The sequence below is a fragment of the Negativibacillus massiliensis genome, assembly GCF_900148495.1.
Classification (GTDB): domain Bacteria; phylum Bacillota; class Clostridia; order Oscillospirales; family Ruminococcaceae; genus Negativibacillus; species Negativibacillus massiliensis.
The window spans coordinates 287,293-344,963 of record NZ_FTRU01000007.1; the positions used below are offsets into that span (position 1 = coordinate 287,293).

51 protein-coding genes (1 of these 51 running past the window's edge) are annotated in these 57,671 nt (G+C 44.8%); 21 read left to right on the forward strand and 30 right to left on the reverse strand.

Annotated elements, in window-relative coordinates:
• Positions 1-743: 743 nt before the first annotated feature.
• On the forward strand, positions 744-1,715 hold the full coding sequence (locus BQ5375_RS04045) for a 3'-5' exonuclease (protein ID WP_235849982.1): 972 nt from the start codon (positions 744-746) through the stop codon (positions 1,713-1,715).
• Between the two features lie 88 nt (positions 1,716-1,803).
• On the forward strand, positions 1,804-1,953 hold the full coding sequence (locus BQ5375_RS14330) for a hypothetical protein (RefSeq protein ID WP_159438018.1): 150 nt from the start codon (positions 1,804-1,806) through the stop codon (positions 1,951-1,953).
• A gap of 514 nt (positions 1,954-2,467) precedes the next feature.
• Here BQ5375_RS14330 and BQ5375_RS04055 read toward each other — a convergent pair.
• The 3 genes from BQ5375_RS04055 to yedE all read right to left on the reverse strand — a co-directional run bounded on the left by BQ5375_RS04055 (position 2,468) and on the right by yedE (position 4,473).
• A complete protein-coding gene (locus tag BQ5375_RS04055; RefSeq protein ID WP_022132209.1) occupies positions 2,468-2,725 on the reverse strand; it encodes a putative Se/S carrier protein in 258 nt (85 codons plus the stop codon).
• Between the two features lie 413 nt (positions 2,726-3,138).
• Positions 3,139-3,354 carry a sulfurtransferase TusA family protein gene (locus BQ5375_RS04065; RefSeq protein ID WP_022132208.1) on the reverse strand — a complete coding sequence of 72 codons (216 nt, stop codon included), beginning with the start codon at positions 3,352-3,354 and terminating at the stop codon, positions 3,139-3,141.
• A gap of 33 nt (positions 3,355-3,387) precedes the next feature.
• Positions 3,388-4,473 (reverse strand): YedE family putative selenium transporter, encoded by a 1,086-nt coding sequence (gene yedE, locus BQ5375_RS04070; protein WP_022132207.1) that lies wholly within the window; start codon positions 4,471-4,473, stop codon positions 3,388-3,390.
• Between the two features lie 250 nt (positions 4,474-4,723).
• On the opposite strand from yedE, the gene BQ5375_RS04075 reads away from it, so the two are divergent.
• The 9 genes from BQ5375_RS04075 (at position 4,724) to grdD (ending at position 15,090) form a co-directional block, all read left to right on the forward strand.
• The gene (locus tag BQ5375_RS04075) at positions 4,724-5,881 is read left to right on the forward strand and encodes an aminotransferase class V-fold PLP-dependent enzyme (RefSeq protein ID WP_022132206.1); all 1,158 of its coding nucleotides are present in this window, start codon (positions 4,724-4,726) and stop codon (positions 5,879-5,881) included.
• Positions 5,882-6,401: 520 nt separating this feature from the next.
• The gene (locus tag BQ5375_RS04080; RefSeq protein WP_022132205.1) at positions 6,402-6,782 is read left to right on the forward strand and encodes a GrdX family protein; all 381 of its coding nucleotides are present in this window, start codon (positions 6,402-6,404) and stop codon (positions 6,780-6,782) included.
• Positions 6,783-6,859: 77 nt separating this feature from the next.
• A complete protein-coding gene (locus BQ5375_RS04085) occupies positions 6,860-8,146 on the forward strand; it encodes a glycine/sarcosine/betaine reductase component B subunit (protein ID WP_022132204.1) in 1,287 nt (428 codons plus the stop codon).
• A 20-nt stretch (positions 8,147-8,166) separates the two neighbouring features.
• Complete coding sequence (gene grdB / locus BQ5375_RS04090; RefSeq protein WP_083687501.1) at positions 8,167-9,483, forward strand: glycine reductase complex selenoprotein B; 1,317 nt, start codon at positions 8,167-8,169, stop codon at positions 9,481-9,483.
• An 81-nt stretch (positions 9,484-9,564) separates the two neighbouring features.
• A complete protein-coding gene (gene trxB / locus BQ5375_RS04100) occupies positions 9,565-10,506 on the forward strand; it encodes a thioredoxin-disulfide reductase (RefSeq protein WP_022132201.1) in 942 nt (313 codons plus the stop codon).
• Between the two features lie 178 nt (positions 10,507-10,684).
• Positions 10,685-11,011 carry a thioredoxin TrxA gene (gene trxA / locus BQ5375_RS04105; protein WP_022132200.1) on the forward strand — a complete coding sequence of 109 codons (327 nt, stop codon included), beginning with the start codon at positions 10,685-10,687 and terminating at the stop codon, positions 11,009-11,011.
• Positions 11,012-11,184: 173 nt separating this feature from the next.
• Complete coding sequence (gene grdA / locus BQ5375_RS04110; protein WP_083687502.1) at positions 11,185-11,658, forward strand: glycine/sarcosine/betaine reductase complex selenoprotein A; 474 nt, start codon at positions 11,185-11,187, stop codon at positions 11,656-11,658.
• A gap of 686 nt (positions 11,659-12,344) precedes the next feature.
• Positions 12,345-13,892 carry a glycine/sarcosine/betaine reductase complex component C subunit beta gene (gene grdC, locus BQ5375_RS04115; protein ID WP_022132198.1) on the forward strand — a complete coding sequence of 516 codons (1,548 nt, stop codon included), beginning with the start codon at positions 12,345-12,347 and terminating at the stop codon, positions 13,890-13,892.
• A gap of 49 nt (positions 13,893-13,941) precedes the next feature.
• Complete coding sequence (gene grdD, locus BQ5375_RS04120; RefSeq protein ID WP_022132197.1) at positions 13,942-15,090, forward strand: glycine/sarcosine/betaine reductase complex component C subunit alpha; 1,149 nt, start codon at positions 13,942-13,944, stop codon at positions 15,088-15,090.
• A 546-nt stretch (positions 15,091-15,636) separates the two neighbouring features.
• Here the strand turns inward: grdD and BQ5375_RS04130 are convergent.
• From BQ5375_RS04130 to acpP, 9 genes are all read right to left on the reverse strand, one after another.
• Positions 15,637-16,365, reverse strand: a complete 729-nt coding sequence (locus BQ5375_RS04130) for a DUF3169 family protein (RefSeq protein ID WP_022132100.1) — start codon at positions 16,363-16,365, stop codon at positions 15,637-15,639.
• 28 nt (positions 16,366-16,393) lie between these two features.
• A complete protein-coding gene (locus BQ5375_RS04135; RefSeq protein ID WP_022132099.1) occupies positions 16,394-16,600 on the reverse strand; it encodes a helix-turn-helix transcriptional regulator in 207 nt (68 codons plus the stop codon).
• Positions 16,601-16,793: 193 nt separating this feature from the next.
• Entirely contained in the window at positions 16,794-17,606 is an 813-nt protein-coding gene (locus tag BQ5375_RS04140) for a glycerophosphodiester phosphodiesterase family protein (RefSeq protein ID WP_022132098.1), read from the reverse strand.
• Positions 17,607-17,681: 75 nt separating this feature from the next.
• Entirely contained in the window at positions 17,682-18,980 is a 1,299-nt protein-coding gene (locus BQ5375_RS04145) for a nitrilase-related carbon-nitrogen hydrolase (protein WP_022132097.1), read from the reverse strand.
• Entirely contained in the window at positions 18,980-19,675 is a 696-nt protein-coding gene (locus BQ5375_RS04150) for a nitrilase-related carbon-nitrogen hydrolase (protein ID WP_022132096.1), read from the reverse strand. The genes BQ5375_RS04145 and BQ5375_RS04150 overlap by 1 nt, the downstream gene beginning before the upstream one ends.
• A gap of 351 nt (positions 19,676-20,026) precedes the next feature.
• The gene (gene tadA / locus BQ5375_RS04155; RefSeq protein ID WP_022132095.1) at positions 20,027-20,524 is read right to left on the reverse strand and encodes a tRNA adenosine(34) deaminase TadA; all 498 of its coding nucleotides are present in this window, start codon (positions 20,522-20,524) and stop codon (positions 20,027-20,029) included.
• Positions 20,525-20,548: 24 nt separating this feature from the next.
• Entirely contained in the window at positions 20,549-21,607 is a 1,059-nt protein-coding gene (locus BQ5375_RS04160; protein ID WP_022132094.1) for a CPBP family intramembrane glutamic endopeptidase, read from the reverse strand.
• A gap of 763 nt (positions 21,608-22,370) precedes the next feature.
• Positions 22,371-23,807 (reverse strand): proline--tRNA ligase, encoded by a 1,437-nt coding sequence (gene proS, locus BQ5375_RS04165; RefSeq protein ID WP_022131610.1) that lies wholly within the window; start codon positions 23,805-23,807, stop codon positions 22,371-22,373.
• 283 nt (positions 23,808-24,090) lie between these two features.
• Positions 24,091-24,327, reverse strand: a complete 237-nt coding sequence (gene acpP, locus BQ5375_RS04170; RefSeq protein WP_022131609.1) for an acyl carrier protein — start codon at positions 24,325-24,327, stop codon at positions 24,091-24,093.
• A 337-nt stretch (positions 24,328-24,664) separates the two neighbouring features.
• On the opposite strand from acpP, the gene aroE reads away from it, so the two are divergent.
• From aroE to BQ5375_RS04190, 4 genes are all read left to right on the forward strand, one after another.
• Positions 24,665-25,510 carry a shikimate dehydrogenase gene (gene aroE, locus BQ5375_RS04175; protein ID WP_076917444.1) on the forward strand — a complete coding sequence of 282 codons (846 nt, stop codon included), beginning with the start codon at positions 24,665-24,667 and terminating at the stop codon, positions 25,508-25,510.
• Positions 25,511-25,527: 17 nt separating this feature from the next.
• Positions 25,528-26,067 carry a shikimate kinase gene (locus BQ5375_RS04180; protein ID WP_022131607.1) on the forward strand — a complete coding sequence of 180 codons (540 nt, stop codon included), beginning with the start codon at positions 25,528-25,530 and terminating at the stop codon, positions 26,065-26,067.
• 1,143 nt (positions 26,068-27,210) lie between these two features.
• Positions 27,211-28,122, forward strand: coding sequence for a cation:proton antiporter domain-containing protein (locus tag BQ5375_RS04185; protein ID WP_328587006.1), 912 nt, complete (start codon positions 27,211-27,213; stop codon positions 28,120-28,122).
• 33 nt (positions 28,123-28,155) lie between these two features.
• On the forward strand, positions 28,156-28,614 hold the full coding sequence (locus tag BQ5375_RS04190) for a GNAT family N-acetyltransferase (protein ID WP_022132053.1): 459 nt from the start codon (positions 28,156-28,158) through the stop codon (positions 28,612-28,614).
• 89 nt (positions 28,615-28,703) lie between these two features.
• Here the strand turns inward: BQ5375_RS04190 and BQ5375_RS04195 are convergent, their stop codons facing one another.
• The 7 genes from BQ5375_RS04195 to BQ5375_RS04225 all read right to left on the reverse strand — a co-directional run bounded on the left by BQ5375_RS04195 (position 28,704) and on the right by BQ5375_RS04225 (position 34,045).
• Positions 28,704-29,282, reverse strand: a complete 579-nt coding sequence (locus BQ5375_RS04195; protein ID WP_022132054.1) for a uridine kinase family protein — start codon at positions 29,280-29,282, stop codon at positions 28,704-28,706.
• A 3-nt stretch (positions 29,283-29,285) separates the two neighbouring features.
• Positions 29,286-29,843, reverse strand: coding sequence for an ECF transporter S component (locus BQ5375_RS04200; RefSeq protein ID WP_022132055.1), 558 nt, complete (start codon positions 29,841-29,843; stop codon positions 29,286-29,288).
• Positions 29,844-30,424: 581 nt separating this feature from the next.
• On the reverse strand, positions 30,425-31,801 hold the full coding sequence (locus BQ5375_RS04205) for a tyrosine-type recombinase/integrase (protein WP_022364499.1): 1,377 nt from the start codon (positions 31,799-31,801) through the stop codon (positions 30,425-30,427).
• Positions 31,802-31,803: 2 nt separating this feature from the next.
• Positions 31,804-32,436, reverse strand: a complete 633-nt coding sequence (locus tag BQ5375_RS04210) for a helix-turn-helix domain-containing protein (protein ID WP_076917446.1) — start codon at positions 32,434-32,436, stop codon at positions 31,804-31,806.
• Between the two features lie 116 nt (positions 32,437-32,552).
• Positions 32,553-32,789, reverse strand: coding sequence for a helix-turn-helix domain-containing protein (locus tag BQ5375_RS04215; protein ID WP_022364501.1), 237 nt, complete (start codon positions 32,787-32,789; stop codon positions 32,553-32,555).
• 13 nt (positions 32,790-32,802) lie between these two features.
• Complete coding sequence (locus tag BQ5375_RS04220) at positions 32,803-33,195, reverse strand: type II toxin-antitoxin system PemK/MazF family toxin (protein WP_076917584.1); 393 nt, start codon at positions 33,193-33,195, stop codon at positions 32,803-32,805.
• Between the two features lie 562 nt (positions 33,196-33,757).
• The gene (locus BQ5375_RS04225) at positions 33,758-34,045 is read right to left on the reverse strand and encodes a helix-turn-helix domain-containing protein (protein ID WP_076917447.1); all 288 of its coding nucleotides are present in this window, start codon (positions 34,043-34,045) and stop codon (positions 33,758-33,760) included.
• 524 nt (positions 34,046-34,569) lie between these two features.
• Here BQ5375_RS04225 and BQ5375_RS04230 point away from each other — a divergent pair.
• Entirely contained in the window at positions 34,570-35,661 is a 1,092-nt protein-coding gene (locus BQ5375_RS04230; RefSeq protein ID WP_076917448.1) for a hypothetical protein, read from the forward strand.
• 12 nt (positions 35,662-35,673) lie between these two features.
• Here BQ5375_RS04230 and BQ5375_RS04235 read toward each other — a convergent pair whose 3' ends face one another.
• Together BQ5375_RS04235 and BQ5375_RS04240 are read right to left on the reverse strand one after the other, a co-directional pair.
• Positions 35,674-35,961: a helix-turn-helix domain-containing protein gene (locus tag BQ5375_RS04235; protein ID WP_076917449.1), complete on the reverse strand. Its 288-nt coding sequence runs from the start codon at positions 35,959-35,961 to the stop codon at positions 35,674-35,676.
• Positions 35,962-36,281: 320 nt separating this feature from the next.
• Positions 36,282-36,842 (reverse strand): hypothetical protein, encoded by a 561-nt coding sequence (locus BQ5375_RS04240; RefSeq protein WP_076917450.1) that lies wholly within the window; start codon positions 36,840-36,842, stop codon positions 36,282-36,284.
• A gap of 303 nt (positions 36,843-37,145) precedes the next feature.
• Between BQ5375_RS04240 and BQ5375_RS04245 the strand changes: the two genes are divergently transcribed.
• The 5 genes from BQ5375_RS04245 to BQ5375_RS04265 all read left to right on the forward strand — a co-directional run bounded on the left by BQ5375_RS04245 (position 37,146) and on the right by BQ5375_RS04265 (position 39,151).
• The gene (locus BQ5375_RS04245; RefSeq protein ID WP_076917451.1) at positions 37,146-37,595 is read left to right on the forward strand and encodes a helix-turn-helix domain-containing protein; all 450 of its coding nucleotides are present in this window, start codon (positions 37,146-37,148) and stop codon (positions 37,593-37,595) included.
• 65 nt (positions 37,596-37,660) lie between these two features.
• A complete protein-coding gene (locus BQ5375_RS04250) occupies positions 37,661-38,215 on the forward strand; it encodes an ImmA/IrrE family metallo-endopeptidase (RefSeq protein WP_076917452.1) in 555 nt (184 codons plus the stop codon).
• A 17-nt stretch (positions 38,216-38,232) separates the two neighbouring features.
• A complete protein-coding gene (locus BQ5375_RS04255) occupies positions 38,233-38,472 on the forward strand; it encodes a DUF3791 domain-containing protein (RefSeq protein ID WP_076917453.1) in 240 nt (79 codons plus the stop codon).
• A complete protein-coding gene (locus BQ5375_RS04260) occupies positions 38,469-38,942 on the forward strand; it encodes a DUF3990 domain-containing protein (protein ID WP_076917454.1) in 474 nt (157 codons plus the stop codon). The genes BQ5375_RS04255 and BQ5375_RS04260 overlap by 4 nt, the downstream gene beginning before the upstream one ends.
• Positions 38,939-39,151, forward strand: coding sequence for a DUF3791 domain-containing protein (locus BQ5375_RS04265; RefSeq protein ID WP_076917455.1), 213 nt, complete (start codon positions 38,939-38,941; stop codon positions 39,149-39,151). Before BQ5375_RS04260 ends, BQ5375_RS04265 begins: the two co-directional genes overlap by 4 nt.
• Positions 39,152-39,251: 100 nt before the next feature.
• Here BQ5375_RS04265 and BQ5375_RS04270 read toward each other — a convergent pair whose 3' ends face one another.
• The 9 genes in view from BQ5375_RS04270 to BQ5375_RS04310 are tightly spaced (at most 58 nt apart) and all read right to left on the reverse strand, a layout consistent with a single transcriptional unit that may run on beyond the window.
• On the reverse strand, positions 39,252-41,825 hold the full coding sequence (locus BQ5375_RS04270; protein ID WP_076917456.1) for a TrlF family AAA-like ATPase: 2,574 nt from the start codon (positions 41,823-41,825) through the stop codon (positions 39,252-39,254).
• Positions 41,826-41,869: 44 nt separating this feature from the next.
• A complete protein-coding gene (locus tag BQ5375_RS04275) occupies positions 41,870-43,690 on the reverse strand; it encodes a DUF262 domain-containing protein (protein WP_076917457.1) in 1,821 nt (606 codons plus the stop codon).
• A gap of 58 nt (positions 43,691-43,748) precedes the next feature.
• Entirely contained in the window at positions 43,749-45,803 is a 2,055-nt protein-coding gene (gene brxL, locus BQ5375_RS04280; RefSeq protein WP_076917458.1) for a protease Lon-related BREX system protein BrxL, read from the reverse strand.
• Positions 45,804-45,833: 30 nt separating this feature from the next.
• Positions 45,834-48,431: a BREX-1 system phosphatase PglZ type A gene (gene pglZ, locus BQ5375_RS04285; RefSeq protein WP_076917459.1), complete on the reverse strand. Its 2,598-nt coding sequence runs from the start codon at positions 48,429-48,431 to the stop codon at positions 45,834-45,836.
• Between the two features lie 12 nt (positions 48,432-48,443).
• Positions 48,444-51,902, reverse strand: coding sequence for a BREX-1 system adenine-specific DNA-methyltransferase PglX (gene pglX / locus BQ5375_RS04290; protein ID WP_076917460.1), 3,459 nt, complete (start codon positions 51,900-51,902; stop codon positions 48,444-48,446).
• A gap of 5 nt (positions 51,903-51,907) precedes the next feature.
• Complete coding sequence (locus BQ5375_RS04295) at positions 51,908-53,017, reverse strand: SEFIR domain-containing protein (RefSeq protein WP_076917461.1); 1,110 nt, start codon at positions 53,015-53,017, stop codon at positions 51,908-51,910.
• Between the two features lie 10 nt (positions 53,018-53,027).
• Complete coding sequence (brxC, locus tag BQ5375_RS04300; RefSeq protein WP_076917462.1) at positions 53,028-56,564, reverse strand: BREX system P-loop protein BrxC; 3,537 nt, start codon at positions 56,562-56,564, stop codon at positions 53,028-53,030.
• Positions 56,565-56,576: 12 nt separating this feature from the next.
• Positions 56,577-57,134, reverse strand: a complete 558-nt coding sequence (locus BQ5375_RS04305; protein WP_076917463.1) for a DUF1788 domain-containing protein — start codon at positions 57,132-57,134, stop codon at positions 56,577-56,579.
• Positions 57,135-57,149: 15 nt separating this feature from the next.
• Positions 57,150-57,671 carry the 3' portion of a DUF1819 family protein gene (locus BQ5375_RS04310; RefSeq protein WP_076917464.1) on the reverse strand. 84 nt of this gene lie beyond the right edge of the window, so the window shows 522 of its 606 coding nt (coding positions 85-606); its start codon lies beyond the right edge, outside the window — the gene reads right to left on this strand; the stop codon is at positions 57,150-57,152.

Below are 57,671 nucleotides of genomic sequence, written 5' to 3' on the forward strand. Positions count from 1 at the left end.
ACAAGCTATCGTTTGAAGCAGAAGCCAAAACATTATCTTTACACTCTGCCTCAAAGCGAAGTTTCAACAAGCCTGTTTCTTTTGCAGGGTTGCTCCCCGCCCCTGCACCCCGGGGATACTTTCTTATGAAAAGAAAGTATCCAAAGATTCACAAGGAACCTGTTGGTTCCTTGACCTCCAACGGAAGGGGGAACTCCCCCTTCGATCCCCCCAGCGGAGAATCGAGCTTTGCGAGATTCTCAAGGGCAATGACTGCTAAGGTTATTTTCTGTTGAATCTAAAACATTGCCCTGCCCCCTCTCGACACCCCCAGCGGAACTCGAAACTTTCGTGACAGGGGGGAGCGTGACCGCTTTGCGGTTACTGCGGGGGCGAAGCCCCCAGGGGATATCTAAGGGGAAGCCCCTTAGATACGCTTTTGGATACTTTTCTCGTAAAAGAAAAGTATCCGCGGGAGTGGGCTGCGCAAGCCCACATAGCAAACTGACAGGTCTCAGCAGTGCTTTCCAATAAGTCATGAGGTGACTTGAATAATTTTCGTGTGCTGAGTTTATCATTTCCCGGTAGACCAAAGCGCAAAGCAGTACCCAACTTCAAGCTGGTGCAAAACAAGAACCTTAGCTCTGACTGGGGGATAGATTTTTTTAAAGATTTGTGAGATAATAAATCTGTTTTGAGAAAATCTATCGCAAGGTGCGCCAGCACAGGCGCATACCGGCAAGGGGGGAACTCTTGTGATCGTTATGGATTTGGAGTGGAACTATGGTCCCGCAAGTGAGCAGGAGCTTGCAAGCGGAGATACACTCAAGTTTGAAATTATTCAGGTTGGAGCAGTCATGGTGGACAAACAGGGAAACATCCTCAAGACCTTTGAGCGTCTGGTTGCTCCGATCGTTCATCCGGTCATTCATTCCAAAATTACCGAGCTGACCGGCATTACCGAGAAAAAACTGGAAGGTTGTCCGGACTTTGGAACGGTGTGGCAGGATTTTTGCAAATTTTCTGAGGAGGATTTTTCCGAGGGAAAACGGGAGATCATCTTCTGGGGAAACTGCGACCGGGCAGTGCTGCTGTCCAATCTGCTGTATCATGGATTTGAGCAGGAAGACAATCTTCAGCTGTATGACCTTCAGGCACTGTTTGACCGGGCAGTTTTAAAAAGCAGTCAGCAAAGCGCATTGAGCACTGCACTGACTGCCCTCAAGCTGACACCGTACGGACAGTATCACTCGGCACTGTCCGATGCAGTTAATGCAGCAAGTATCCTCAAAGCGCTGGGAGGAGAAGACTTTGTGCAGAAAAACCTGCACAAGGTGGTGCTTCGCAAACGCAGCAGCAAAACAAAATCAAATGAGGAAGGAACCCTGCTGCTGCAAAAGACCTTTTATGGCATCACCGATATTGCCAGCCTAAAGCCGGAGTTTGAACCGGAGCTTGGTTCCTGCCTGAACGCACCGTTTCAGGAGGTGCTGCCGGGATTTTACCGCAACCACAAAAAGATCTGGGCATATCGTTCCCGCGATCAGCTTATCAAGGTCACCAGCCGAAGCTATCCGGCACAGGACGGAAAAGGCAAGGACTTTGTGGTCAAGTTTTATCAGATCGACCGGACCCATCTGGAGCAGCTGCGACAGTGGAGCAACAAGCAAAACCAGTATTTGAGCCGCCGTCAGGCAAATGGACACAGCGCAAGAGCGCAGAGAGGTGTGCGTTAAATTTAAAATAAAAATGGAGGACAAGGTATATTTGTTCTTTCCTTTGCATAGAATATGGGAGTACTTTTTTGCAGAGGAGAAGATACTCTTGAAAGAATATACCAAATCCCAGACACCTTGCCTGGAAAACGGGGAAGGTGTGCAGATTCCGGAGGGCTGCCGCGCGTGGCTTGAAACGACCGGAGATCTGGACGACTTTATTTTCTATCAGACTGAACAGAAGATCAGTCAGAGATAAAAGAGCCTGGCAGGCTGAGCCTGCACGCTGTTCGCCTACGGCGCCAGCTTGAAGCTGGACACTGTTTCGCGCTTAAAATTGCTGGAAGCTTTGATTTCAGCACGCGGCACGTGCGCGTTAGAGCAAAACAAAAGTTTTACTCAATTTTTTTCAAAAAATTGCGGATTCCAAAGGCAGAGCCTTTGGCACACGCCGCAGCGGGCGAAACCAGCTTGAAGCTGGACACTGTTTCCGCGCTTAGGTTTGGTGCAGAATTGCAGTTTCAACACACGGAGATCGCTCGTGTTAGCACACTCGCTCTTTTGAAAAAACATATGAAATAATAAAAACGCTAGAGGCTGTATGCTGTTTCGATGCTGCCGCACGTCAGTGCGTGGCACACGGTAAGTGTGCCTGCGCATAACGATGCGCCACTCATAGGAATGCAGTGGACAGACAAGCCCTCGGAAGATTGCGGACGAAAATCAAAAGCGCCTGACCAGAACGGTCGGGCGCTTTTTGTCTGTATTTTCCGTTATCGGATATGGTTTTCGTAGACTGCAGTGTATTCGTCATTTTCGACCAGATAGACTGTATCCACGTCCTCGTCAAAGATGCCGGAATGAACAAATTCCTGGATATCGCTGTCGAGGATAAATTTCACACAGGTCCCGCAGGAGGAGCTGAGCTTTCTTGGGACAGGCATCAGCATCGGCTTTTTCTCGGTGCCTTTGAGCTGTCGGGAAAAATTCACCGCCGCAAAATGGGTGAAGAAGGTTGCAATGTAAGTCAATTTTACCATCCTTTTTCTGTCTTTGCGCGGGCTGTACTTTCTGAGAAGCAGGCTGAGCCTGCACCCTGTTCGCGTTGTCGGCTAAGTGAAAGCTTGAAAGCCTCGCTCTCGCGCAGGTCGCTTGCCTTTGGCTGCGCTCGTTGAAGCGAAACAAACCACCCGTCTTTGCGGCAGAGCAGAACAGTGTCCAACTTCAAGCTGGCGTCTTCGCGCCGTAGGCGAATGGGCAATGTTGAACTTTCTGCACAAAACAGGTTTTGTGTTCATTGCCCCGAGAATGTCGCTGAGCTCCATTCTCCAAAGAGCGAGTGTGCTAATACGAGCGATCACCGTGTGTTGAAATTGCAATTTCTCACAAAACCAAAACGCGAAACAGAGTCCAGCTTCAAGCTGGTTTCTGAGAGATAATGTCACTATTTGGTCAGGATCAGACGATAATCGTCGCCGTCTTCGGTAACGCTTACCTTAAAACCTGCATTAGTAGCAAAACGGGTGACGTTCTCTCTTGCGGTACCATTGTCGACCAGGATCTCATAGGATTTTTCTCCGCTTTCGATCGCTTTTTTGGTCATCAGTACCGGCTGTGGGCAGGAAAGCCCGCGTGCATCGACAATCTGTTTATTTGCCATGAGATACAGCTCCTTTTCTAAGTACGGATTGGATTATGCGTTCTTTTTGGCTTTTGCGGTGTTGAGAGTAGCAATAACCAGCATCACAACAAGACCAAGGATAACAGCGACTTTACCGTTGATGGAAGGTCCGCCGATGGATTCTGCAGAAGCAGCAGAACCAGCAAGGCTGAAGTTATGCGCAAATGCTGCACCGGCAATGTAACCCAGAACGGTTACGGCAGAGTCGGTGTTGCCTTCGCCGGTAAGGATGAGCTGACGCAGAGGGCATCCGCCAAGCAGTACCGAACCAAAACCAACAACCAGCATACCCATGAAGTTCCAAAGATGTACCGAGTGTGCAACCGGCTGGCCGGAGAAACCAAGATTGAAGTTTCCGGTAGCGATGTTGCCAATGAGGGCTGCGATAATAATTGTAACAAATCCCAGCAGTAATTTCCAGTCTTTGAACAAAACTAAATCACGGATGCCGGCAACCATGCACATACGGGACTTCTGGCAGAGTGCACCGACAACAAGACCTGCAATCAGAGCAGCGATGACTGGAGCGTGCATCGATCCAGGACCGGATTCGCTGAATGCGAACAGGGATGGAACCAGCAGGAACAGAACAAACAGAACAGCCAGACCAACCGGCAGGGCAACACCCTCAGAGGTGGTCAGCTTGTAGGTACGTTTTAAGGAGAAACCTTTGTTGAGGAAGAAGATACCCACCAGAATACCTGCGGCAAATCCAACCAGACCAACAACTGCGTTGAGGTCACCGCCGCCGATACGCAGTACCATACGAAGTGGGCAGCCGAGGAATACCAGTGCGCCGATCATAACGAATGCGCCCAGGAAGAAGCGGGTAACAGGAGCGGAACCGCCCTTTGGAGAAAATTCCTTACCGATGAGCGCCATGATGAGCGCACCGCCGACTAAGCCGACGATTTCCGGACGGAAGTACTGAACGATTGGAGCGGAATGCAGCTTGGTAGCACCAGCGATATCGCGCAGGAAGCAGGCAATACAGAAGCCCATGTTTTTTGGGTTGCCCAGGAATACCAGCGCAACAGCAATCAGACCAATCACCGCACCGGTCACAATAATGCCGGCATAAGCTTTTTTGTCTTTCATAATACATCTCTCTTTCTTTTTGGCGGATGCCGTTTTCTTTTTGGGAAAAGTGGTGTCAGAACAGGAAAAACCTGTCGAAGCTTCCACTTTTCGGTCAAACTCAGTGTATACCAACTGTTCCGAAAAAAGAAATTGTTTTTTTCAATTGAATTCGAAAAACGAATAGATTTTATCAATAATGCTGGAAGTAATATAGAAGAATGCTATAATAAAAATACGGACAGACATGTGAGCAAAGGAGCGGAAAATCATGAAACGAGTATATCTGGACAACGGCAGCACATCCTTCCCGAAAGCACCGGGAGTCAGCGACGCTGTCAAGAATTTTATGGACAATGTGGGTACCAACGTCAACCGCGGCGGCTATGAAGAAGCTTATGCTGCGGAGGACATCATCATCGAGACAAGAGAAAAGCTGTGCAAGCTGTTCCACTTTGACAAGCTGCGCAATGTGATCTTCACCCCAAGCATCACCTATTCGTTAAACTACATTATCAAGGGCTATCTGCGCCCGGGAGATCATGTACTGGTTTCCTCAATGGAGCACAATGCCATGATGCGTCCTTTGCAGCAGGTAAAACAGCTGGGTGTGGAGTTTGACCGCATCCCATGCACCCGCGACGGCGAGTTGATGGTGGACAAGATCGAAGAAATGATCCGTCCAAACACCAAGGCAATCATGATGCTGCACGCTTCCAACGTCTGCGGTACCGTTATGCCGCTTCAGGAAGTGGGCGATATCTGCCACAAACACAATCTCAAATTCATTGTGGATGCTGCACAGACAGCAGGTTCCTTTCCTATTAATATAGAGCAGATGCACATTGATGTTCTGGCATTCACCGGACACAAGAGCCTGCTGGGCCCGCAGGGAATCGGCGGATTTTTGGTAAGCGACGAGGTCGCTCATGAGATGATCCCGCTGGTGACCGGCGGTACAGGAAGCGTTTCCGATTCGGAATTCCAGCCGGAATTTATGCCGGACAAGTTTGAGTCGGGCACCCAGAACATTCCGGGTATCTACGGACTGCGCGCTGCACTGTGCTATCTGGAAGAGACCGGTATCGAAAATATCCATGCACATGAGATGGAACTGTGCAAGGCATTTATCGAAAAAATCGATGCACTCCAAAATGAAAAAATCCGTCTGGTCGGTGTGCGTGACATGAATAAGCGCGGACCGGTCGTTTCGTTTGATTTTATCGGAGAAGACAACGCAGAGGTTTCCTTTAAACTGGACAGTGAATATGGCATCAGCACCCGCTGCGGCATGCACTGTGCACCAAACGCTCACAAGACTCTGGAGACCTATCCACAGGGAACCGTACGCTTTGCATTTGGCTTTAAAAACACCATGGAAGATGTGGACTATGCGGTTCAGGCTATCCAGAAAATTCTCCAAAAATAGAGTTGTTTTTCGTTAATTTCATGACACAGTGTCCTTTTTGTGTAAAGAAAGACAAAGAACTTCTGACATCCTGTATATTGAACCATAAAATAGTGTACAACTTGCATAAAAAGATTCACAGAAAACTTACTATTCGCTCAATATAAAACCCCTTGAAAAATATTGAGAAATCGGATATAATAAAGCCAGTGAAATCGGAAATATCTATTGCTTCAAAAAGGCATCATAGATACAGTCGATAGCCCCGAAGAACAAGCAGTGATGCGGGGGTTCACCGTTACACAATCAAATAGTTTTTGGATGAGAATCATGGGAGAATCCCCGTTTGGGGTGCCGTAGGGAATAAGCAGGGGGCAGCCAATCCACCTGTAAAAATCTCAGGCTCAACACTGTGATTTGACAAATCTCTGGAAGCGAGAGCGCTCCGGTAAAGGGGTAAAACAGAGCAAAAGGCACGTTTGGTTGTTTTTTGCTCTTTTTTGTACGAAAAGAAAAATTCCAGAAAGCGGAGACAGAGAACATGAAATTTGTGATTGTAACAAACAATCCAAGGGTACGCGATGAACTTGGAAAAGAATTTGAAGTGGACTTTGCGAATATTACCTACCGCGAAGTGCTTTGTAAAGTCCGTGATATGATTTATGAAGGCCACAAGCTGCTGACACATCCGCTGTCGGGCTCTGTAAAGCCAAATGAGACTCCTTACAAATCGATTCTGGTCGGCAAAAAGATCGGAAAGATGGACCTGCAGGACGCATCCATCATTGAAAACAGCATCATCACGGCAGACAAGTTCAGCGTCAAATTTCCAGAAATGCCGGACAGCGTGAGAGAAGACTTTCAGCTGATCGATACCACGCTCATCAAGAGCGCGCTCATGAGCATTCCGGAAATTTTCTAGCGGCTTACATTAAATCTTTAAAAAAGGTTTAATCTAAGGAAGATAAAGGGTTTTATATTAACAAGGAGGTGTTCGCTTTGAAAAAGTTGGAACTCGGTAATATTCTCATTCACGATGTTCAGTTTTCAAACGAAGGTTCAAAAGTAGAAAACGGCGTTTTGTACGTTAACAAAGAAGAAATCTGCAAAATCGCTCTCGAAGATGAAAACATCGCATCCTGCGAAGTTTTCCTCGCTCGTCCAGGCGAAAGCGTAAGAATCACCCCAGTTAAAGACGTTATCGAGCCTCGCGTAAAAGTTGAAGGCAAGGGCGGCATTTTCCCAGGCTGGATCGCTAAAGTTGATACAGTTGGTGAAGGCAGAACTCACGTTCTCAAAGGCGCTGCAGTTGTTACAACTGGTAAGATCGTAGGTTTCCAGGAAGGTATCATCGATATGTCCGGTCCTGGCGCTGACTACACTCCATTCTCCAAGACCATGAACGTTGTTGTAAAGATGGAGCCAGTTGAAGGCCTCAAACAGCATGAACATGAATACGCTCTGAGAATTGCAGGCTTCAAGATCGCTTGCTTCCTCGGCGAACTGGGCAGAAACGTAACTCCAGATGAAGTTAAAACTTACGAGTTCGACAACATCGTTGAGTCCGCTGCTAAATATCCAAACCTGCCAAGAGTTGCATACGTTCAGATGCTTCAGTCCCAGGGTCTGCTGCATGATACCTATGTATACGGCGTAGATGCTAAGAAAACTCTGACCACCATCATCACCCCAACTGAAGTTATGGATGGTGCTATCGTTTCCGGTAACTGCGTATCTTCCTGCGACAAGAACCCAACATACGTTCACATGAACAACCCAGTTGTTACCGACCTGTTCGAACAGCACGGTAAAACTCTGAACTTCGTTGGTATGATCATCACTAACGAAAACGTATACCTCGCAGATAAAGAGCGTTCCTCCAACTGGTCCGCTAAACTGGCTAAATACCTCGGCTGCGACGGTGTTATCATCTCCCAGGAAGGTTTCGGTAACCCAGATACTGACCTGATCATGAACACCAAGAAGATCGAAGCTGAAGGCATCAAGACAGTTATCATCACTGACGAGTACGCTGGCCGCGATGGTAAGTCCCAGTCTCTGGCTGACGCTGACCCATCTGCTGACGCAGTAGTAACCGGCGGTAACGCTAACCAGGTAATCGTTCTGCCTCCAATGGAGACTGTATACGGTCACCTCGAGTTCGTAGACACCATCGCTGGTGGTTCTGCTAACAACATCGATGCTCACGGCAACATCACTGTTGAGATCCAGGCAATCACCGGTGCTACCAACGAAACAGGCTTCAACTACCTGTCCGCTAGATAATAGGAAGGGGAAGAATTACGATGAGCAAAATCAGAGTAGTACAGTATATTAACCAGTTCTTCGCTCAGATCGGTGGCGAGGAAAAAGCTGATATCCCAGCTGAACTGCGTGAAGGCCCAGTAGGTCCTGGTCTCGCATTCAACGCAGCTTGGGGCGACGAAGCAGAAGTTGTTGCAACCATCATCTGTGGTGACTCCTACTTCAACGAAAACCTTGAAAAAGCACAGGCTGAAGTTCTTGAGATGGTTAAATCCCAGAACCCAGACATGTTCATCGCTGGTCCTGCATTCAACGCTGGTCGTTACGGCGTAGCTTGCGGTACTATCGCTAAAGCAGTTCAGGACAACCTGAACATCCCAGTTCTGACTGGTATGTACGTTGAAAACCCAGGCGCTGATATGTTCAAGAAAGATGTTTACATCGTTGCTACAAAGAACAGCGCTGCTGGTATGAGAGATGCTGTTAAGAAAATGGCTCCATTCGCTCTCAAACTTGCTAGACATGAAGCAATCGGCGCTTCCTGCGAAGAAGGCTACATGCCAAACGGCGTTCGTGTAAACCTGTTCGAAAAAGAAAGAGGTTCTGCACGTGCTGTTAAGATGCTGATCGCTAAACTCAACGGCAAACCATTCACCACTGAGTTCCCAATGCCATCCTTCGACCGTGTTGCACCAAACCCAGCTGTTAAAGACATGGCTCATGCAACAGTTGCTCTGTGCACATCCGGTGGTATCGTTCCTCTGGGCAACCCAGACCACATCGAGTCTTCTTCCGCTTCCCACTACGGCGAATACGACATCGAAGGCGTTATGGATCTGGATGCTGCTCATTGGGCAACAGCTCACGGCGGTTACGACCCAGTATACGCTAACGAAGACGCTGACCGCGTTCTGCCAGTAGACGTTCTCCGCGAAATGGAAAAAGAAGGCAGAATCGGCAAGCTCCACAACAAATTCTACACCACAGTTGGTAACGGTACTGCTGTTGCTTCCTCCAAAGCTTTCGCAGCTGAGTACGCTCAGAAACTGAAAGCAGATGGCGTGGATTGCGTAATCATGACCTCCACGTGAGGAACCTGCACACGTTGCGGCGCAACAATGGTTAAAGAAATCGAACGTGCAGGTCTGCCAGTAGTTCACATTTGTACTGTAACACCAATTTCTATGACAGTTGGTGCTAACAGAATCGTTCCAGCTATCGCTATTCCTCACCCACTGGGCAACCCAGCTCTGACAATGGAAGAGGAAAAACACATCAGAAGAAAGATCGTTGAAACCGCTCTCGAAGCTCTCGAAACCGAAGTTGACGATCAGACAATCTTCGATGTTAAATATTAATCTGTTTTAAAAGACTCGGTCAGGGAGGTATCTCCCCTCTCTGACCATCTTTTAAAAAATAAATTTAGGGAGACGAAAACAATGGATAAAGTTTATGACATTATCGTTTTAGGTGCAGGCCCTGCAGGTTTGGCTGCTGCTTCTTATGCTGGCCGTGCAAGAATGGACACACTCCTTATCGAAGGAACAAAAGATGGCGGACAGATCGTTATCACCAACGAGATTGAAAACTATCCAGGCTCCCTGGAAGAAGAATCCGGCCCGTCCCTGATTGCCAGAATGACAAAACAGGTAGAAAAATTCGGTGCTGACCGCGTTACAGATACTATCGTTGACGTTGAGCTCGAAGGTAAAGTAAAACACCTCAAAGGTAATCATGGCGATTACTATGCAAAAGCTGTTGTTATCGCTACTGGTGCTTCTCCACGTCCGATCGGCTGCCCAGGTGAAAAAGAATTCACCGGTAAAGGTGTTTCCTACTGTGCAACTTGTGACGCTAACTTCTTCGAAGATTTTGAAGTATACGTAGTAGGCGGCGGCGATTCCGCTGTTGAAGAAGCTATGTACCTCACCAAATTCGCAAGAAAAGTAACTCTGATCCACAGACGTGACGAACTCAGAGCTGCTAAATCCATCCAGGAAAAAGCATTTGCTAATCCAAAGATGGCATTCATGTGGAACACCACAATCGAAGAGATCAAAGGTGACGGCGTTGTTACATCCATGATCGTAAAAGACACCAAAACCGGCGAGACCAGAGAGATTGAGGCTGATGAGGAAGATGGAACATTCGGTATCTTCGTATTCGTAGGTTTCGATCCTAAATCCCAGCTGTTCGAGGGCAAACTCGAAATGGAAAATAGATACATCGTTACCGACAAATACATGCATACTTCTGTTCCAGGCGTATTCGCAGCTGGTGACGTTATCGTTAAACATCTGCGTCAGGTAGTTACTGCTTGCGGCGATGGCGCTGTTGCAGCTACCGAAGCTCAGCACTACGTAGAAAACCTGGCTGACTAATTCTCGGCAAGGGGATTCAATTTCGAATCTAGGGAACTTTTTGGAAGTTCGGTTTTTATGTGAGAGTTTAAACCGGCGGCTTTTCTTAAACTGTTCCAAAACATAAAATCTAGAAAAGAAGGTCCTGCAAACCTTTTACGGTAATGAACCCTCTTTAACAGAAGGAGATAATGTTATTATGTTAGAAGTAACAAAAGACACATTTGAGCCTGAAGTACTGCAGGCTGAAGGTTATGTATTCGTAGACTTCTTCGGCGATGGTTGCGTTCCATGTGCTGCTCTGATGCCACATGTACATGCTCTGGCTGACAAATATGCAGACAGCAAACTGAAATTCTGCTGCATGAACACAACAAAAGCTAGACGTCTGGCTATCAAACAGGGTATCATGGGTCTGCCTGTAATGGCTATCTACAAAGATGGCGCTCAGGTAGAAGCTCTGGTTAAAGAAGACTGCACACAGGATTCTATCACCGCTCTGGTTGAAAAATACGTTAACATGTAGTTTTTAACCGTCAAAATATCTTGATAAAAGATTTTTGACACCCCATTTTCACAATTCAGGATGTCCGCTTGATTTGTGAGAATCAATATTGTAAAAAATAGACGCAGATTGTCTGCGACTGTTTTGATAAATCGGTGTTAAGTCACCGAAGAAAGAATTAAGGAGGATAAGTCATGAGCCTTTTGAATGGTAAAAAAGTTATCATCATCGGCGACAGAGACGGCGTTCCAGGCCCAGCTATCGAAGAATGTGTTAAGACTGCTGGCGCTGAAGTAGTGTACTCCTCTACAGAATGCTTTGTCTGAACTGCCGCTGGCGCAATGGATTTGGAAAATCAGAAGAGAGTTAAAGATTTCGCTGAACAGTATGGTCCAGAAAACATCGTTGTTGTTCTGGGTGCTGCTGAGGGCGAAGCATCCGGTCTGGCTGCTGAAACAGTAACCGCTGGTGACCCAACTTTTGCAGGTCCATTGACAGGAGTTCAGTTAGGACTCACAGTATATCACGTTTGCGAACCAGAAATCAAAAACGAAGTTGACCCAACTGTTTATGATGAACAGGTAGGTATGATGGAAATGGTTATGGATGTTGATGACATCATCTCTGAGATGAGCTCCATCCGCAACGAATACTGCAAATACCTCTAAACCGTAATGTAGGTGGTGTGGTGAGTGGTGATGTATCATCATTCGCTGCACCACCTCTTTTCTTTGCAGGCTGAGCCTGCACGCAGTTCGCGTTGTCGGTTGAGTTCAAACCTAAAAGCCTCGCTCTCGCGTAGGTCGCTTGCCTCCGGCTGCACTCGTTGGTGCGGTAATGGGGGAGCGTGGTCGATAGACCACTGCGGGGCGTAGCCCCGGGGATGTCTAAGGGGTGTCCCCTTAGACACGACTTTGGTTACTTTCCTCGTGAAAGGAAAGTAACCGCGGGTGTGGGGTGCGTAACCCCACCAGACTGAGTCTGGACCCAGTTCGCCTACGGCGCAAAGACGGGTAGTAGGAGAATAAAAAAGAAGTTTTACTCAATTTTTTTCAAAAAATTGTGGGTTTCAAAAGGGCAAAGCCCTTTGACGCACGCCGCAGCGGGCGGAAACTCAAACTGTCCTGCCAGTTTATACATTTTTAGCAAATTTTCTTGTGTAAAATAGAAAAAATACATAAACCCCCATGACAATCAGCAGAAAATAGTGTATACTGATTCTATGGGAATTGCCATCTTTTTGGCATCTTTCCAGTGTTTTGTCCAGTGTTTGTGGACAAGACAAAATGGTTGGAATCGGGAAGTACCCGATGAAAAAAGATTCATAAATAAGTGAATGAGAGGCGTGACTACAATGAACAGTGTAATCAAAGGCGCAAGCTATATCCTTGCCCATACACCAGACATGGTAATGGAAAATGGTACAACTCAGACAACTGAGAGAATCGTAAACCCAGGTTCTGAGTACCTCAAAGAACTGCCAAACCACATCAGAACATACGAACAGGCTCTGGCTTACCTGCCAAACCAGACTTACATCGGCAACATGCATCCAGATGAACTGGCTAAATACGATCAGCCATGGGTTGACACCACAGTTGAAGGTATGAACCAGAGAACTGGTAAATACGGCGAAATCATGCCAGAAGACGAATTCTACATGCTGATGCAGTGCGTAGACGTTTTCGAACTGGTTATGCTGGAAAAGAGCTTCGTAGCTGCAACAAGAGAAAAATTTGCTGCTAACCCAGTAATCGACGATTCCATCGTTGCAAGAATCCATGAAGGTGTTGACGCTTCCGAAGTTGAGCACTTTGTAAACGAAGAACATGCTGAGCCACTGGTATTCGCTGGCAAAACTGTTGGTTTCGTAAAGAGAGCTCATGACGTTGACGAAAACCTCTCTGCTCACACAATGCTCGAGAACATGGTTTCCAAAGCATCTGCTGTTCTGTCCCTGCTGCACCTGATCCGCGTAACAGGCGTTAACAAAGAAGATATCGACTACGTTATCGACTGCTGCGAAGAGGCTTGTGGTGATATGAACCAGCGTGGCGGCGGCAACTTTGCAAAAGCTTCCGCAGAAATCGCAGGTCTTGTTAATGCAACCGGTTGCGATGTTCGTGGCTTCTGTGCTGGTCCTACCCATGCATTCATCAACGCTGCTTCCCTGGTAAAAGCTGGCACACACAAAAACGTTGTTGTAGTTGCTGGTGGTTGTACCGCTAAACTGGGTATGAACGGTAAAGACCATGTTAAGAAAGGTCTGCCAATCCTTGAAGATATGATCGGCGGTTTCGCTATCCTTCTGAGCGAAAACGACGGCGTTAACCCAGAAGTTGACACCGAGCACACTGGTAAACACACTGTTGGTACCGGTTCCGCTCCACAGAACGTTATCTCTTCTCTGGTAACCAATCCTCTGGATGCTGCTGGTCTGAAGATCACTGACGTTGATAAATACTCTGCTGAAATGCAGAACCCAGATATCACCAAACCTGCTGGCGCTGGCGACGTTCCGCTTGCTAACTACAAGATGATCGCTGCTCTGGGCGTTAAGAGAGGCGACCTCGAAAAGAAAGACCTCGCTACCTTCCCAGCTGAGCACGGTATGGTTGGTTGGGCTCCAACACAGGGTCACATTCCATCTGGCGTTCCATACGTTGGTGTTTGCCGCGACGACATCCTCGAAGGCAAAGTTAACAGAGCTATGATCATCGGTAAAGGTTCTCTGTTCCTCGGCCGTATGACCAACCTGTTCGACGGTGTTTCTGTAATGATCACCAAGAACTCCGGTAAGACAGAAGAAGCTGCAGTTTCTGAAGAGCACATCAAAGGCCTCATCGGTAAAGCAATGAAAGATTTCGCTGCTTCCCTGCTGGCTGCTGCTGAAGAAGAATAATCTTGCAGATTCGAAGTCTGTAAAATCGGAAAGGAATGAGGAGATCATTATGGCACAGATCGAAAAAATGATTGCCAAAACTTTCATGGACATTGCTACTGGTCTTGAAACTGGCTCCTTTGGTGCTAGACCAAGAATCGCTGTAACAGGTCTGGGAAGCGAACATGGCGAAGCAAACTCTGTTGAAGCTGCTGTTCTGGCTGCTGACAGAGGTGTTGATGTTACCCTCATCGGCACTGCTGAAAACGAAAAATTCAATACCGTTAAAGTTTCTGATGAAGACGAAATGTACAAAGAAATGGAAAAAATGCTGGACAACGGCGACATCGATGGCTGTGTAACCATGCATTATCCATTCCCAATCGGCGTTTCCACTGTTGGCCGTGTTATCACTCCTGGTAAAGGCAAACAGATGTTCATCGCTAACACAACCGGTACTTCCGCTGCTGAAAGAATTGAAGCAATGATCCGCAACACAATCGCTGGTATCATTACTGCAAAAGCATGCGGTATCAAAAACCCAACCGTTGGTATCCTGAACGTTGACGGCGCTAGACAGTGCGAAGGCGCTCTGAAAGAACTTCAGGCTAACGGCTACGACATCCACTTTGCAGAATCTTCCCGTGCAGACGGCGGCTGCGTTATGAGAGGTAACGACCTTCTCGTTGGCGCTTGCGACGTTATGGTAACAGACTCTCTGACAGGTAACATCCTGATGAAGATGATGTCTTCTTACTGCACAGGCGGTAGCTACGAGGCTGTTGGCTACGGCTACGGCCCTGGTATCGGTGAAGGCTACGACAGACTGGTTCTGATCGTATCCCGTGCTTCCGGTGCTCCTGTTCTGGCTAACGCTATGGAATACGCTGCACAGCTGGTAAAAGGCAATTACAGAGAAATTGCTGCAAAAGAATATGCTGCTGCTAAGAAAGCTGGTCTGGAGAAAGTTATCGCTGCTCGCAAACCAGTTAAGAAAGAAGCTTCCGAAGAAGTAGTAGAGTGCCCACCAAAGGAAATCGTAACCGCTTCCGTTGCTGGTATCGAGGTTATGGACCTGGAAGACGCTGTACAGGCTCTGTGGAAAGCTAAGATCTACGCAGAAAGCGGCATGGGCTGTACTGGACCTCTGGTTATGATGTCCGAAGCAAACCATGACAAAGCTGTTGAGATCCTCAAAGCAGCTGGCTACATTTCCTAGTTGTCAGGAGACTCCCGAATTTTCGGGAGTCTCTTTTTTTGCGTTGGAACAAAACAAAAGTTTTCGTCCACCTTTTCTAAAAGGTGGTGGGGGTACGGGGGCAACGCCCCTGTGACACTTCAGAATAAAATAAAAATGGATAGGGGCAGAGAGCTGTTTCGATACTGCCGCACGTCAGTGCGCCAAAGGCATTGCCTTTGGAAATTTATTTCAAATATAAAAGAAAAACGATAGAGATGGAAACTGATTCATCTCTATCGTTTTTTTATATCGTGTTTTTGTTTTGATGAAATAATCTATCTTGGCGCCAAGGGTGAACAGTGTTCGGCTTCAAGTTGGTACTGCCGAAAACTTCCCACTGGGAACTTTTCGGGGGCAGCCTGTTGAATCCGGTAGTTTGTGAAAACTTTTTCTCTTGCAAAAAGTTTTCACACTTTCAAAAATGCGCTTTCACGGATAAAGAGTTTCGCACTCCGCAGAGTGCGACCAAAGGCTCTGCCTTTGGAAACCGCAATTTTTTGAAAAAAATTGAGTAAAACTTTATTTTTAGGATTTCTTTTGTTTTCCACAAGCACTGAGGTAGCTCAGGCTATGAACGCCCCAGAAAATCGCAATTAGAATAAATGGAGCCAAACCAATCGGATAAAAAATCTGGATCATACAGCACAGAGCAAATGCGATGAGAAACGCATATCGCAGGCTCTTATAACTCTGGTAACCAGCACGATACATCTCAAAGGTCTCTGCCTCGTCGCTTTCCTTTTCCCAGTCCTTCATGAAACGCATCGACATCGGATCGGTGTTTTTAAACTTCGGGTTGATCTTTTTGATGAGGTTGACCTGGCTTACCTCCACCCAGGTGTTGATTGACAGGAAAACGATGGTTGCCACTGCGCTGATAAGAATATTTTTCGGGATCAGATAAGCAGTGGATGCGCCGAGGAAGAAAAAGTTCGAGATGGTGCACAGCACACTGCACATCATGCCGGGATTGGATTGATTTTCAATCTGATCGTAGATTTCGTCCTCATTTTCCGGCGTGATGCTGTTCAGCAGCTTTTTGAGCTTATGAATGGAATAAACCGACATCAGCGACAGGAAAAGACAGATGCTGATATGAAGCGCCGGTGTCATCGAGCCAAACCACTCGCTGAAATTTTTGATTGCACCGACAACACCGTCCTCAAAATTCATAAAAATCCTAGAAGCCAGCGCGCCGCACGAACCGGAGATAATCAAAATCAGGATATACTTGATAACAGGATGTTTTTTCATAGAGAACCCTCCTTCAAAATGAATTGGTCTATTGTTCTTCCAGATAAGAGAATAATTCTTCCACCGTCGCTTCCAGCACCTTCGCAATCTTTAATGCAAGCGTGACAGAGGGATTGTAGTCTCCGCGCTCAATCAGGCTGATCGTCTGGCGGGAAACACCGACCAGATTCCCCAGATCGGTCTGGCTCAGGTGGAATCTCGCCCGATATTCCTTGAGATGGTTGATTAACGGCATGTCGCATCTCCTTTCGTTTTGACAAGAATCTATTTCAAAATGACATATATCCTTGTCATTTATCTTGGCTTTAGTATAGCATTGACAAAGATACTTGTCAATATAGAAAAGAAAAAAAGAGGAGATTTTTTACAGTCTCCTCTTTTTCACAGTTTCCATGTTAAGTTGTGGAAAATTTGCAGGACCTCAAAAATTAATACCGAACCGGAGGCAAAAAGCCCTCGAAGATGATGGCGTCATATTTTCCGATGGCATCTTGATAGTCCTGCTCGCGGATGGTCCAGCCGACCGTCATGGCACCGAGGCTTTTGAGCAGCTGAAAGACATGATTGCTGTCGGCGTATTTATGATCGTAGGCGATAAAGTTTGGCTTGGACAGGAAGTTGAACATCATGTTGCTCAGCGCTGCCGCCGGAACCATCGCCGCGGATTTTTCGCGGAAGCGGGTAGCAAGCTGACCGCGCATCACCTGTGGTGCATTTTTGGCAAACCAGCCCATCATCATGGGGTTCATCGACTCCACGCAGTAGTCGCCGGGATAGCGGCGCAGCAGGTCGTACACCTTCAGGCAGAGCAGTTCATAGTGTTCGGTGGATTTGATCTCAACGATCAGCGGAACCTTTCCATCCACCAGCTGAAGTACCTCAGAAAAGAGCGGGATGGTTTGATCGGAGTTCAGCAGCGGATGTTTTTGCAGCTCGGCAAAGGTGCTCTGCTCGATTTTCAGTGGGGTGGAGCACATCCGCTGTAAGCTCTCGTCATGGAACACTACGATCTTTCCGTCAGCGGTCATCTGAAGGTCCAGTTCGATGCCGTAGCCGTGCTCAACCGCAGCACCGAAAGCGGCAAGGGAGTTCTCCGGACGGGAAAGATGGTCAAACAACCCGCGGTGCGCGAAGGTGCGGCGGGAAAATTTGCTTTGCAGAGGATGTTTCTGGAAGGAGGGAAGGATGCTGACAGCACCCGCGCTGATTCCAAGAACAGCCAGAGAGAGAAAAGGATGCATAGGGTTTTTCCTTCTTTCAATAGAATAGAAGGCGGATAACTGTCGTTATCCGCCTGATGGTTATCCGTCTAGTGGTTATCTGCCCGGGAATTGGATGGCAGGTGGAATATCGGAGCCGGAACGAGATTTTGCCGGAGCAGGAGGCTCTTCGGAAGGCTCGGATTGCAGGATGTCCTCAATTTCGGAAAGACCGGCATTGCTCGGGGATTCTGTATTCTCGGAAGCCTGCTGTTCCTCAGAGAAGCCTTCATCCGAAAGGATAGCTCCATAGGAGTTTGCTTCCTCTTCTTCCATATCCGCGTTGTCCTCGGCGCCTGATGGCTTGGTCTGGCGTGCAAGTGCATATTCCTTGCGTGCCATTTCCTCAATAATCGGGTTAATGTCCGAAATGTACAGGTCAGGGTCCTGGCTCAGCCGCTCCAGGTCGATGCGGGCGGTCAGGCAGGCATTTGCGGTTGGACGTTCGGTCTGCATGATGATGCCGTTGCCCATCTTGCTTGCAGAAAATGGCGCATAGATGCCGCTGATTGCGCGGAACGGCAGATCCATGAAGTCACCGGTCAGCCAGGAAGAGATGGCGAATACCGGCTGTTCCTGACAGCGCATGAAGGAGCAGCTCTGGAAGTACTCACTGCTGTTGCTTTCGCAAAAAGCGGAAGGGCAGAGCAGAAGCTGTGCACCCATCAGATGGGCAGCATTTGCCGCTTCATAGACGCGCTGATCCATACCGGTCAGGATTGCCATGCGGCAGAGCTTGGTCTGTGCGACCGAGATGCTCTTGCCAGCAATCAGACCGCAGAATTTTTCGGCAGGGGAGAGGTGCAGCTTGTCCTGATGCAGCACCACATTGCCGTCTGGGTCAAACAGGAAGGAGCGATTGACAAAGCCCTCGCGGGTCTTGACGATCATGCTGCCTGCCAGAATGTATACCGAGGATTTGATGGCAAGCAGCGAGAAAAAGTGAAGATAACTTTCCAGCAGCGGCTGGGCAAGATATTTGCCGTAAAAATGCAGGACTTCTTCCACCGCTTCCCGGTCCTGATTGATCAGGTCCTCCGAGAACTGGTAGCACAGATCAAAGATGGAAGGGGAGCTTAAAATCGGAAGCAGTCCGATATACTCTGGAAATACGATCAGCTGGGTTCCGTCTGCAACGGCGGTGTTGACGTTTGCCAAAATCAGCTCCATGCAGTCCTTAAATGGCAGCTCTGCCTTGAGGGAAAGCTGAACGCAGGATACCTTGATATTGTTTGGCATGACATAATCCAGCGCACGGGACATCCTGATGTCGGTCTGTTCCAGCAGATGATCCAGCTTTGTGCTGCTCCAGTTGGAGCAGAGAAGCTTTGCAGCAGCCATGTGTTTTAAGTTCATCAGGAAATCCCTCCTTTCTCATAGATGCGCAGATCCAGCTTGTCCGGCAGGTTGCCGCCAAATTCGCTCTTATTGAGCTTATTGAGGTATAACTTTGCAAACAGCGAATGAGAGCTTGCCGGAGGAACCAGATAGCCGCTTTCGTCCTGTGTCAGACAGCAGGGAGCAGCGACCGCAGAAAAACAGTTGCAGCAGCCCACAACATAGACGCCGTTTGACTGTGCGGCGTTCCAGATGCCGGTAGTCAGCATGTGGCGGCTGAGCTGATAGGAGTCGATGAACTGGGAAGCAATCACGATCTGTGCGCCCTTCATGCGGGCAATGCGCAGCACCTGCGGATGATAGATGTCCACATCCACACACAGAAAGATGTTTCCAATAGGGGTCTGGATCGGTTCAATTTTGTCATATTGGGAAAGCTCCGCCTGATTGTACAGGTTGCGGTGAGTAGCGCCCTGGATGCCCAGAACCTCGCCTTTGGGAGAGAACAAACACAGATAAAGAATATTGTTGACTACAAAGCGGCTTGGAACCAGGTAGACGTTGTTTTTCATCGCATACTTGCGGCAGGCATTGAGATAATCGGGAGTGTCCCATTCGGGAATATAGGATTTTACATCCGAAAAAACCACCAGGTCGGAAAGCGGTTTGATCTTTCCGAAGGGGGGAGTAATACACACTACGGCACGCGCCACGTTTGTCACCTCTTTCGTACAGAAATCAACGGATTTTTGCGTATTTCTCATGGTTCTATTATACTATTTCGTGCTATTGACTGCAAGGAAAAAAGATAAACTGTTGTCGGAAAAAACATCCACATATTTCCACAAACAGGTGGTTGAAATAGTTGAAAGTTGATTACCAAATGTAAAATGGAAGTAAAATATCATAGTTTTAACAGTTTCAACGAAGTTTTCAACAATCCATCATGTGGATTTCTGTTGAATTGAAGTGAAGAAAGGCGCATTTTGCGCTAAAAATTTGGCACTGCGCAAAAAGAGCCTGAAATCGGCATTTTTAAAACAAAAAAGCCGGGATTTTAAGCTTTAGTTTTGCTCAAAATCTTCCGGCTTTTTACGGAGAGTTTCAAAAAATTCGCTGAGTACCGCGGCACATTCCTCTTCCAGGATGCCCGAGCGGATAACAGGCGTATGGTTAAACGGCATCACAAAAAGGTCTGCCACCGAACCGGCACAGCCCGCCTTGTCGTCCTTGGCGCCGTATACCACCCGATCCAGGCGGGAGTTGATGATTGCACCGCTGCACATCGGACAGGGCTCCAGCGTGACATAGAGGGTGCATCCGCTCAACCGCCAGCTGTTTAACACACGACAGGCCTGTTGGATGCACAGCACCTCAGCGTGCGCCATCGCGTCCTGATCTAGCTCCCGGCGGTTGTGGGCGCGGGCAATGACCTGCTCATCCCGCACAATGACCGCTCCGACCGGAATCTCTCCCAGAGCTGCGGCTTTTTTAGCTTCCAGCAGCGCCTGATGCATCCAGTGTGCATCGCGCTGCTGATAGGATGGAATGGACTGCTGCATAGTTTCACCACCGATTTTGAAAGATTAGGCAATCATGTTCTGAATAATGATTGCAGAAAGAAGGATCAGTGCAAATACCATGGTCACCGAGGAAAAGGCAACGCGGTATTTGATTCGTTCGGTCGAAAGGGTGGTGGAACGGATAAACATGAACATGTTAGGATATTTTCGTACCAGCAGGAGAAGCGCTGCCAGACCGGAAATCAGATAGAAGGCGAAGATGCACAGGGTGAACACCGCCTGATATTCAGCGGGAAGGACGGTGCCAATCAGATCCATCGCAAAGCTGAGGATATTGTTTACCATGTGGATAATCACGCCCACCCACAAAGAACCGGAGTAAAGCACGAAGTAACCGATGACCAGTCCCATCAAAAAGGCATTTGGTGCCTGCACCAGATTGCCGTGGAACATCGCAAACAAAATTGCGGACAGGATCAGCGCAAAGCTGTCACCAAAGCGGCGCATCGATTGGAAGATCATGCCGCGGAACACAAATTCTTCCACCAGAGGAGCAATCAGACAGAGCTGGAGGCCAAACAGGACTCGGGCACCGGTTTCTTCCGGCAGATAGAGACTGGTGTGCGGCGTAAGAGAGAACAGCGAGAGAAGGTTTCCCAGCAAAGAGGAGGAAACCACACCGACCACGCTGACAGCCAGCGAAACAAAGATGCATGGAACACACAGCGAGGACGAAAAACGGCGAAGCGGGAAAGCAATCCGCAACGGAACGTGCGAGAGCAGCACGAACAGGAAGAATGGCAGGAACAGGCAGATCACCGAAGAGAGGAGGTTGACCAGCTGAATGATGCTGGAGGATGCCAGCACCTGATTGCCATAGATACGGATTGCAGGACGGAAGACGGCGCATCCCCACAAAATCAGGAAGGGGACAAACGCGGTCAGAATGAAATACAACAGGATGGAAAACCCAAGCCCGTTGGAATACCGCTGGAGAAGGCGGCGTTCGGTGAGGATGGGCGGCGGCGGAGTAAAGCCGTAGCCATCCACATAGGTGTAGGAGTTCGGATCATCCGGCCGATAGGAGGATGGGTCCGAAGGAACTTTGTAATAACGAGTCATAAACAATCCTCCAGGGGAGAAAATAAGAAAGAATATCGTCGAAACAAGACAAGTCTTTGTTGCTTTTCTGGTTTTCAGTATACCACACATTTTTAGCGGAAATGTTAAGATAAAACTAATTCTTTGGGGGATTTGATCATTCTTTCGTTTCATTTCTGGATTTTTCTGGAGGCGGGTAATCCTTCGGATAGTCCTTCGGACACTCCGAAGGACTATCCAAAGGATAGAAAAAAACAGCACCCCAGAAAATAGGGTGCTGTAGGTGATATATAGATTGTGCAAAAATAGAGTTTTGTATCATTGTGCAAACAATCTGTCTTTGCGCCGTAGGCGAACAGTGTCCAGCTTCAAGCTGGCGCGGGAGTGGGCTGCGTAAGCCCACAGAAAAGTTTCGGGTTTTGGTAAGCTATTGTTTAGAAATATTATTTGTCCTTAACTTACTTTCAGGAAACCTGTTTCTTTTGCAGGGAGGCTCCCCGCCCCTGCACCCCGGGGATACTTTCTTATGAAAAGAAAGTATCCAAAGATTCACAAGGAACCTGTTGGTTCCTTGACCTCCAACAGAAGGGGGAGGTCCCCCTTCGATTCCCCCGATGGTGTTCGAGGCTTTTGCGATAAACGAGGGGAAGTGTCACGGAGTGACTGCAGGGACAGGACAATGCTATGGACGATGCAAAAATAAAGTTTCGTGCCATTGTCCAAACTATCTGTCTTTGCGCCGTAGGCGAATTGCTTTGGTACTTTCTCAGAAAGTACAGCCTGATTAATATGCTTTGCCCCAGATTACCATGGATTTTGCAGGCTTGCCGCAGCAAACACAGGTGTCAGACAGGTGTTCCTGTGCAAATGGCATGCAGCGGGAGGATACACCAGCAACCTCTTTGAGTTTTGCTTCGCATTCTGCGTCTCCGCACCACATTGCTTTGATGAAGCCGGATTTTTCGTTTGCAATCTGAATCAGTTCATCCAGGTTCAGAGCAGCCCAGGTTCGGTTCTCGCGGTTCTGGAGTGCTTTTTCGTACATGCCGTCATGAACAGCCTGCAGCAGTTCGGTTACTTTGCTTTCCAGTTCGTCCAGAGAAACAAAGGTCTTTTCGCGGTTGTCGCGGCGAACAATGACGCACTGGTTCTGTTCGATGTCCTTTGGACCGATCTCCAGACGCAGCGGAACACCCTTCATCTCGTACTGAGCAAACTTCCAGCCTGGGGAGTTGTCGGAGATGTCGATGTCGGTGCGGAACTGTTTTGCAAGACGTTCTTTGACTTCCTGAGCCTTTTCGATAACGCCTTCTTTGTGCTGAGCAACCGGGATAACAACTACCTGGATTGGAGCGATTGCAGGTGGCAGAACAAGGCCGTTGTCATCGCCGTGGGTCATGATGATACCGCCGATGAGACGGGTGGAAACGCCCCAGGATGTCTGGTGTGGGGTCTGTGGTTTGTTTTCACGGTTCTGGAACTCGATCTCGAATGCTTTTGCAAAGTGATCGCCAAAGTAGTGGGAAGTACCTGCCTGAAGGCTCTTGCCGTCGTGCATCATTGCTTCGATGGTGTAGGTAGCCTCAGCACCGGAGAATTTTTCGGAATCGGTCTTTTTGCCGCGAACAACCGGCATAGCAAGCTGTTTCTCACAGAAATCAGCATAGATGTTCAGGATCATCTCGGTCTCGTCGATAGCCTCCTGAGCAGTCTCGTGCATGGTGTGGCCTTCCTGCCAGAGGAACTCACGGGTGCGCAGGAATGGACGGGTGGTTTTTTCCCAACGAACAACGCTGCACCACTGGTTGTACAGTTTTGGCAGGTCACGGTAGGATTTGATGATGTTTTTGTAGTGGTCGCAGAACAGGGTCTCGGAGGTTGGACGAACGCACAGACGTTCTTCCAGCTCTTCGGAACCGCCGTAAGTAACCCATGCAACTTCCGGAGCAAAACCTTCTACGTGGTCTTTTTCCTTCTGGAGCAGGCTTTCTGGAATGAAGAGCGGCATAGCCACGTTCTGATGGCCGGTCTTTTTGAACTCAGCGTCCAGAATGTGCTGAATGTTTTCCCAGATCGCATAGCCGTATGGGCGAACGATCATGCAGCCTTTAACAGAAGAGTAGTCACACAGTTCTGCTTTTTTTACAATATCGGTATACCATTTTGCAAAGTCGACTTCCATCGAAGTGATGTCTTCGACCATTTTTTTGTTGTTTGCCATGAAATATTGTCCTCCTTTATTTGATCCGCAAAGGGGATTTTGCCTGCGTAAAAGAATCTCATTTTATTATATTACCTTCCCCACTGAAATTCAATAGAAAAGACCTGATGACGGCATTTTTGGGTGAATCCGCCATATTTTAAAAGGGGAAGCAAGAAGATTTTAGGCAAAGGCTGGGAATCGCGGAGACAGACGGGATATGACCCATTTTGGGCATGAAAAAAGGACCGGAAAAACCGGTCCTAAAACACATGTTTTTGGGGGATCTCCCCGCTGGAAGTGATTATTCAGCAGAGCGCTCCTCAATGTATTTGACGATATCGCCAACGGTTCTGAGGTTTTCGATGTCTTCATCCGGAATTTCGGTATCAAATTCTTCTTCCAGAGTCATAACCAGGTCTACAATATCAAGGGAGTCAGCACCCAGGTCATCGATTACTTCAGAATCTTCGGTTACCTGCTCTTCGTCGAGGTCGAGCTGGTCGCAGAGAATCTTCTTTACCTGTTCAAAAATATCCATTCTTCTCCCTCCTTTCTTCCAGATCAAAATTGGGTTTCCGTTTAAAATGTGTCTATCAATACTGTAAAACGGATGCAATAAGAAAAAACAAATGCTCTCTGTTGTATTCTGTATGAAAACAGCATAACAGATACTAGCTTATTTTTTATAGCATGGAATGAGAATGATGTCAATATCTATTTTGGCATATCCGGACAGATTTTCAAAACTGTTCAAACAATTCATGCTGGTTTTGGGGGTTTCTTCCCAAAATCTTGTCATCAGCGCTTTAGTGTGATATAGTATTTTTATCAATATGCAATGCATAAAAAAACTTTGGAAAAGGGATGAAACAACGATGAAACAATTTGCGATTTTGGGATATCCGCTGGGACACAGCCTCTCGCCCCAGCTGCATAAAATGCTTGCGGAAGAACTTGGCGAGGAACTGAGCTACCATGTTTTTGAGATTTCTCCCGAAGAGTTTGACCAGAAAAAAGCTCTGCTTTTTTCTCTGGATGGATTTAACATCACCATCCCTTATAAGGTGCGGATCATGGATTCTCTGGATGAGTTAGACCAGAGCGCAAAAAATCATGGGGCGGTCAATACCGTTTCGATCAAAAATGGGCTGTCTGGCAAAACCAAAACGGGTTTTAACACCGACTGTGTGGGATTTGTCAAGACCATGGAGCAAAACGGTGTTTCTCTGTCGGGCAGGGTATGCCTGCTGGGTGCCGGCGGCGTTGGCAGAATGTTTGCAACCGAGTGTGCGCTGCGCGGCTGTGAGGTTGTGATCGCAGTGCGCCAGAAGAGCATGAAAGAGGCGCAGGAGCTTGCAGAACATATCCATGATATTTCCGGGGCAAAGGTAAGCGTTGCAGATATCGATACATTAGGTCAGGGCGATACCGGCAGATTCCAGCTTTTGATTAACGCTACCCCGGTTGGTATGTATCCAAAGACAGAGGCTTCTCCGGTGAAGGAAGAATTTTTATCCTGTGTCGATACCGTGTTTGACTGCATCTATAACCCAAAGGAAACTCTGCTGATGAAGCAGGCAAGCAAAGCCGGCTGTAAGACCATCGGCGGAATGGGAATGTTGGTTTGGCAGGCAGTAGCAGCGCAGGAAATCTGGTTTGGAAAGAAATTTACCTTTGAGCAGGTATCAAGGGTGATCGAGGCGATGCAGAATCTTCTGTAAAAGTGGGGAGGAAAACCATGGCAAAACCGATGGTTAAAAAAGGAGTACAGCGCATCTTGCTGTGCGGATTTATGGGATGCGGCAAGACCAGCGTCGGACAGGCGCTGTCCTTTCGGCTCAAGTGGGAATTTCTGGATACCGATGCGATGATCGAAAAGCGGGAGGGACGAAAGATCCCCGAAATTTTTGCTCAGGATGGGGAAGCAGCATTCCGTCAGATGGAGGCGCAGACCGCAGCCAGCTTAGGGCGGCGCAGAAATACCGTAATTTCCACTGGCGGCGGCTTTTTGATGCAGCCGGAGACAGTCAAGGCTTTGAGAGAAAACGGCGGCGGATTTGAAGCGATTGTATTTCTGGACTGCTCCTTTGAGACCTGCTATCGAAGGATTCAAACAAGCGACCGTCCGTTGGTGCGAAACAACACCAAAGAGGGGTTGGAAGAGATCTTCAATGCCCGACGGGAGAAATATCTTTCGGTAGCGGATGTGGTGATTCAAAACGAAGGAATTATCAGCAGCACGGTAGAGGAAATCGTAGAGAATCTGGCGATTTTATAGGAGTGTGGGAGTGGATCGGAGACGCAGCGTTTGCTCAGGTAATTGCATTTACCGCTTGGAGGAAAGGTGACACTTTTGCAAAAAACAAAAGTTTCCCTGTGGGCTTGTGCCGTGTGTTGAAGCTAGAATCCTACAGCATGCCATAGCGCGAAATCAGGCGCAGGCTCAGCCTGTGGGCTTACGCAGCCCACGCCCGCGCCAGCTTGAAGCTGGACACAATTTCGCGCTCTGATCTGGTGCGAAATTGTAGTTTCCGTACGCGGCGTTCACTCGTGTTAACACACTCGCTCGTTGGAGAATGGAGCAAAGCGACATTCTCGGGGACAATGACACGAAACTTTATTTTTCCGCAATCTATAACATTGTCCTGCCCCCGCAGTGGTCTAACGACCACGCTCCCCCTCGTTTACCATGAAAGTTTCATGCTTCACCGGGGGAATCGAAGGGGGAACTCCCCCTTCTGTTGGAGGTCAAGGAACCAACAGGTTCCTTGTGAATCTTTGGTAGTTAAACGAAGTTTAACTTTTCTTCTATAAGAAAGTATCCCCGGGGTGCAGGGGCGGGGAGCTCCCTGCAAAAGAAACAGATTTGCTGAAAGTAAGTTAAAGACAAATAACATTTGGAATTATACTCCAAACAGCCTGCTTGCAAAAAACCGAAAATGTCCCTGTGGGCTTACGCAGCCCACCCCCGCGGATACTTTTCTTTTACGAGAAAAGTATCCAAAAGCGTATCAAAGAGGAAGTGTCCTCTTTGATATCTCCTCGGGGGGAAGTCTCCCCCACAGTCACTCCGTGACGTTCCCCCTCGTTTACCACGGAAGTTTGGTGCTTCACCGGGGGAATCGAAGGGGGAACTCCCCCTTCTGTTGGAAATCCAAAAACCAGGAGGTTTTTGGTGTATCTTTGCCTACTTTCTTTACATAAGAAAGTAGGCGCGGTGTGGAGCGCGTAGCTCCACAAAGGAAAAGGCTTGCTGAAACTTTAGTTTGAAGCAGAGTGTAAAGATAATATTTTGGCTTCTGTCCTTAAACAGCCTGCTTCCAAAAACAGATGATCTGTGTTAAAATACCTTCGGGAATGAAGTTCTCCCCTGGACGCATCCAAAAAGTGTCCAAAACCGCTTGAGATTCTGGGATATTTCCTGTTTGCTCCGCTGCTTTTGGGGCTCAGCCCGCTGGAAGGTGCTGTGATGGGTGCGGTGCTTGCTGCGGTGTCTCCGGCGGTGGTAGTTCCCCGCATGGTTTCGATGATGGAAAACGGAATTGGAACCAATAAGAGCATCCCGCAGATGATTATGGCGGGCGCTTCCTGCGATGATATTTTTGTAATTGTGCTGTTTACCACCTTTGCAGGGATGGCACAGAATGGAACCGGAACAGTAAACTGGATGGACTTTGTGAACATCCCAGTTTCCATCCTGCTGGGTATTGCACTGGGTGCCTTGGTTGGATTTTTGCTCAATCTGTTTTTCGAAGCAGCATATCGCAATAAGCGATATATCCGCAACAGCATGAAGGTGATCGTGATTCTGGGCGTGTCCTTCCTGCTGATGGCAGTGGAAAGCTGGCTTGAGGGCATCGTGGCAGTTTCCGGACTGCTTGCGGTGGTAAGCATGGCGTGTGTGGTCAAGATAAAATCGCCGGAATTTGTTACAAAGCGCCTTTCGGAAAAGTTTGGAAAGCTTTGGATTGCGGCGGAGGTCATCCTGTTTGTTCTGGTGGGTGCTGCGGTGGATATCCGCTATACCTTGGATGCAGGACTTGCTGCAGTGGGACTGATCTTCCTTTCGCTTATCTTCCGCTCGGTGGGCGTGCTGCTGTGTGTGGCAGCGACCAAACTCAGCTGGAAAGAACGTCTGTTCTGCGTGATTGCCTATCTGCCAAAGGCAACAGTACAGGCGGCAATGGGCTCGGTGCCGCTGGCAATGGGGCTTGCCTGTGGTCAGATGGTCCTTTCAGTAGCGGTGGTTGCAATCCTGATTACCGCACCACTGGGAGCAATCGGAATCGATGTCAGCTGCAAACGGCTGCTGGAAATAGAGAAGAAGTGTTGAAGATAAGCAATAAAGTTTGAGGAGTATTTCAACATGGAAATAGAAGTAAGAGTTTATACAAAAGAATTGATACAGGATGTACTCGATTTTGAGGCTCGCCTTCGGAAAGAAGAAGATTTTTGGGGCTGGGAAATTGATGAAAAGTACATTGATTCTGTCAAAAAGAGTTTTGATGACCCTGCGTTTGATCACTCGTTATCCTTATTAGCATATGTGGATGATAAAGTAGTTGGCAGAATAGATTCGTCTATCATTGCCAGCCATTTTGACGGATCAAAAAAAGCATATTTGGATTGGATCTGTGTGATCAAAAGCTATCGACATTCTGGTGTGGCACAAAGAATGCTTTCTGAATTGATACAACGATTAAAAAGTCAGAATATAGAGACATTGATTGCATTAACGGCATCCAATGACGAGGCGCAGAGGTTTTATAGAAGTATTCCTAATTCAGAAATGAGAGATACTGGAATTTGGATTGATATTCAGTAGTAGATGACGGATGAAATGGGCAAGAGATAGGATAGTTTTTTCGGCTTTATAAGCACAAAAAAGCACCACGAAAGTGGTGCTTTTTGCTTTTATTGAGGATATTTCGAAAAGAAAAGATCACACTTTTGCGGGATAGAAAAGGCAGAAAAATACGCCTCCTCCATCGGAATCCATCGTGTCTGGAAAATCTGTGCCATCTTTTCCCCGTTGCGGCAGGTGATGCGCTGGATCTGCTCTTGCGGGCAGACATCCAGAAAGATGGTCAAATCATAAAACGGGAAAAGGGACGGATGACAGCAATAGGACCCTTCGACGATGACAAGATTGCCGGGCTTGACCATGACCGGTTCGGACAAAGTTTGTGTTTTGCAGTCAAATGGGCGATAGGAAAATGGCTGATTTTGCCGCAGGAAGGGAATGACCTCCGAAAGAAAGCGTTCCCGGTCAAAATTTCCGCCGGCCTGCTTTAAGCGTTCCGGGGTTCGCTGCTGTGGACGAAGGAAAAAGTGGTCCAGATGGATGACCGAACAAGAAAGCTCCTGAGAAAGATTTTGGGCTAGTGTGGTCTTTCCAGCGCCGCATCTGCCGTCGATTGCGATGACCAAAGGGGCTTGGCCTTTTTGCAGTTTGTGAATCTTTTGCAGGATGGTAAAAACAGTCTGTTCCATACATTAACCTTTCACAGCCTGTGCTTTCTCCAGTGGGAGCAGTCCGCTGCGGGTGAGCGCTGCCATCAGTACCGGAATGAGAATCAGCTGGAGAATGATGCCAGGAATAGCGGTGAGGAGTGCACCTTCCAAAAACAGATGCCAGGTGAAAGCCTGTGAACCCACACCGGTGAGCAGAACGCGGACGATGCCCCAGATGATGCGGCCGCCGATCATGGCAATGATCAATGCCCGATAGACAGAGAGTGTATTTTTCTGGCGGGCAGCCTGATAGACAAGACCAACGATCAGGCCATAGGCGGCAAGTTCAAAGGTCATAGCAATGCCGGTCGGGAAGATAGGCGGCATACCAAAAATCATGCTGCGTACAAGCGGCAGACAAAGCCCGATCACAAAGCCATACTGCCAGCCGCAGATCAGTCCGCAGAGCAGGACAGGCAGATGCATGGGGAGCAGCATGTTTCCAATCTGAGGAATCTGGCCGGTGAAAAAGGGAAGAACAAATCCCAGCGCCAGAAACATGGCAGATAAGGTGAGCTTGATGGTTTTACTGTGTTTCAAAAAAATCCCTCCATTTTTATCTTGCTGTATGCAATTGCTAATTCATTATACCGTGAAACAGGATGGTTTACAAGAAGACACTTTTTTAGCACCAAGGGAAGAAAAGTTCACTGTCAGCAATAAAAAAACATCCGGCCTTTTTAGACCGGATGTTTTGGCACCCCCAACAGGAATCGAACCTGTAACTAACCCTTAGGAGAAGCTCCGATACGACATCAGGAGATGCTATGTAGTGCTAAGAAATCCCGTAATTTCAAGGCTTTTTCACTGTTCCATATCTCATGAGATACTACCGTGTGATAGCCTGTACAAGGGGATTTTACCAGGTCTAATTGGCAAGTAATTAGCTGAGCATCTGAAAAATGGTGGCTGTTTTCAGTTCAAGTCTAACCTGCTGAGTACTGCCAAATGATACGAAATACAGCATAGTGATATGCCGTACAAATTCAAAGTGCAGATGCCCTTATCTTACCGTTTGCTATATGTATTGTAACACGAAATCAGCATAATTTGTGTTACCAAATTCTAAATATGTACTGAAAAAGCAGACCCTCTCAAAAGAAAGGATCTGCCTTTTGATTTTACATCGACTTAGCAAGCGTCTTAAGCAGTTCAGCCATACCGGGCTTTTGAAGGAGCGACAGGAGAAGTTCCTGATCACTTTGAGGTTTTTGCTCAGCCGGTTTTTCAACCACTTCTTCCGGTTCAGCTTGTCTGCCAGAATAAAATGCTTCTTCCAGTCTCGCAGCATTCACCCGACGGTCATCATCAATAATATGCGAATATACATCAGCTACCATCTTGATCTGTGCATGACCGGAATCGCCTTGCACCGACTTCATATCGCCACCATTCAGCTTCAACTTATAAGTGATACTGGAATGACGGAGGGAATGGAAAACCACCTTTGGAAGCCCATGTTCCTCGATTAACTTACTGAATCCTCGATTGATGACCTGTCCTTCTATCGGCTTTCCATTGCTGGAGCAAAACACAAGATTAAAGTCAACAAATTCATCGCCAAACAAATCTTTCAGTTCCTCAATGGTAGCTTTTCTCTCAACGAGCATTTCGGCAACCGTTTTAGGCAGGAAGATTTTTCTCACGCTTGTTTTGGTTTTTGGAGTTTTCAAAACTAAAGCAGTGTGTGTGCTGGCAAATGTTCGGGGAAACTTAAACATAATATCTTTTTCATTCAGGTTCTCCATCGCATTTCGATTGACACGCTGCAATTCTTTCTCTACGAAAATACTTGCTCGCCCCTGTTCAATACTTGCAGGAGAAATATCCACACAATCCCATGTCAATCCCAGCAGCTCACCCATTCGCAAGGAACAGGAGAAAGCTAGATTGATTGCCAAGCTCAAAATTTCATCATCACAAACCTCCAGAGCTTTAATCAGCGTGTCCGCTGTCCAAATTTCTCTTGGCTTGGTTTCTGTCTTTGGCAGAGTTGCGTGTTCTACCGGATTACGGGAAATCAGTTCCCACTTTACCGCCTGATTAAAGGCATTATGTAGTACCTTGTGGATTTGTCTGACGGTTTTCGCTGTCACAAATTCAGTCCTCGCTTTTACGAATCGAGTCGATACCGCCTTAACAGTCAACAGGTCACGATAATATTTGTCCATCACTCTGGGATTCAGATCTTCCAGTTTCATATCGCCAATGATTGGACGAACATAATTGGAAAGCAAGCTCTGACGGCTTTCATAAGTAGACATCGCCCAGGTGTTTACTCCATAGATAGACATATATTCTTCCAGGAGATCGTTTACCGTTTTGGCAGTCGGAACAATGAAGCTGCCCGTTTCCTGTTCGTACTCAATTTGATTCTTTCTTTTTTTTGCTTCGGTGCTGGTATCGAAGGTTTCCCACTTCTGACGCTTTTTGCCCGATTCATCGACGTATGTATAGACCACAGAGTATTTCTTTTTTCGTTTTACGATAGATGCCATAGTTACTCGCTCCTTTCTTCCATATCAGCTTTTCCCACCATTTTGTAGTGGGACTGGCTCTCATACCAACGATGAAAGCTGTCTTTTGTAACACATTTATACCGTCCAATCTGCACAATATCGAATACACCCTTTGAAACGATATAATAAACTTGATTGCGATACAGCCCAAGCATTTTACCGATCTCCGGCATTGTATAGGTATCTTGCCTTAGTTTTTTATCTTCTTCCTGATCTTCAACCGTTCGGTAAAATGTCTGTGCTGTGTACCATTTCCAAAAACTCTCCTTCGTAATACGCATCTTCGCAAGATCATCAACTTTTTCAAAATGACCCTTTGCAATCAGCTCATAGGCAGATGCTTCTGATATTCCGAGGAGATTCCCCAGCTCATCAGCTGTCATGGAAATCTCTTTAATATGTACTCCTGGTGGTGTACCATCAATTTTATGATAGCGGCATTGATTGGCGTACCAATCTTCAAAGCTCGCAATCATCACCCTCATTTTCTTTCCTACCATAATCGTTTGGAAATAATTCTTCTTGATAAGCCAGTAAGATTCTGTTTTACCAAGTCCGAGTCGTTTGCCCATTTCAATTACAGACATACTCGTGCGCTTTCTTGCTTGTAGCATAATCATGTCCTCCTTATGTAAAAACTTTAGCTAAGTCATTTGGCTTAGCTAAAGTATATCGAACAAATAACAATTCCTTAAGTTTGTCGCCAGGAGAACTGACATCCTTGACAAATTCAACTCTGCTGATCTAACCATTCATCAAAACTCTTTTTGGAAATGCGAATTGTCCCACCAATGCGTACACAGCGGAAATAATTCTTTTTGACCAGATTATAAGCAGATGTCCGGCTGATTCCCAAAATATCCTGGATTTCATCAACTGTATAGGTTCTCTTATCATACTGCATGGCTCCCATTGCCATCTTCTCAGTGTTTGCCTGATTCAAGGCAGCGATTCTATCTTCAAACATTATGTAGCCCTCCTTATTCCTTCACGATATATTTCACAACAGCATTTCCAAGGTGTTCAAGTGCAAGACTGAGCACTAACGCCTGATCAATACCAAGCATATCCTTTGCTGTGATTTTTCCTAAGTATCCAATCACTCTGTTTTTATCAATGGTGCGAAGCTGCTCCAGCATAATAACAGACGGTTCTGTAAAAGCAGGATTTTCTTTGATCGGATAATGTGTTGGGTATTTCCGTTTATCCTGTTTTGTGGTAATAGTGGCGACAATCAAAGTGGGAGAATGTACATTTCCAATGTTGTTCTGGATAACAACAACCGGTCGCTTGCCACCCTGCTCAGAGCCACATACCGGGTTCAAATCTGCATAGTAAATATCGCCTCTACGATACACCCAATCTTTCTTCATCATTGTATGTTTCCTCCTCTCGTTGGGTATGTACGAAGGGCTGCAAATAACCATACAGCTATCGCAGCCCTCCCTGAAAATATGTGATATACCCAAATTTGTTCTCAACACCCCTGGGCAGTAAGATGATTTCTTACAGGGAAGTCATCAAACGGCTGGCTGCTGACCAGCACCATAGGAATCTAACCTCCCCGTGGTTCTCACCGGGCTGCCCCCATTGTGTGGACTGTGGCTGGGCAGAAGTATCATTATACCTGTTGCTTTCATTGCCTTGTCGGAAGCAATCCGACATTTACAAGCCAATAGTTCTCGCTCTGACCATCAGAATGAACAGACAAAATAAAATAGGTGACCCTGTGTTTCTGATTGAAGTCGTCCTGGCGTATTGCTGATGTGGCTGATGCTCTCGCACCGGCAACAGGAACGTGTTTGATGAATGTCTATGCAGTTTTCAAGGTACAAACGGTTAATTTGTGTTTTTAACCTTGATTAAATTGTACTGAAAATACACGGACAATCCGATTGACTGGCAGTGCGCAACCGTTGCACAATCTGTGCACAATTACATTTCCCGTTCCAACTCAGTCAAAAAAGAAATGACCAACTGCATCCCTAATTTCTTGTTACCCTCCTGTGGTGTTCTTCCCAAAATTAAATAGTCCAATGTAACTCCAGACAGCTCTGCAATTTCAATAAGTAAATCAATAGAGGGGCTTCTGTCACCAATCTCAATTTTGGATAGAGCACTCCTGCTGATGTTGAATTTTTGAGAATATTGTTCCTGGTTGTATCCCAGCAATTCTCTAAGTTTCGCAATTCGTTTTCCGACTTCTTTTGGATCAAAATACATTCTTTATTCCTCCGTGTTCTTGAAATTTGAAAATTAAAATTTCAAGAACAGCCGGAGGTGCTCTAATCCATATACATAATTGGGTAAGACTAATGCGATATATAATGGCTTTATCTTTCCAATAGCACAGCCTATACATAAAAAGCTCCCTTTCGAAACACTCGAAAAGGAGCTCCATAACAAACCAATAAACCGGATAAGAAATCGTTCTAACATATAAATGGTGCACTCCATTTTGAGTGTTAGAACATTACTTCCGGAATAACTGTTCTCATATTCAGTTAAATTTGTCCTTGCCGGAAATCTGCGCAGACGATCAAGGACAGTTTTCTAAGTCTTTTGAAACATTTGATATTTCTATCTTCTGGTTTCATTATACTTTCTACCGTCATTACTGTCCTTAACTATGGATGAGAGCTTTATGCTAAAAAATAATGTGTTTTTCTGCAAAAATCTGAAAATATATTTCAATTTTTTGAAAGCCAATATATAATAGTAATCATAATAATTGAGGAGGTACTACAATGGGAAAAAATCCAATTAGAATAAATGAAAACCCAAAGTATTCCGAAGATAAGGCAATACAGAATATTGCGATCAAGAAGCGATTAGCTAGATTTTATAGAGAACTTGAGGAGCGTCCTTCTATATATAGTTTGCAGAGAATTCTTGCTAAAATGGACGATGGTTTTGTAGCCAGTTATAATACATTGAATGATATGCTTTCGGAAAGCCCATCCCCAACAACCCCCAATTTACACCTTGTACTTGCACTTTGTAGATATTGGAATTTAGATTATGCAACTATTTTTGCACCTGCATCACAAGATCGCAAACCTGTTCCTTCTTCCGACGCTCTTGCTGAAAATCTAACAATTCTAACTGACAGAAAATATTTCGGGAAATTTTATGGCTATATGTATACAAAAAACATTAAAAGAAAAGAGATCATAAAGTTCACACTACAAATAGATTCTTTTGCCGATTCAACGTTAGCAAAACTTATTACATACAGCAATCCTGAAAAAGTAAGTGGTGAGATGGTAGAACATACCGCTATATATAAAGGAATACCTGTGTTAATACCAAAGAAAAAGATTATTACGATGACATTAACTGATGATGAAGGTCAGTTTTATTCTTTCTTTTTTGATTACAGAGCATATAATGTTGAAAAGCTTTATTATCGAAAAGGGATTGCAATTACATCCGAATCCGAATCGGACAAACCTCTACTGTGTAATTTTGTCTTATTTCAAAATGAATTAAGTAAAGAAAAGTGCAAAAAGTTTATTCCTGGGCTACTCCCACTTACAGATGACTATTTTATTATTAAAAAATCTGTACTAAATGATTTTGCAAACGACGAAGAAATGGCTTCGTTCTTTAAAGATTATTCTTATAATTGGCAAGGAAAAGAGGATTTGATGATTCGGATTCGATTTTCCCATGTATTAAAATCTATAGATAATGAGGCTGACGCATCTGAAAGAAATCGTGTCATTAAAGCACTTCTCCGCTTACAGGAAAAGTGCCAATCCCCTAATCGTATAGAGTATGCAAATCCAGAAGGGATGCCAGGATTTGCAAAAACATATTTGCAGAGAGAAAAATAGTAATTCCAGTTTTTATAACTCTTTTTCCAACTCAGTCAAAAAAGAAATAACCAACTGCATCCCGAGTTTCTTATTACCATCCTGTGGTGTTCTTCCCAAAATTAAATAGTCCAATGTAACTCCAGACAGCTCTGCAATTTCAATAAGTAAATCAATAGAGGGACTTCTGTCACCAATCTCAATTTTGGATAGAGCGCTCCTACTGATGTTGATTTTTTGAGAATATTGTTCCTGGTTATATCCCAGCAATTCTCTGAGTTTCGCAATTCGTTTTCCGACTTCTTTTGGATCAAAATACATTCTTTATTCCTCCGTGTTCTTGAAATTTGAAAATCGAAATTTCAAGGAAAAAGGAGAATCACGAATACGCTTTGTAAACCGTCCTTCCATTTGCCCGTCCTCCATGCAGGCATGAAAAAAGAGCCAGAGGATTTCTCTGACTCTCATTCATGCCGTTGTCTGGAAGAAGGCATAAAAAAAGCCCCATACCTTTCGGTACGAGGCAAAATTATTGATTCAATTAGATGCTGCGATCTCCCAGCATACTAATCTTAACACCTACAAGGTCGGACTTTCAGTAGGAAAAGTGTCGGTATTTTGTCGGACTTTTATCGGACTTTCTAAATTTCATAACCCGTTGTTTCATCTTCTCTCGCAGTTGCCAGAAACTCTTTCAGCATGGGAATTGCATTGCCCCACAGGGACAAACCAAAAAGCATAACAGCTTCTTTTTTGCGGTCGTAATAGGTGCTGCGCTCCATATCCATTATTTCCAGCATCTCAGCTTCTTTATACTTAAATCTGCTCAAATAACACTTGGAGAGTATCTCACAATATAAATCTCCCCGACAAGGGTATTCCCGAATTCGTCCCATAGCATTATCCACCAGTTCAATGATCCATTTTGTTTCAAACAGGCTCCGGATTTTTTCTTCAAAACGTTCTCTTGCTTCATCAGGAGCAAAGGTTTCCAGATAAATCAGTGCTCCATCCAAACTGGTACCACAGGTACAAATCAAATCATCATAGACTTCTTCTGCTCTTCCCATTGTAGACCAGCAGACATCCCGATAAATGGAAAGAATCAGCCTGGAACGGTCATACAAAACTTTTTCATCCACTTGCTGCATCCTGCACATCATACGGATGCTATGTAAAGCCTGAGTGTTATTCCTGCTCATAAAAAAACTCCTTTCGGTTCTATTTCATATACAAATTCCTTTCTAAGTCCACTTTCAGCCAAAGGGAAAGAAAATGCCGAAGCATGGACAGAATAACCAGTATATATCATGTTCAAACTGTAAGACACAATATAAAAACCAGAAGTTACAGTCGGAACTTATTGACTAATTGAAACTTCCGATATATAATAAAAATGAAGTTAAACTTCTGTTTTCAAGTTCCATTATATCTATTTCCAGAAGTTTGTCAATAAATAATCGGAAGTTACGAACAAATAATTTCATAGAAAGGAAGGAAAGGACATGACATTTGGCGAAAAAGTAAAGGAGGCTCGGTTGGCAATGAATCTTTCTCAGACAGAACTTGCCCAGTTAACCGGAATCTCTGAACGCTCTCTCTACACCTATGAGCAGTTGGGAACACTCCCTCGAAAAAGCAATATCAGAAAATTGGCGGAAGCCTTGCATATATCTGTTTCTTATCTTTTGGACGATGAGGAAACCGACAAACAAAGCCGTATAGATGAAGATATGTTCCTCGCTGAAGCACGAAAGCAGTTTGGTGCCAAAGGTGCAAAGGAAGCTCAGGAAGTATTGGGACGAGTAAGTTCTTTGTTTGCCGGTGGTGATCTGGACGAAGATGCTAAAGATGTATTCTTCCAGGCATTGATGGCAGTCTATATAGATTCAAAAAAGAATGCCAAAGAAAAATTCACTCCTAAAAAATACAGAAAACATAAACAAACGGAATAGCAGCCATTAAGTCAGACCTCACTCGCAGATAACTGTTTTCTGTGTCCGATTGGGAGGTGAAGCAAGTGAGAACGGCAGCACGCATTATTGAAACAGTTGAAAAACTGATAAAAAAATATGACACCAGAGATCCTTATGAGCTTTGCAAATGTCTGGGAATCAAAATTCATTTTTATGATATGGAGAAAAAATTAAAAGGATTTTTCTTCTACCAGTCCAGACAAAAGAATATTGTTATTGACAGTAATGTGAATGATATATTGGAACGTATCTTAGTTGCTCACGAATTAGGACACGCTGTGCTTCATGCTCAGATTGCCATGATGAAAGGATTTCAGGAAATGGAAGTGTTGGACGGCAGCTCGTTGGAAGAAAATGAAGCAAACTTCTTTGCAGCAGAGTTACTCTTAGAGGATAGCGAAGTATTAGAGCTTTTGTCCGAATACTCGTTCTTTGAAACCGCAAAACAGCTTTACGTTCCCGCAGCACTGCTGGACTATAAGTTCAGCCTTCTGCACGAAAAAGGTGAGCTGGTAAATCCCATGTACATCCGGAAGTCAGATTTCCTGAAAGATGATCTTGGAGATTACAACGATACAAACCATTTTGAATATGAATAACAGGGGGTGCTTCAACCATGTTAGATAACTCTAAAATAACAAATACAGATGAGCTGGAATTTGCTGTATTCTGTATCGAAAATATTGCTATTAAGCTGGAAAAAAATGCCGAAGAAGTTTATCAGGCGTTGACTGAAAAAAGCGATATTTTGAATAGTTATATCGTACCGGAGTATGAGATGCTTCATACCCAAAGTAAGGACTATATCGTAGATGATATTATCAGCTTAATGGAAGAAAGGGGTATCCAATTATGATTTTATATCATGGCTCCTATCTGGAAATTCAAACTCCAGATTTATTACATTCCAGAGAAAATGTCGATTTTGGACGTGGCTTTTACACAACACCTCTTTACGATCAAGCAGTAAAGTGGTGTGAAAAATTCAAGCGTCGTGGCAAAAATGGAATTGTTTCTCGTTACATTTTTGATGAAAAGGCTTATCAGGAACTTAAAATTTTGAGATTTGAAAGCTATTCTGAAGAATGGCTCGACTTTATTCTGAAATGCAGAACTGGAAATGATACAACAGATTATGATATAGTGATTGGCGGTGTCGCCAACGATAAGGTATTTAATACCGTTGAGCTTTACTTTGATAATCTGATTGACAAAGGAGAAGCGATTCGCCGCCTGCGCTATGAAAAGCCCAACTTACAAATATGTTTCCGAACGCAGAACGCTCTTGATGAGTATCTGCACTATGAAGGGAGTGAACAGATTTGACCGCCAATCCTATTTTATTGCAAAAAAAATATGCCCGAATTATCGAGCAATTTTCGGAAAAAGAAAACCTATCCTTGGATGATGCCCTAAGCTTCTTCTACCACTCAGAAATTTATCGCTTAATCAGTGAAGGAGTATCTGATCTGCACTGTATGAGTGATGAGTATTTGACAGAGGAACTGATTTCCGAGTATAAAGAGAAAAACTAAGATGGTTCCAAATTCATAAAGCAGACCTGTGCCGAGTTTACAGGTCTGCTTTTTATTGATACATTTATCTATGATACAATAAGATTATGTAACCAGAGATTTATATACCATATTTTTCTTCACGCATTTTAAATGCATCTGTCCCACCTTCCAGTATGCCTATTACTTTTGCTTTAACACCTTGATCATCAATTGAACCAAGTCCATCAGTAGCTACACGACCACTTCCGTTTTCTTCTTCCATTGTAATTATTTGTTCTGCGTCACCAAAAACTGGAATATTCGCATTATGTGTAGCCAAAATATATTGTCGCTTAATTTTATTACTCCTTAATGTTCTTACTAAATTATCCGCTATAAAAGAATTGTCAAGGTTATCTTCCGGTTGATCAATAATCAAAGGATCTTTATTATCAAGAAGCAAAAGATTTAATATTGCTGTACATTGTTGTCCTTTTGATAAATCTTTTAATTTTTTAAACTTGCCTCCAACATTAAGCTCAATTTCCACTATATCTTCAAGTTGCATTTCTTCAATAACCCTTAGATTTTCTTCTGTCAATGAATCAACGATTTTTTCGGCAACTCCTTGTGTTAGTTTGTAAATTTCTCTTATTCTTTCACATCCTTCTCGACAATCATTTGCAAAAGTAAATACATCAAAATCTTCATGTTCAGCAATTCCATTGATGCTTTTATCTCCAACACCGGCTATAAGCGAGGTTAAATACGCAAGTAATCTCTTTTTATTCTGCCTATATTTAACACCGATTTGCACTACACCACATAGTTTGTTTTTATTAATCTTTTTAATGCTCCTTTTTAAATATTGATCTCGTTCATCACAAATTGTTTTATAATTTTCAATTAGTGTGGCTCTGTTCTCGTGTGCTTCTGAAAGTTTTGTTTTAAGATCCTTTTGCCTTTCGGCAAGTGGCTTACATTCTTCAACCTTTTTTATTAAATTGCTATATTCTTCGACAATATCTTGACTAGACATGTCTTGAACACCATCCATAGTTTTTAAAGACAGTTTAAGTTGCTCGTCGTATTCTGCCTTGCTATCTTCCCAATTTTTCTTATGTTCGTCAAATGATTGCTTCAAATTTTTAAGCAAATTGTCATATTGTTCATTCAAACCTTTTATCTTATCATTAAATATTTCTATTTCCTTTGCGATTGCTACTAATTCTGGATTTTTATATTCCCCAGCCATTATCTCGGGAAAATGAGTCACTTTAAGTGGTAATGACTTTTGAAGTGCATTGAATTGACCTTCTTCAGAAGACAACCTTTTAAAAAGTGCTAGTTTATCATCTAAACCGGCTTCTGTGTAATATTTTAGTTTAGCTTCAATTGCTGGTAATTCTTCTAAAGAATGGTCTGTTGCTTTAAACTGCTGTTCAATATCTGAAATCACAGAGCTATTTTCTACAAGTGCATCATGAGCACTCTGTATCTTTTCTAATAATTCTGTTGGAACTGAAAATAACCGGCTTGCAACATTTCGAATTTTTAATTCGTCTCGAGCTATCTCCATAATTTCATTTTGTCCATAAATCTCAATGGATGGGAGAATATCGCTTATTGTGAGCGGTGAAACAGTTCCATCTGCTGTGGTAACAACAGTTTTTTGTTTATATCTTCGCTTTATAATAAATTTTTGACCATGCTGTGCATTTGAAGTTACTGTAATTTCTGCAACACTTCCGCTTCCCAAATTTTGAGTAATCATACTATCAAAATCTTTAGCGGCATCTTTTCCTATCGGTTCTTGTCCTAATGCATATCTGATTACTCCAATCAAAGTTGATTTTCCGGTTCCTCTGCCACCAATGATAGTTGAAAGATTTTCTGATAATTCAAGCGACAATTCATCTAAATATCCACCTGATATTTTTACTTTATCAATACTACTCTGATAATTATTTTCTCTTTCAGAATTTAACCGAATTCTCGATTCCGGATCTCTAAAAGCCATACAAAAACTTTTAAAATCTAGCGTTGACATTTTAATCAATACAGATGCTGTTTCCTGGTCTAAGTCCTCAGGTGTTTCTACATCTTTTGCATTGATATACGCTAATATGTGTTCCCTCTTATAACTCAAATCAGTATTATTTATAATATTAGAATATGAGGGATCAACTTCTTCTCTTGAAGCAGGAATTTGTGCAGCAATCATGCGTTTATCTTTCCATATATGTTGCATTTTCCCGATTTTTAGGATTCCATTATCTCCCGTAACATGTGCCGCATACCAAAAACCTCCGTTTTCTTCAATCTTACTTGCAATATCCAAACATGTTTTTTCACTTGCTTCTGTTCCAATTTCAATATGCGATAAACCTAAACTCCCTATAATTCTATTAAGCTTTGAGTTATCGTATTCAGGTGGAAAGAGACAAACCATGTGTATTTTCTCCGCACTTGATATTTCAAATCCAGGGAAAACAACTATTCCAGCTTCCTGAAGAAGCAATTTTAATGAAATAGACGAATCGACAGAACCATGATCCGCAAGTCCAACCACAGAAATATTATTACTTTGACAATGTTCTAAAATTTTACGATTATATTCTTGTTCGTCTTGTGGATGATTTCCTCTGTATTTAGCATAGCTATACGAGTTAACTTGTAATGCACATTTATAATATTTCGCTTTTTCGCCCATTTTTACCTCCAATGATTTAACGTTTCATACCAAATCGGCTTAAATTAAAGACTATACATTTCAAGCAACTGACTTACCAACTTATCAGTTCGCTCAATAATGTCTTGAACCGTCCATGAATCCTTTTCAGCCAGCTCCTTATTGATTTCCAGTCCGTTTCGGTATCCAACCTTCAGCTTTTGAGCATTAAGCCTATCTCGCTTTTCAATAAATGAGAGATTACTCAATGTGCTATTGTATCCAGTAATAGTCAAGTTTCCGATTTTGTGAACATACTGTTCAAGGTATTCATTTGCTAGGTTGCGGTCACCACCGGCAATCATATCAACCCATTTTGAAGGAATATTTTTCCCTTCTGGGAAGATATGCTCTATCGTCCATTTGAAAACTTTTTTACCGCCATAATCATTCTGCTCCCAGAGATCTGTCCAGGTTTCTGTGGTCATAGCCTTTTGAGCGATAGCGCAAAGCACAAAACGGGCAACACCAACATTTTCTTCGTAAATATCACCTTTTAATTTTTCCTCAAAGACATCATCAGATGCAGACCAGCGAACGAGTTCTTCATAAATATGCTGATAAATTACATTTCCAGTGAGACCCTTTTCCTCCACATCAAAAATGATCTGCATGAAAATCTTGTTCAGATCTCTGGTGTTAGGTGTATCGGTAGTATTTCTACGAACAAAGAAACGGGTCAGTAGCTTAATGGTATCTTGGAGATCGCTGTCCTGAATCTGAAGCTCTTCCTGCTTTTTGAAAAGATACATCAATAGAAGATAAGACGGTGCCCCCTGAATTCGGCTCAACTCAGTCAAGCTATTAGTATATTTTGTCTTATCATCGTTGCTCAAAATAAGCTGAGAATATATCTCTCCGCAGGCAAGAATGTCGTTCATAAAGCCGGTCAAATCTCTGTTTATCAACTCCTCAAAAATCGACAACAGATTAGAGCGTGTGGCAATGTAACCCAGTGGGTCTTTCTTACGCTGTCCATCAGTACGGAACGGTTCATTCAGCTCATTCTTAAAGGCGTTGTAGTATTGACGGAAAAATCGCTCCTGAGTAGAGTAATCATCCGTGAGGTATCCCAACAGAGTTTGCCAGTCATCAAAACAGTCGTCACAAGTCAACCCAGAACGTTCTGCTCTTGCCAGAATAAGATTCTTCATCAAGTCTATTGCAGTAAGTGGTGTACCCCTGTTATTCAGGGACTCAAACAGTGTATAGGCTTCCGCATGGCTGCCTACTTCAATTTTGACAAGAACAGCCTTGGAAACTTTACGCTTTATTTCAAGCAAAGTTGTTACTGCATCACCGGATTCCTCAATATCCTGATCCAGTCGATGCAGAAAATATTTATAACACTTAGCAATTTTTCGATTTCCCCAATTCTTTTCCTTTTTGGCACTCTTGAGCAAACCGTTTTCAAACATAACAACATTGAAATCTGCTTGGTTGTTATTCTGAATCTGCGGACACAGAATCAGCCCATTAGACGCACCCTTACAAATAATAGATTTTCTGAGCGTAGGAAGTTCGTCCTCGTCGTCCTCGTCCAACTCGTCTTTATGTTGCTTCAATCGATTATAGATAGCAGTCAGCAAAAGACACAGAGTAGTCAAACGCTGCTGCCCATCGACAACCTCCAATTCCTTTATCTGAAACGCATCTGAAGAATTATCAATACAAATGATAGAACCAATAAAATATCCATAATCGTTTTCGCAAATATCATCATAGAGATCTTTCCATTGATACTGTCCCCATGTGTATTCACGTTGATACTTCGGAATCGAGTAGCAAAAACCTGCGTCTTTCTTGAATACATCATCTATCTGATAGTCATGAACAGACTTGATCATTTCTCAATCCTCCTCATCAAATAAAATGCGGCATCAGATTATATGTAAATATCTTAACTTATTCGACACCTAAAGCTTTGAACACAGCATCCTCCGCACTCTGATAAGGGATCAGCTGAAATGCACTCATTAAATCTGGAGGGACAGTCGCAATATCCACGAAAGATGTACTCGGTATCAGCACTCGTTTTGCACCGCTGTCCAGACACACCTGCAATGTACTTGCAAGTTCATCCACTTTTATCATTGTGCCGCTGATGCTGATTTCCCCAAGCACCACCAAAGAACTCTGCACCGGTTTTCCCAATGCAACAGAACACAAAGCAATCAGTGTAGGTAATGCCAGTTTCCCGGTCATGCCAATGCCCTGTAAATCCTGGTAGTTGATGATATAGTCCTTCATCGTGGTGCTGATGCTGCCGCTGATACGGTTAGCATTTGCCTTCAGGAAATTAAATGCCGTGTTGGTAGACTCTTTCGCATCACGGTCAGTTCCAATGCCAGTTCTTTCAAACTTTCCGTTTCCAGGAAGCATCTGGGACTCCAGCCGGAACACACCGATCATACCGCTCTTACCTTGAGAAGCAGTATAGACCTGTCCAGGGTTGCACATTCCTTCCGGAATTAACTTTCCGCCGCCTTGTTCTGGCACAGACACATAATGTTCGGACATATCATCCATATCAATGTAGGAGAAGTTTACATCATAGAACTCCATACCGCCCAGCTTTTTCAGCTGCTCTTTTACACGTCGGCGCATTTCCAGCGCCAGCTGAAGAACTTCTTCCAGTTGTTCTTTGGTAAACTCTCCATCCGGATAAACCAGTTTCAGATAACCGTCAACCATTCTTCTGACTGCAATGGTATCTCTCTGGTTCAGGTTTTTTCCAAGCCGGAAGTACCGGTCAATGGCATCACCATATTGTTCCTTCCGCAGCTCACGGATAAACTCAGCGAGATAATCGCTGATGAACCCATAGTCGTTCGTAAAATGCTCCGGTCTGAACTTCGGAATTTCCCATCCCGGCAGGTAGCAGTGCATACGGTCTAAAAATGCTGTATCCGTGCCCATTTCAGGCGGGAACGGGTCAAACAGGCTGGAAGTTTTCAGAAGAACATCTACACTCTGGTTGATGTTTCCGACAAATACCATAGATGCGGAAGCCGCTTTTTCCTCTTTACCACGGGCAAAAGAACCAGATGCCATATAGTCTTTCATAATCTGGATTCCGTCTTTGTCCTTAAAACGAATTCCCGCTACCTCATCAAAGGCAACACAATCCCATAAACCAACCAGACCTACTGTTTTTCTTCCCATGTTGTAGAAAAGGTTCGCAACCGTCGTCTGACCACCGGAAACCAAAATACTATTTGGAGAAATCTCCTTGTACAAATGAGATTTACCGGTACTGCGGGGACCGAGTTCACAAAGGTTGAAGTTGTTCTCCACCAATGGAATCATACGGGTCAGAAGCAGCCACTTTTCACGATAGGAAAGCGCATCCGGTTCCATACCAATAGAACGGAGCAGGATGTCAATCCATTCCTCTTTGGAAAAAGACTTTCGTCCCTGTTTCAGGTCTGCAATATCAATATGCGGCATCTGAATCGGTGTCAACTTGCGGATCTGAATTGGATAGCCGTTCTGCTTTTCTTCCTCCACATATTCATAATCCAGCTGCACAATGCACCAGATACCGCCGCACAACAGGCGGTCGTATTTTTCCGGATATTCATCTTCGATGGGCACATTAGTCAGCCCTAAATTCGAGAAGGAGGCGAAGAAGCAATTCCTTTTTATATCCAAATGGACGGTGATCATATCAATGACAGTATGACTACCTTTTTGACGTAGTTTGGAAAGGATTTTCTGTGCTTCATCTGGACGCACAAAGTTATCAGCGAGAATCCTTTTTACTGTCTGCACACCGGATTCAATCACTTCTTCGTCATCGGAGCTACAATACTGTCCCAGCAGAAATTCCAGGACATATACCGGGACATTAGCTCCTTCTTTGATTTTCTTGGTTAAGTCCTTACGGACAATCTTTCCGTCAAAATGCTGACGGAGTTTTTCTTTTATTTCATCACGAGTGCTTTCACACTCAGTCATCTGTTCTATCCTTGGTTCCTCCTGCGATGCTTAACTGAAAAAGTCGAACTCATCCACCGCAAAGGCAATGTCAATCTGAAATTCCTCACGCTGTGGAAGCTGGAGTCCCTGCTCGTCTGCAATCACCAGATAGTAGGTTCCGGTATTGCTGTACTTCAGCGGCTTCAGATTGAAAGTACAGCGGAATGTACGCTCTGTGCCGTTGTCGGTGGTTTTATCAGCGATAATCTTCTGAACATCACTGATCTGCTTGCCATTAGAATCTGTAAAATAAACCTGATAGGTTGCAGCTTCTCGGTTCGCACCCACCGCATCTTTCTGATAGAAGTTCAAGCTGAAAATCATATTGCTGATTTTCCGGCTTGCAGACAGCAAGCTCACAGTAACAGGTTTCGTATCGTATTTCTGTCTGTTGCGCTTATATTCCATCGAATCATTTCTCAAATGGTGATAGTCAATGACCGGAACCACCATTTCCTGCAAACTGATACCGCCGTGGACGAAGTTCAACCCGCCGCCATTCATCTTGATACGGATGTTTTCTCTCGGCGCAAAACCTTCAAACTCGGTTTTGCCATCCAGGAATTTCACCGGCATCAGATAATCTGGTGAAGCACCCTTCTGCATAATGGCGTATCGTCTGCCATATTCCACATCCATGCTGTTAAAGCTGGTTTTGTCCGCCTTGTTATCCTCGTTGAGGGGACTGTATGTGTACAGGAACCCGTGGTCTGCGGTAATCAGAATATTCGTGCCGCCAAACTCATTTACGATAATACGCACCATGTTTTTTAGTTCAGAAACTGCTTTCTCACAAGCCGTGAAAACAGCGGTATCAGAGGTATGGCTTGCTTCATCAATGGTATCGTGGTAGATGTACACAACATCCATACCCTTCACCAAGGCGCTTCTCTCGGCACGTTTCATGCCGATAATGTTCTTGTACTGCAACGCCACACTTGCAGGATTAGCCGCTTTCAGCACTTTGTCACGGTTGGTACTGGCGGTGGACTGTCCATCAGCCAGTACGGTCAGAACATCGTTCTTGACCTCGACGGACAGCTTCGTATGCGGAAGCAATGCTGCCATACCAAATTTCGTAATGGATGGGAAAATGCACTGCATATTCTCCAACTTCACCTGGCTCTGATTCTCTCGCTCAAGTTCTTCCGCAAGTGTAGCTGCCACCTCATAGCGCATGGCATCCGAGATAATGACAAATACTCTGGAATCCGCATTTTTGATACGGGAACGATAGAAGTCCTCCTGCCGGGGAATTTCCAGTATCTTTCCATACTGTGCCAGTTCATCGGCGCACACATCCGACCAGTTACTTCCCAGTTCGCCCAGGAACCAGTGAGAATACAGCCCCTCTACCTTATCCACAACGTGCTTGAACAGATCATCCAACAGCATATTGGAGGTTTCCAGACTTCTCTGGAAGCAGAGCTGGAACTGCCGGTAAAAGCGATCCATCTTGTAATAATCGTTGGTGTAGTTCTTCCATACCTCACGAGCCTGTGCCGTATGGAAACCGGCAGAGTGTTCTTTGAAGAACTCCTGCATATTCGCCACCTGCAAGATTCCCTCATAGAAGTTGGCAAACTCCTCATACCAGACACAGGTGCGGCGCTTTTCCACTATTTTCGTAATGACATCCGCATCAATGATTTGATTGCTGATTTCCGTCATCAGCTTTGTCAGAACGATTTCATTGATACACGGGAAGCACTCGGTATCCACCAAATCTTCCAATGCCAGCTGGCTGAACCGCTTTGGCAAGTAGGCTTCTTCCTCCACATAACGGGCGATTTCATAAAGCTGATGGTTATTCTCACTCCGCAGCCAGTCAGACACAAAGTCATAGCAGTATGCCTGATGGGGAAGGGACAGGAATCTTTCTAAGCCAGCCAGATGTTCCGGAAACATAGTACGGGTAGATGCAGTTAGCAGCAAATGAATTGCCAGCTGACCAATATCTCCATCTTCCTCGCAGTAGCCGGTTCCCTGGCGCACCATCGCCCAGAAAGCATTCTGCGCCCCATAGTTTACAAAATCCTGATAGACCGGGTTGTTCTGCTTATCCAGACCGGCACGAAACACACACTGCATGATCTGGTTCGGCTGGGGTTCTTTAATACCACAGATTGCAGCCATAACAGCCATGTGCAGTTGCGCTGGTTTTTCTGGGGTTTTACTCTGAACCGCCACCTTCACCCGACGTTCTTTGGCATTAAAGAATTTCCGATAGTGCTTGACTTCTTTCCGCATCGCAATATTCGACACCAAGCCCATCTCATCCATCCACATGGAAATCAGATCCGCACGGAATTCTTCGCTATACAGCTTCACGTCAATCAGCCAGTCATCATCCGGCTTATCAAAAGAGAGAGGATTGTAAACCAAATAATTGTTTGTCTGGTCATCGCTCCCCAGCAACTTTTTCACCATAAAGGTGTTACTGCCGTTCAAAGCAACCAGTTTGGCATTGTCCAGCTGAATTTCATCCAGCTTATCCTCGAACTCTCTGTCCTCATCATGCCAGAAAATAATACGGCGATGATAATACTCCGGTAAAGGTGCAGCAAACCTGCGGTTTAAGTCTTGTATTACTTTTTCTATATCCACACTGCAACCTCCTTACTTGATTTTTGCCAGTACATCCTGGAATTTTGCATAGTTGACCTTGACGCCATCATCCAGATCAATAGCAATCATCTGGTCTGCCAGATGGTGGATTTTTTCCTCGTAGCTTCTCAGCTCGGTATCCTGATCTTTCAGTTTAGTCAAGGCTTTGTTCAGCTTCACACGCTCGCTGGTGGACGCATTTGCAATGCGGTTTTCCATATCGGCAATGGCGGTGCGGTAACGGCTCTGCTGCTCATGCACATAATCGGTGCGGATGCGGGCAATGGTGTCCGGCTGGTAGCGGTGTATATAGATGAGAGCCTTGAAGCCGTTCTTTTTGCCGCTGTCAAAGAGCCAGTAAATGGGGCGCTTCTGATAAATTTTGCAGTGGTCGGCATAGAAATCATTGAGGAAATAATTGCGGATCACTTCCTTGGGCTGGCCTTTACCGCCCAGAGCATCAGCAATGAACTTCAGGTTTTCTTCCAAAGTATCCTTGCCATATACATCCGAGATGAAGTTGATGAAACGACCAACAATGTCATCCTCAAAATATTCATCATCACAAATTGGGATAATATTGTCTTTATCAATAAAGTTGGCATCCCATACCATATCACCGCTGGAGAACGCATTCTTTCCGATGGCATCCATCAATTCCTGCTGGATTGCAGTATAATCCCAATCCCCACCAGCATAAAGCAGACCATCTTTTAGGGGCGAATATCTGCCGAACATACAGCCTACTGCATAGGAAATGACCGAAACGACCCATTCTTTTTTGCTGTATACAGCAATCGCATTGTCTCTGCTTTCAAGTTCCGGCAGACTTTCTTCATCGAGGCGATATAAAGTTGCAAACTCCAAATTTATCTCACGCAGGTTATCCATAAACATCTGCGCTTTCTTTTCCCTGCTTACTTTGTCGTAGTCATATTCACTTGCAAGTGATTCGGCACAAAAATGTCTTGAGCCAAAGCAATAACTTGTTTCACTACTATTCCAATCAGCCTCTGCCAAATTACGATTCTGCTCCGCAAGCCTGCTTATATTACCTGTTGAGTCTAATATAACAGGTAATTGTTTAATATCTTTCGTCTGCAAGTTGATGGACGGATTCATTACGTTGAAATAAAACGTTGAAACGCTTGAATTTAGCAACGCAAGAATAGGAAGTAATTTGGAATTGTCTCTTAGAAAAATAGCCGGACCACCCATATCGTATACGCAGCCCTTCGGCAAATATCTAAACCCGGTTCCTCTGCTTGTAACAGCTGAATATGTAATTCCTTCTCTATACCAGTATTCTTCTGCTACGAGATTTGAGGTTTTGTTTGTTTTATAAAAGTTTCTCGCCGTTTCACTCCAATCAATTACCATATCAATATTCCCATAATACCTACGGAAATTCCCGCCTTTAGAATAGAATATCCACCTTCCTCCAATGCAATCCTTATCAATTTCCCACCAATAACGGAGATATGTTTCGTTATCACCCGTTTTATTTAGCGATGACATTTCAATCATACTTCCCAGAGCAGGATAGTTTTCATAGTTTTCTATAAACGCTTCTGGCACCCAATATGCCAACGTTGCACCCGGAATACGCAAGAAGTCAGCAACTTTGTTCGTGGATAAAAAGCGATGCTTTAGGAATTCCGTTTGCTTCAACACCTGATCTTTGCAATCCACCAATCTTGAAAAAACGGAATCATACCTTGGCAGTTCAGCCTTTCGCACAACATAACTGGCTGTTTGGACAACATCATTTCCAATTTCGTCGAACGCCTTAATCCCAAGGTGAACCAAAGAAATAAGATTATTCTTCAAGAAGTTCACTCTGAGATGTTCAAAACTTGCCAAAAACATGAAAGAGTGCATAGTAATCATTCCAGAAAAACCATTTGCTTTAAGAAAATCAAAATCTCTTTCAATAAATACCGCAAAAAGGTCTTGACGTCCATCAGGATATAGCTCTTGAATTTTGTCACCCAGTTTTGAACTTATGCTTCTCCCACCCATATATGGCGGATTCGTTACAACCACATCATATTTCTGCGCAAGTGCTTCCGCTACCTGTACCAATGGCAACAGGCTGTTCAACACGCTCTCTTTGCTCATGCTGATGTCGTCCCGCACCTCATCAAAACGGGCATACAGGGCAGCAAAATCCACAGGGGTAATATTCAGAATAGAACCGTACTCTTTGGCGTCGTGCATCTCCTTGACAATGGTGTCCATCGCCGCTTTCAGCTTGGTATCGCCATTACAGAAGTATTCCAATGCATAGCGGTCAATCCCATTGCTTTCCTGAATCGCATAGACGTTTGGCTGAATCTGGCGGCTGAAAAACCGGCGGTCATATTGACGGGCTTTCATCATCACCGCAAAATAGGCGAGCTGCGCCGCACGGTCGTCAATGTCCAAACCATAGAGATTATTCTTCACGATGCTTTCCACCGCTTCACGAGTGGTGTAGCCGTAGCTCTCGTAAATCTGCACCAGCACATCGAATAAGTAAGCGAGGATATGACCGGAACCGCAGCAAGGGTCAATACACTTAATCTGCTCCGGTGTCATAGCGGCATATTCCTTGCAGATTTCTGCCAGTTGTGCCTGCACCTCCGGTTCCTGTTTGGCTTCTTCCAGATAATACTTCCAGCCGGATTTCAGTTCGTCATTGGGATGTCCCTCCACCCACAGGCGACCGAGAGAATTCTCCACCATGTAACGGACAATCCAGTCCGGAGTAAACAGCTGGGTTGCTGCCGGAATATTTTCCTTGGTAATTTTCACATTTTTCTTGAGGGCGGCAAACACCTCGTCCTTCTTCTCAGCATTGTAATACTGATACAGCCAGCCGATGATCTGCACCGCATCCTGCCAATCTTGCTCTGGAATAGTGGAAATCATCTGCTCGATGACACTACCTTCACGAAGCAAGTTGTCCGGAAGAAGCAGCTCGGTGTAGTCGGAAATACGCTGGAACATTCCCGGCAGAATGCTATTCAGGGCGTTGCACTGGGTAATCAGCAGGTATTTGTAGAGTTCTTCTGTCTGGTTAGTGTTCTTGAACTCATAGACTTTTTCCATGTTCAAGCCATCCAAATCCAGGTGCAAGGCTTCGTCAATGATCTGCGGTCTGAAGTTGTTTTCCTCGTCCGTGAACACACGCACACGGGTGGGGAGATAGCCGTTGACCTCCATAAACCGTAGGGCAATCAAGCGATTGAACCAGGTGTAAGCAACTTCCTCCATCACTTCCTCATAGCCCTTGGCATTGATCTGAGAAATCAATGCCCTGCGCTGATTCTTCTGTGTATCAGTCAGGACTTTTCCGTTGATGCTGTCAGCTGCAGCATCAACGATGTTGTCCTTTTCAATTCCATATTGCATCGCCTTCTGGGATACACGCTCAATCAGTTCCCGACGTGCCCAGACAGCGAATTTCTTTATCGCATTTTTGTCCATATATTTTATTCCTCCGGCTTCATAAGAACTGCTTTACAAGGATTTTCTTCTTCTATTGCTGATCCAGCGGTAACGGTTATTTCCTTCATAGGAATTGCACATTCAAAGTCAAATTGCATATTTTCTATCACTGTTCCAGCAGAGGGTACTTTTAAACCAACAGGAACTAAATAGTATTTACCTGCTTTTTTATACATATCTAAAAACTGATCCCTATTACCCGAACCATGATTTTCATCCATCCATTGATAGCGTGAAACAGTTGTCAAAAGCAACTCTGGCAATTGTATTCCAGAATCGCTCGCACGACCGATACTTGCTTCAATGTTAGCACCAATATGCAAAAAATATCCTTTTCCATAATTCTTATCATAGGACTTATATATCCAAGAAGTTTTTGGAAATGGCGGTACAATATAATCAATTTTCAAAAAAGAATCAGCGAATTTCAGATCCTTGTACAGATTTTTCCACTCGCAGAAAATTTCTCTGCCCTTCAAGTAATTTTCAAAGAACAGACCTATTGCTGGGGCATCGCCTCCCCAAAGATATACCGTTCCTCTCCATTTTGCAGCATTCCATTTTTCGAGATTGATAGGAGAAGAAAAGAACATGGTTTTGCGCTTTTTCACAGGCAATGGCTTAAGATCGCCTAATGGAGGCTTTTTGCTATTATTTACCCCTCTAAAGCGCCAATACAGTCTTTCATATTGCTTTTCGTCTGAAAGATTATAGAAAGTATATGGTTTTAACGGAGTGGGAATATATTGTTGATCTTCTTCAGCGAAAAAAGCTGCAATGAATTTATTTGTTTCAGCTGTCGAATCATATAACATTTGATAAACAATGTTCGCTTCCCATACAACGCCTTTTCCTTTGTTATCAGAATAAAGTTTCTGATTATATGTTTCTTCGCACAAAATAAGTACAAATTCAGCCTCTATAATTTGACGTTCCATCCATCTGGGCCAGCCTTCAGGAGGTGCTTCTTCGTACTGATCTATCATTGCATCAATGCCTTCTGAACGTAATTTATTGGCAAACTCTAAGACCTTATCTTCATATTTCTGGTTTTTATGTGCATATGAAATGAAAACTTTCGGATTTTTGTCCATAACAATCTCCTTATTTCAGCGTGATTCCATCGCAATCCTTCATCATCGCAGTCAGATAGCTTCTCATACGCTCTACATAAGCGTCAATATCTTCCTGGCTCTCCAAGGTCTTTGCAGGGAACGCCATCTGACGGTACACATTTTTAATTACTTTCTTCGGAACAGGCTTTGCCGGAGTATCCGGCTGTTTTTTCTCGACCGGCTTCGGCGGCTGCTTTGCAGTCTCGATGCGGTCACAGATGTCGTCCTTGTAAGACCAAATCTGCGGAACCAGACCATCCAACAGGGCAAGGCTCTGAAGCTCGCTGATTTTCTTTTTCTGCTGGTCGAAGTATGTATCAGCTTTTCTTACCAGTTCAGCACAGTCCATATTGCCATCGGAAAGGGTATGAACCTCTGCCATACACTGGCGGACGATTTCCAGCAGCTCGGCACGTTTGGAATCCAGCAATCTGCCATGTCCTTCCCGGACTTTCTCCATCAGCCCATTGAGTTCCGGGATTCTGCGGTAGATATTTTTCGGGTCATTCTCGACCACGGTAATCAAGCGAATCTGATTCAGAGCGTCGTTGGCTTCTGTTTCCTTGCTGAGATAATGCAGATCGTTCCTCAGGTCGTCCTCCATCTTAACGGCGGCATCAAATACCTGTACCTGATTCTTGAAGAATCCCTCGACCCGATGCATTTTTTCTTTATTGTCGAAGAGGTTATCTTCCTCTTTCAGAATCGCATCAATCAGGGCAATATTATCTTTCCGCTGGCAGAGGACTTTGTCCATTTGCTCAATGGAAGTAGCTACAAGGCTCTGATCCGGATATTTATGACCTTCATATCTGCTTTTCAATTCGGTATAGTGGTCTTTCAGCTCAGTGAACTTCTGAACCACAAATGCTACCAGACCGTCCTCATCGTCCGGCACATCCATGACATCGAAATATTCACGCAGCAGCTCTTTGACAGCCCGCATCTTTGTGACGGTAATCATCTGGCGCTTGCTGATGCTGGTCTTGCCAATCTCGCTTTTTTTGCGGAGCATATCCGGCAATTTCGGGTTATCCGGCTGAATTGTGGAACCTGCATATTTGATGGTGACTTTCTGATCATAAATCAGACGGGCAACCACAGCGGCAATGTCAATTTCTTTCCAGCCGTAAGGAATCGCACTATAACGGCTCTGAATGTCCGCCATAGAGGTCGGCAGATTTTTCATTGCCTGCATTTCCAGATACTCTTCGATCTTGGCAGCTGCACCTCGGTTTGGCTCCATACCAGGCATGATATTTTCGGCACCGGTCAGAATTTCAATAACATCTGCATCAGTATCAGCGTTTTTTTCAATCAGAGAAAGTTCACTGTACACATGGGACACCAGATATTCCAGAGCCTGCTCAATCTTACCCTTGGCATTTCCGCCCTTGAGTTCGATATGTTCACCGTCCACATAGAACTGTGCGGATTCAATGGCTTTTACCAAATCTTCCATCGCAGTCTGCTCATACTTGGTAGCTTCTTCCTGCTGGTCACGGATAATATCCTGAACAGATTTCGGAAGCTGGTTGACATTACGCTGTTTGACATACTTACGAATCTTCATGGCACTTTCCAAAGATTCATAATAAGGGGTATCCGACAGCACAACGATGGCTTCCTTGCCCTTGGAATCCGTCATCAGCCGCAGCTCGGATTTTTCTGCATTGTCTGTCGCAACTGTCAGGAAGCGCAAGCGCATCCCGCCAGTAATGTTACCCACGGTAATACCATCTACCATCTGATCGAAGGAAAAGTCGTATTTGCCGTAGCGATATTTCTTGGTGGTAAAAATATCTCCGAAAATCATCTGCCCGATACGGTCAACGATAGAAGCGGTATCAACCGGAGTGTTTTTGATTTCTCTCTGAATATCCTGTTCTTCATCGGTCAGGAAGTTATAAACTTCTCCTGTTCTTCCGATATAGTTCTGGCTCATCAGCCGGTTCAGACATTCACGGACAGTCTCACGCATGGTGATCTTGTCCATGCGAATATCATCCGCCATCAAAATTACAATATTGTCCAGATTGGCAGGAATGTCGTCAATGTAACGAATCAGGTACAGCAGTTTCAGCACATCCACATCCTGTGCTTCGATGCCATCACCATTATCAGCAGCCTTTTGGCAGCGTTCAATTACACGACGGATGGAGCTATCCAGGAAAGTATGTACGGTATCATAAAAACGGAAGAACGGAACAAGGGCATACTCGTCCTTGTCCTGAATTTTCTGGGTTGCTTCCTGGAAGCCGGAAAGCATGGAACGTTCACCGCCGGACAGATGCTTGCCGGAATTACCATGCTTGCGGATTTCTGCAAAAACCTTCTGCATGATGATGAACTGATAAGGCACAAATGGGAAATTCACGGCAAATTCTCTGGAACCAGAATAACCTTTAATATCCAAAATGGAGTCTGTGAAACTGAACAGATTACGGAGAACGGAGTCGTTCTTCTCATAAACTGCTTCCAGTTTGGACTCGGCTTCATTGTTCTTTTTCAGAATACGCTTCTGAATGACTTCATCCACAGAGGAGGAAGAAAGGCTCAAACGGGTTTTGAATCGAGCCTGAATTCTGGAGAACTCGTCAGCACGGACTTTAATAATTTCATCAATAGCTTCCTGTCCGGTGCAGACAACCCACACCTTACCACCGCACTCACTACCGATTTTCTCGACAAGGGACTGAAGATTCAAAAGCATATCGGTATCTGTACCAACATACTGACCCACTTCGTCCACCATGAACAGCAGACGGAAGTTATCTGGCTTGGTATTCAGGTAATCCTTAATATCCTCTACAAGCTGGGCAATCGAAAACTCAGTAGCGGATTTATCATTGAACCAAGCCTTGGCATCTTCCTCACTCATGTCCAGGACTTCCACCAGAGTAGGAATGATATATTTGCCATTAAAGGCAAATGCTTTGCGGGAATCTACCCAGGGCATGCCTTTCTTTTCTTCAAAGACACGGCGGAACTCATCGGTCTTTCCCTGTTGGTCGATATACTGTTCCAGTTTGGCAACCTTCAGGTTCTCACCAAAGAAGCCCAGATGGTTATAGAAGGTTTTAGCAAACACACGCAGAACAGCAGTTTTGTCTTTATTGATGGAACCCTCAATATCAATATTAAACAGAATCGTCTCTGTCTGCACCTTCGTGGAACGGTCAATCAGCATATAGGTTGCAGGGTCATCTTCAAACTTCCTGCGAAATCTCTCAACACTATGAATCCCTTTGACCTCTTTATTCTCCAGTAGATAGGACAGCATTTTCAAGAAGTGGGATTTACCGCTTCCAAAGAATCCGGAAATCCACACGCCGGTATCAGCGGTCAGCTCATCCAGAGCATCACTATAATAATTAAAAAAGGTAATGAAGTGCTTCTTCAATTCCTTTGTAATAACATACTCATTTAATTCCTGCTCGATCACATCGTCCGCAGCCTGATCGACTTTGATAACGCCGTTGATTTTACGGTTGATGTCATCGGCAAACATATCACGAATAATCACAATCGTACCCCCTTATACAACATTGAACGCCCTGTAATAATCATTGGGCTGCAATCGGTTAAATAATTTCACATGGCGTCCGTCAAACTCACCCGGATACATTACCAGAATCGGAACATCCGAAAAATGAGGTTGCAGTGCTTCCAACAGTGAATGGATTCTCATAAATGGGAAAACTTCACCCACACCGGTAAGCATCAGTACATCCCCACACTCATGCGGTTCAAACTGGATTTTTTCTATAAACTCACCTTCGCCAATAGCGGAGTGGAGCTGTTCCAAAAGGAAGATACTTCCGTCCTCCGCTTCCATATCTGGAATCGCATCCGTGATACCAATATCCTCGCAGATGGAAAGAAAAGTCTGATATAGATTACAGATTCTCAGACGGCAGGACAGGGAATGGTCGGTTTCCAGTTGCTGAGTAAAGTGGCGGACTGCCATTTCATCTTCTGGATCGTAACAAAAAATACGAATATTCACTTCATTGCTGAGTCCTTTACCTTCCAAAAATTCAGGTTCTTGTATCAGTTCTCTGACTTTATCTAAACGTTCTTCAATATTACTCATACATCTGTATCCTCCTTATGAGAAGCAGTTGAAAGCGGGTAACACCATCAGGTCGCCATGACTTCTGATTGCATTTTCCAAAATTGGATGCAGGTACACTGGATTCAAATGGTCTGCACGAATATCATCCAGATACTCATTTTCTACGAGAACTTTTGCAAGCACCTGCTTCAGTTTCGTGATCGTACCTTCACTCCAAGTAGCCACCGCATCATCCTGTTCCTGCAATCTCATAAAGTAGGTATTCAAATCAATCCTACCAAAAGAGCTGTCCTTTAATCGGTACTTCTCGCCAATAACCGTCAGCATAAACTCCCACATCAAACGACTCTGTTTCATCATGGCATACAGACAAATCTGTTTGGCTACATCAGTCGGCTGCTGCGCAATCGCTCTAACCAAATCATTATCATCCATAGCAGCCAGTCGTTTTAAGCAAGCCTTTGCCATCCGAGCGACTGACTTTTCCGTCGGATACTGAAAAAGATTGTCGCTCGTAATCTGTGTAACGACATCGTTATTACTCATACCGCTGCT

Coding starts and splice junctions, on each gene's coding strand:
- BQ5375_RS04045 (WP_235849982.1), top strand. CDS start 744: ATGGATTTGGAGTGGAACTATGGTCCCGCAAGTGAGCAGGAGCTTGCA.
- BQ5375_RS04065 (WP_022132208.1), bottom strand. CDS start 3,354: ATGGCAAATAAACAGATTGTCGATGCACGCGGGCTTTCCTGCCCACAG.
- yedE (WP_022132207.1), bottom strand. CDS start 4,473: ATGAAAGACAAAAAAGCTTATGCCGGCATTATTGTGACCGGTGCGGTG.
- BQ5375_RS04075 (WP_022132206.1), top strand. CDS start 4,724: ATGAAACGAGTATATCTGGACAACGGCAGCACATCCTTCCCGAAAGCA.
- BQ5375_RS04080 (WP_022132205.1), top strand. CDS start 6,402: ATGAAATTTGTGATTGTAACAAACAATCCAAGGGTACGCGATGAACTT.
- trxB (WP_022132201.1), top strand. CDS start 9,565: ATGGATAAAGTTTATGACATTATCGTTTTAGGTGCAGGCCCTGCAGGT.
- trxA (WP_022132200.1), top strand. CDS start 10,685: ATGTTAGAAGTAACAAAAGACACATTTGAGCCTGAAGTACTGCAGGCT.
- grdC (WP_022132198.1), top strand. CDS start 12,345: ATGAACAGTGTAATCAAAGGCGCAAGCTATATCCTTGCCCATACACCA.
- grdD (WP_022132197.1), top strand. CDS start 13,942: ATGGCACAGATCGAAAAAATGATTGCCAAAACTTTCATGGACATTGCT.
- BQ5375_RS04130 (WP_022132100.1), bottom strand. CDS start 16,365: ATGAAAAAACATCCTGTTATCAAGTATATCCTGATTTTGATTATCTCC.
- BQ5375_RS04135 (WP_022132099.1), bottom strand. CDS start 16,600: ATGCCGTTAATCAACCATCTCAAGGAATATCGGGCGAGATTCCACCTG.
- BQ5375_RS04140 (WP_022132098.1), bottom strand. CDS start 17,606: ATGCATCCTTTTCTCTCTCTGGCTGTTCTTGGAATCAGCGCGGGTGCT.
- BQ5375_RS04145 (WP_022132097.1), bottom strand. CDS start 18,980: ATGAACTTAAAACACATGGCTGCTGCAAAGCTTCTCTGCTCCAACTGG.
- tadA (WP_022132095.1), bottom strand. CDS start 20,524: ATGCAGCAGTCCATTCCATCCTATCAGCAGCGCGATGCACACTGGATG.
- BQ5375_RS04160 (WP_022132094.1), bottom strand. CDS start 21,607: ATGACTCGTTATTACAAAGTTCCTTCGGACCCATCCTCCTATCGGCCG.
- proS (WP_022131610.1), bottom strand. CDS start 23,807: ATGGCAAACAACAAAAAAATGGTCGAAGACATCACTTCGATGGAAGTC.
- acpP (WP_022131609.1), bottom strand. CDS start 24,327: ATGGATATTTTTGAACAGGTAAAGAAGATTCTCTGCGACCAGCTCGAC.
- aroE (WP_076917444.1), top strand. CDS start 24,665: ATGAAACAATTTGCGATTTTGGGATATCCGCTGGGACACAGCCTCTCG.
- BQ5375_RS04180 (WP_022131607.1), top strand. CDS start 25,528: ATGGCAAAACCGATGGTTAAAAAAGGAGTACAGCGCATCTTGCTGTGC.
- BQ5375_RS04190 (WP_022132053.1), top strand. CDS start 28,156: ATGGAAATAGAAGTAAGAGTTTATACAAAAGAATTGATACAGGATGTA.
- BQ5375_RS04195 (WP_022132054.1), bottom strand. CDS start 29,282: ATGGAACAGACTGTTTTTACCATCCTGCAAAAGATTCACAAACTGCAA.
- BQ5375_RS04205 (WP_022364499.1), bottom strand. CDS start 31,801: ATGGCATCTATCGTAAAACGAAAAAAGAAATACTCTGTGGTCTATACA.
- BQ5375_RS04210 (WP_076917446.1), bottom strand. CDS start 32,436: ATGCTACAAGCAAGAAAGCGCACGAGTATGTCTGTAATTGAAATGGGC.
- BQ5375_RS04215 (WP_022364501.1), bottom strand. CDS start 32,789: ATGTTTGAAGATAGAATCGCTGCCTTGAATCAGGCAAACACTGAGAAG.
- BQ5375_RS04220 (WP_076917584.1), bottom strand. CDS start 33,195: ATGAAGAAAGATTGGGTGTATCGTAGAGGCGATATTTACTATGCAGAT.
- BQ5375_RS04225 (WP_076917447.1), bottom strand. CDS start 34,045: ATGTATTTTGATCCAAAAGAAGTCGGAAAACGAATTGCGAAACTTAGA.
- BQ5375_RS04230 (WP_076917448.1), top strand. CDS start 34,570: ATGGGAAAAAATCCAATTAGAATAAATGAAAACCCAAAGTATTCCGAA.
- BQ5375_RS04235 (WP_076917449.1), bottom strand. CDS start 35,961: ATGTATTTTGATCCAAAAGAAGTCGGAAAACGAATTGCGAAACTCAGA.
- BQ5375_RS04240 (WP_076917450.1), bottom strand. CDS start 36,842: ATGAGCAGGAATAACACTCAGGCTTTACATAGCATCCGTATGATGTGC.
- BQ5375_RS04245 (WP_076917451.1), top strand. CDS start 37,146: ATGACATTTGGCGAAAAAGTAAAGGAGGCTCGGTTGGCAATGAATCTT.
- BQ5375_RS04255 (WP_076917453.1), top strand. CDS start 38,233: ATGTTAGATAACTCTAAAATAACAAATACAGATGAGCTGGAATTTGCT.
- BQ5375_RS04260 (WP_076917454.1), top strand. CDS start 38,469: ATGATTTTATATCATGGCTCCTATCTGGAAATTCAAACTCCAGATTTA.
- BQ5375_RS04270 (WP_076917456.1), bottom strand. CDS start 41,825: ATGGGCGAAAAAGCGAAATATTATAAATGTGCATTACAAGTTAACTCG.
- BQ5375_RS04275 (WP_076917457.1), bottom strand. CDS start 43,690: ATGATCAAGTCTGTTCATGACTATCAGATAGATGATGTATTCAAGAAA.
- brxL (WP_076917458.1), bottom strand. CDS start 45,803: ATGACTGAGTGTGAAAGCACTCGTGATGAAATAAAAGAAAAACTCCGT.
- pglX (WP_076917460.1), bottom strand. CDS start 51,902: ATGGACAAAAATGCGATAAAGAAATTCGCTGTCTGGGCACGTCGGGAA.
- BQ5375_RS04295 (WP_076917461.1), bottom strand. CDS start 53,017: ATGGACAAAAATCCGAAAGTTTTCATTTCATATGCACATAAAAACCAG.
- BQ5375_RS04305 (WP_076917463.1), bottom strand. CDS start 57,134: ATGAGTAATATTGAAGAACGTTTAGATAAAGTCAGAGAACTGATACAA.